This window comes from Aeromonas sp. ANP5 (genome assembly GCF_963870295.1).
Lineage (GTDB): Bacteria > Pseudomonadota > Gammaproteobacteria > Enterobacterales > Aeromonadaceae > Aeromonas > Aeromonas veronii.
The window spans coordinates 1-54878 of record NZ_CAWMRY010000019.1 but is presented as its reverse complement, the minus strand read 5'-3'; the positions used below and the strand labels follow the sequence as shown (position 1 = coordinate 54878).

Below are 54878 nucleotides of genomic sequence, written 5' to 3'. Positions count from 1 at the left end.
GCCCGGTGCGTGGGCGCAGAAGGTCTTGCCCGGGCCAAGGAAACCGCAGAGTTGTTCCAGAGTCGCCAGATCGCCGGATTGCCCTTCGCCACGCTCCAGTGCCCGCAGCAGCTTGACGCTCCAGGGCAGGCCGTCGCGGCAGGGCGTGCACCAGCCACACGACTCGCGGGCGAAGAACTCCTCCATGTTGCGCAGCAGGGAGACCATGCTGATGGAGTCATCCACCGCCATGGCGAGGCCAGTCCCCATCCGGGTACCGACCTTGCCGATACCGGCGGTATACATCTGGGCATCGAGGTGTTCCGGCAGCAGGAAGCCGGTGCCCGCGCCGCCCGGTTGCCAGGCTTTCAGGCGATAGCCGCTCTTCATCCCGCCGGCGTAATTTTCAAACAGCTCGCGGGCGGTGATGCCAAAGGGCAGCTCCCAGACCCCGGGGTTGTTCACCTTGCCGGAGAAGCCCATCAGCTTGGTGCCGTGATCTTCCGAGCCCGGCAGCGCCAGCCCGTGATACCAGGCGACCCCGTTGCCGATGATGGCGGGGACGTTGCAGAGGGTTTCGACGTTGTTGACGCAGGTGGGTTTGCCCCAGACGCCGGAAACGGCGGGGAAGGGGGGTTTGGCGCGCGGGTTGGCGCGTCGCCCTTCCAGCGAGTTGATAAGGGCCGTCTCTTCGCCACAGATGTAGCGGCCGGCGCCGGTGTGGACGAACAGCTCGAAGTCAAAACCGGATCCCAGAATGTTCTTGCCCAGTAGACCGGCGGCCTTGGCCTCTTCCACCGCACGGCGCAGGTGGATGGCAGCATCCACATATTCGCCGCGCAGGAAGATATAGCCGCGATAGGCTTTGAGCGCCCGGGCCGAGATGATCATCCCCTCGATCAGCAGGTGGGGCAGTTGCTCCATCAGCAGGCGATCTTTCCAGGTGTTAGGCTCCATCTCGTCGGCGTTGCAGAGCAGGTAGCGGATGTTCATGCTCTCGTCTTTGGGCATCAGCCCCCACTTCACACCCGTGGGGAAGCCCGCGCCGCCACGCCCCTTGAGACCGGCATCCTTGACGGTGCTGACGATCTCGTCCGGGCTCATCTGGCCGAGCGCTTTGCGCACCGCTTCATAGCCCTGCTTGGCCTGATACTCCTCCAGCCACACCGGCTGGCCGTCATCACGTAGCCGCCAGGTGAGCGGGTGGGTCTCGGGGGCTCGCGGGGTGCGATTGGCGGTGCCAAGAGAGGCGAGGATCTTGTTCTGCGGCAGGCTCATGGGTAAGCCTCCAGCGTTTTCAGCAAGGTCACCGGATCGAGGCCGCCATAGGTGTCGTCATCGATCATGATCGCTGGCCCCTTGTCGCAGTTGCCAAGGCAGCAGACCGGCAGCAAGGTGAAGCGGCCATCCGGGGTGGTTTGACCGGGGCCGAGGTTCATCACCTCCTTGAGACCGGCCAGCAGATCTTCATGGCCATTGATGTAGCAGACCATGCTGTCGCAGACGCGGATGATGTGACGCCCCACCGGCTGGCGGAAGATCTGGCTATAGAAGGTGGCGACCCCCTCCACGTCGCTGGCGGGAATGCCGAGCTCGGCGGCGATGGCGTGAATGGCGCCGTCGGGTACCCAGCCTCTGGCCTGCTGCACGATCTTGAGCGCTTCGATGCTGGCGGCGCGGGGATCTTCGTAGTGGTGTTTCTCGTGTTCGATGGCATCGCGTTCAGCCTGGCTCAGAACGAAGTCGTCCTGTTTGCTGCTGCATGCCCCTTGCCCCTGTGGGGTCTGATTATTGTGACACTGACATTGCTGGCTCATGACTTGACCTTTGGTGGCTTGTCCTTTTACTGCTCGTTCGGTGATTCTAATTCCCGGCCATGGCCGGGAGAGCGGATCACTTAACGGTCCACATCCGACATAACAAAATCGATACTGCCCAGATAGACGATGAGGTCCGACACCATGCTGCCCTTGATCACCGAGGGGATCTGCTGCAGGTGAGCAAAGCTCGGGGTGCGGATCCGGGTCCGGTAGCTCATGGTGGATCCGTCACTGGTCAGGTAGTAACTGTTGACCCCCTTGGTCGCCTCAATCATCTGGAACGACTCGGCAGCGGGCATCACCGGGCCCCAAGACACTTGCAGGAAGTGGTTGATCAGGGTCTCGATGTGCTGCAGGGTGCGCTCTTTGGGCGGCGGGGTTGTGAGGGGGTGATCCGCCTTGAAGGGGCCCTCCGGCATGTTTTTCATGCACTGCTCGATGATCGACATGCTCTGGCGGATCTCCTCGATCCGCACGGTGGCTCTGTCGTAGGCATCGCCATTGCTGCCGACCGGCACTTCAAAGTCGAACTGATCGTAACCGGAGTAGGGGCGCCACTTGCGCACGTCGAAATTGAGGCCGGTGGCGCGCAATCCGGCCCCCGTGGTGCCCCAGGACAACGCCTGCTCGGTGGTGTAGGCAGAGACGCCTATGGTTCGACCGCGCAGAATGCTGTTGCGCATCGCCGCTTTTTCGTAATCCATCAGCCGCTTGGGCAGCCAGCTCAGCAGGTTGTCCTGCACCAGCCGTTGCCATCCCTTCGGCAGGTCGTGGGCCACACCGCCGATGCGGAACCAAGCCGGGTGCATGCGGGCACCGGTGATCGCTTCGATGATGGTGTAGATCTTCTGCCGATCGGTGAAGGTGAAGAAGACCGGGGTCATGGCCCCCACGTCCTGAATATAGGTTCCGAGGAACAAGAGGTGGCTCTGGATGCGGAACAGCTCCGCCATCATCACCCGGATCATGTCGACCCGCTGCGGCACCTTGATGCCAGCCAGCTTCTCGACCGCCAGCACATAGGGGAGGTTGTTCATCACCCCGCCCAGATACTCGACCCGGTCGGTATAGGGGATGTAGCTGTGCCAGGACTGGCGCTCGCCCATCTTCTCGGCACCACGATGGTGGTAGCCGATGTCGGGCACGCAGTTGCGGATCTCCTCGCCATCGAGCTGCAACACCAACCGGAAGGCACCGTGGGCAGAGGGATGGTTGGGGCCGAGGTTCAAGAACATGTAGTCCTCGTTCTCGTTGCCGCGGGCCAGTCCCCACTCTTCCGGTTTGAACAGCAGGTTCTCCTGCTCCATGTCCTGTTTGGCGGCATCGAGCATGAAGGGATCGAATTCGGTAGCGCGCGCCGGGTAATCCTTGCGCAGCGGGTGACCCTGCCAGCTCTTGGGCATCATGATGCGGGTCAGATGGGGGTGGCCATCGAAGGTTATGCCCATCAGATCCCACACTTCCCGCTCGTACCAGTTGGCATTGGGGAAGTGGTTGGTGATGGTGGGCAGATGCAGGTCACTTTCGGCCAGCGCCACTTTCAGCATCACATCGGCGTTACGGTCGATGGAGATGAGGTGATAGAAGACGGTGAAATCGCTTTGCGGTAGACCGTCGCGATGGCTGCGCAGCCGCTCATCGGTGGCGCTGAGATCAAACAGCATCACAAACGGGGAGGGCACCTTGCGCAAGAAGCCCATCACATCCTGCAGCAGTTCGCGGGGAAGCCAGACCACCGGCACGCCGGTGCGCGTGGTCTGCACGGTGAAGTGCTCGACCCCGAAGTGGGCAAACAGTTCGCCAATGACTTTGGCATCCTTGTGGTCGCTGGGCTGCCACTGGGCCATGGCGTAATTGCTGGGAAAATCACGAGTCAGTTTCATGGTCAGATCTCATCCGGCGTGCGCAGGTTGGTCACATTGATCCGTTCGCCGCGCTTGCGCTCTTTTTCGGCCTGCATCTGGGGACGGTAGATCCCCTGATCGCCCACTACCCAGGAGAGGGGGCGGCGTTCTTTGCCGATGGAGTCCTGCAGCAGCATCAGGGCTTGCAAAAAGGCTTCGGGACGGGGCGGGCAACCCGGAATGTAGACGTCGACCGGCAGGAACTTGTCCACCCCCTGCACCACGGAATAGATGTCATACATGCCGCCTGAGTTGGCACAGGCGCCCATGGAGATCACCCACTTGGGTTCGAGCAGCTGTTCATACAGGCGTTGAATCACCGGTGCCATCTTGATGAAGGGGGTCCCTGCAATCACCATGAAATCGGCCTGACGCGGCGAAGCGCGGATAACTTCGGCGCCGAAGCGGGCCACATCGTGGGGGGAGGTGAAGGCGGTACACATCTCCACGTAGCAGCAGGAGATGCCGAAGTTGTAAGGCCAGAGGGAGTTTTTGCGGCCCCAGTTGACTGTGTCTTGCAGCACCTCCTCGAGACGGCCCATCATGATGCCGCGCGTCGCTTCTTGCGCCAGTGGGTCATCGACGGTCTGGCGCTGCTCCTGGGGGTAGCGCTCAACGGGTGCATCCGGGTCAATCCGGGTCAGGGTGTACTTCATGGTGCAACCTCAAGGAAAGGGTCTGTGGTTCAATCACTGTTTTTGTTGTTCAGCTGCGGTTTGCGCGGTGACCAGTCCAGTGCGCCGATGCGCCAGAGGTAGATCAGGCCGATAAGCAGCAGTCCGATGAAAATGGTGGCTTCAATAAAGCCGACCCAGCCGCTCTCCCGTACGGAGACAGACCAGGCAAACAGGTAGAGCGCCTCGACGTCGAAGATGACGAAGAACATGGCGACCAGATAGAACTTGGCGGAAAAACGCAGGCGGGCACTGCCGACCGAGTCGACACCAGATTCAAATGGCTTGTTCTTGGTGCGGCCGTAGGCACGACCTCCCAGCAGGGCGGCGAGGCCTATCATCACCAGACAGATGGTGATGGCACCGATGACATAAATGGCAAAAGCCCAATGTTGAGCAGAAATATCAGCAAACATAGAGGTTTTTCCTAACCAAATTAATCAAGCGACTTAACAATAATGTTACGCATTATGACACTTTCGCACTGATTTACATGTCATTTTTACGGGTTAATTATTAATCGGTTAACCGGTAATTAAATTTTGTTAAGAAGCGCACTTTTTTGCTGGTTATGGCGGGCGAGAAAGGCCTGTAAAGCGCAGAGAGCTGCTCCTCGTCATCACCTGAAAGGGGTAAATGCCGCGGGCGAAGCAGGATCAGGTCGGTATCGCGGGCAGGGGGCACAGGCGGGAGAAGAGCGTGATGGCGGGTGAGATAGGGGAGCGGCAAGAGCAATAAAAAGAGAGGCTCGCAAGCCTCTCCTGTCATCGCGTTCCGGTTTCGAGCGTGGGGCGGTCAGGGTTTATTGGCGACCAGCAAGACCTGATCCGGGTAGGCGCCAATGGAGCGAAGACCGATATCTCCCGAGGTGATATCCAGATACGCCCGCTGACCATTGGCGGAGGTTACCGTGCTGCTCATCAGATAGACATAGCCCTCATTGACCTCTTTACCGCCCCCCGCCATGGCGCGCGGGAAAATGGCTTCATTGAGAGAGGGCTTGTAGCAGGCATGCTCGACCAGGGTCGCTAACTCCTTGATGTCGGGCAGACGCCACTGGCTGATACCGCCGAAGTGATAGAGAGCATGACTGCTGTCACTGCGGATCCGCTCCGCCACTTGCAGCCCCTGCTGCCAGTAGTAAACGGTCGGTTCACCCAGGCAACTGTTGCCACTCCATGTCTGTCCCAGTTTGCAGCGCATCCAGGTGAGGCCGGTGTGTTGATCCGTGACGGTGCCGTTGCCATGGTCAAGAAAACGGGCAGAGGGGGCGGTGCGATCCATGGTGTCATCACAAATGGCAGCACCGTGGGCCAGGGGGGCCATCAGTGCCATCATGGCGAACGAAAAGCGATAAAGGCTCATGATATTCCTCGGATTATTGGGGAGTGGCGACCAGTCGTACCTGCATCAGCTCGATATAGGTATCTTGCTGCACCAGCGCGGGATAGGTGGTGCCCGCATCTTCTCCCAGGAGCAGGACTGTGCGTTTGCTGATGGGGCCACCGGAGAAGCGCTGAGCTGTGTTGCTGGTGGCGCTCCAGTAGTAGCCATGGTAGGTGTCATCTTCCGAGGGGGCGATATCCGGGAAGTAACGGGTATCCACGATGATGCGCTGACCCAGCGGGTCCTTGGCCAGGCTACCGTAGTGCATCAGTGACATCAGTTCACCCATGCTGGGCAGCCGCCACTGGCTGATGCCGCAGCGCTGCTCGCCATTGAGCCACTGCTGATACGCGCGGGTGGTCAGCATGGTGGTCAGCGCCTGTGCCCGGGCGAGGGCCGCCAGATCTCCTTCGGCGGTGAGCTGTTCGATCCTCTTATGAATATGCTGGTAGGCCGCTTGCTGCTCGCCTGCGGTCGCCTTGAACTGCTCATCCTCATAGGCAAAGGGTCTGCTTTTCCAGGCCGGGCTCAAGGGATCATCCGATTTGACCTCCCACACCAGACCGGTATTGAGATCCTTGACGCACTGCCAGCTCGGCGCGTTGTCAGGGAGCGCCTGACCGCGATCATCGAGTTTGCGATAGGCAAGCTGGGGACGAGTGCGATTCCAGCTGGCATCTTGTCCCGGATAGTCATCGGGTTCCTGTTCCAGCAGCGGGTCGTTGCCATCGCTGAAGGTGGTGACGCCGGTGACGGTTAGCAGGTTGCGTGGCTGCTGCTGCACCAGCAGGGTCAGCAGCTTGCTTTGGGTATCTTCAGCGAACTGGCCGTTGCGTTGCCACTCCTGAGCCAATTGCTCCAGCATCAGGCTGATGGCGCGATAGCTGGTGGTGAGCAACTGGGTCTCCTTGGCGGTGGCAAGGCGTGTGCGGGCCTGTTGCTGCAAGCTGATCGCCACCTGCTGTAGCGCCTGATCAAACTGGCCGAGACCTGCGAGGGCCGCGCGGTCGCTGCCCGGTTGCAGCGGCGCGAGGTCGGCCAGCAGCTGCGTCAGTGCGCGATCGGCGGCCACCCCTTCGGCAATGCGGCTCTGCCACAGGGTACTGAGCAGGGTTGGTTGCAGCCGTTGTGGATCCCCTTTGGCGGCCGGATGTGCCAGTAGCAGGCCTCCGCTCCTCGGTACGAAAAGCAGGGGCGAGTTGACGATGTTGGCCGAACGGCTGACCAGGGCCACAGCTCCTTCGCCGCTGACGGCAGGGTCGGCAGGATCACATTGCCAGTTCTGATCCAGATCGGCGCACAGGGTACCGGCAGTCGGCAGGGCGACATCGACCCGGTAGTCCGGGATCGCCAGTGGTGCGTTATCTTCCCCGCCGCCACAGGCGCTGAGCAGGGCTGAGAGGGTTGCAATAACCAGTACGGATGGTTTCACTTCACATTCCTTGATTCGGTCACAGGTTCACGGGGGCGGTAACCCCCGTGGTACAGGATTCAACGGCGCGGGGTGCTCCGACGCCAGAGGCGGGGCCAGAGGGCCAGCAACAGCAGCAGGGGGGAAGCCGTGCCGCCACCCCCTTCATCCTGCTCAAGGGGAATGATGCCGGTGTTGGGCAGGGCTTCATCCTTGTCGCAGCGGGCGCCGACTTGCTGGGCTACCCGCCAGTTGCGCAACTGACCGGTGTCACCGGCGCTGGTGTCGTTGATCTCCAGCAGCCAGCGGCCAGCGAGCGGTTCGCCGTGCAGCTTGTCCAGCGATTCGAACGGTACCAGTTCACGGGGAAACTCCCCCTTAAGCCGGGTATGGCTGGCGTAACCCTTGTTCCACAGGCTGATCCGGGTGCCGTAAGGGGAGGTGAGCCAGATCTCCAGCTGCTCCAGCTTGCTGTGCTCCAGATCGAGGGCGACCACGAATCCGCTGTCGATGCGGGCCTTGCTCTCGGGCAAGGTGAGGGTGAAGCGGGACAGGCCGTGCCGTTCATCGTTCACCGCATCCTTGATCTGGCCACCCTGGCCGATGGCCCGCTGCCAGAGCGGTTCACCGATCGGCAGTTGCAGGTCAAGGCGGGTCTGGCGCTCGGTGGGGCTGGGCAGGGTTAGCTGGAACTGCAGCGGCAAGGTGACTGCCTCGCCACAGGTCAGGTTGCTCGCTGCTTCCAGCGGCAGGGTCCAGCGGGCGGTGCCATCGGCGTTGAGCTCTCCCTGCCAGTGACCGTCACCCATGAGCCCCTTGCTCGGGAGCAGGCTGGCGTCAGCCACGGTCAGGGGGCGGCCGCTCTGGTTGGTCAATTCGATGGCGAGGCTCTTTTTCTCCCCGGGCAGCAGGTAGCTGTCATCGGCAAGGCGGGCCGCAATGGGAGTGGGCAGCAGGGCGTGGTGGCGGAAGGCCTGCTCCAGCAGCTTGCCATAACTGCGATCCGGATAGAGGCGGTTGGCGGTATCCACGGTGACCCGCGCCAGCTGGGGCATCCGCACCTGCGGGCCGAGGCCGAAGTGGGATTCAATCAGCAGGGTATCGAACTCGTCACGGGCTACCTCGCCATACTGTTCAACGGCCTGGCGCAGCGCGGTGAAGAGCGGAGTGCCCCACAGCTGGTCGCCGTTGCTGCCGTTGATGGTGAGGTGAGCCGGATAGAGGAAGCCCGGATGATAGCGCGCTCGCAGATCATCGAGCTGACGGGGCGTTCGGCCGCTGATCCTGGCATCCCAGTTGAAGACCATGAAAGGCTCGAACTGGCGAGCTTCGGGACTACGCTGGCGCCAGCTGGCGGCCAGATAGTCGCTAAAGCCCTCGCCGATGGCGCCCCAGTCACCCTCGTCTCCCATGTCGGGCAGGATATGGTGCTGCACCGCATGGCCAAATTCGTGCCAGATCACCATGGGATCTTCCGCGTCGGGCACCCCTATCCGGCCAATCTCCAACCGGCGCAAGAAGGGGTCATAGAGAGAGTTGTCCTGCTCCCCGGCATCGGTATCGATGGCCAGGGGGCCGCCCATCAGTGTTGGGTAGCCCAGGGATTCCACATGGCGCTGGGCCAGATCCAGATGGTAGTAGCCATTGATATCGAGGAAGGCGGGCTGCTGGTGATCCAGCTGGAAGCCATCGGCATCAGGGCTGCTAAAGGGGGCAGTTTCCGGTGCCGTGCCATCCACGACCCGGGCGCGTGGGCCATTTAGCTGGTAGGTGTCATCCACCTTTTGTACCGTGAGCGGCATGGTGCGATAGGCCCCGTTGTCCAGCACCAGATCGTGGCGCCACAGCAGGTTGCCATCTTGCAGCTGGGTGCGTGGGTCGAGGGCAAAGATGCGGGCCTGCACCGTGGCCGCTTCCCCTGCCAGCGGGACCGCTTCGGCACGGGTGTTGGCCTCTTGCAGCGTGCGCCCCAGCAGGGCGTTGCCATCGCAGGTGACAAACAGTTGCCAGTGGCTGCTCTTGCTGTTGCCCGGCTGGCTTTCCACCGCCAGCAGACGCCAGGCCGCAGTCAGGGTGTCGCCATCCTGCCAGTACCACGGCTGGGCTTCGTCACTGCCGGCGAATTGCCACACCGTACCATCCAGCGTGGCGGTATAGGCATCCACCCCGGCGCGGCTTGCTTCATCACATGGCGTCGCCTGTGCCTGCATCAGCCGGGTATTGTGATAAAGGCGCCACGGGCGACCCTGCTCATCGAGACTGACGGCGGCCATCAGGCCGGCGATCGGTGCGCCATTGAGCTGCTGACGATAATGCAGATAGTGGCCCAGCTTGCCTTGGCGCTGATAGGCCGGGGCATCACTCAGGGTGACGCCGAGCTGCTGTTCGAGCCAGAGGCGGGGATCGGCCGGGGCGTCCTGTTCGACAAAACGCAGTTCGGCGGCCTGAGTGGAAAAGCCAGCCAGCCCCAGCAAGAGGGCGGGCAACAGGGGTTTCATAGTGGTACTCCCAATCAGCGGCAGGGTCATTGGTTGATCCCCGCCAGATGCAACAAGAAGGCAAATTCACGAGCCCGATCGCCACCACCGGCGCGGTGGCCTCCCTCCAGTTCGGTCAGCAGCAGGTAGGGGCCGGAGCCCGTGCTGTGCTCCCGCAGGCGGGCCAGCCACTTGACCGGCTCCCAGTAGGGCACCTGGCTGTCGTGCAGGGCGGTAGTGACCAGCAGGGGCGGGTAGGGGGCGCGGTGCAGGTTGTCGTAGGGGCTGATGCGGCGCATCGCCTGATACTCTGCGGGCTTGGCCGGGTTGCCCCACTCCTGATACTCCTGACGGGTCAAGGGGAGGTCAGGATCGCTCATGGTGCCGAGCATATCGACGAAGGGAACCTGCAACACGGCGCCGCTAAAGAGTGTCGGTTGCTGGTTGAGGGCCGCAGCAACCAGCGTGCCCCCCGCGCTGCCCCCCATGGCAAACATGGGAAGGGGAGCAGAGTCGGGCGACCAGTGGCGCAGGGTGTTGCCGGCAGCGATAAAGTCGCTGATGCCGTTCTGCTTGTTGATGCCCCGCCCGTCGCGGGTCCACTGCTCCCCCAGCATGCCGCCGCCGCGCACATGGGCGATGGCGTAGACAAAGCCCCGATCCAGCAGGCTCAACAGCTCTTTCTGGTAGTAGGGGCGCATCGGCGTGCCATAGGCGCCATAGCCATAGAGCAGTACAGCGCGAGGGGCCAGATCTTTGCGCCACACCAGCGAGACAGGCACCCGGGTGCCATCGGCAGAGGTGATCCAGCGCCGCTCGCTCTGATAGGGCAATGCTTTATTGCCTGCGGTGTGCTGGTCGTTGATCCAGTGGCCGCTGGTCAAATCCAGCCAGCGTTGGCCGGGGGGCTGGCTCAAGCCCTGACTGCGCACCAGAATGCGGTCGCTGGCCGGGTCATGTTCTCCTTGCAGCCAGCCGGTACCGGCGCCACTGGCCAGCGGCAGGCGCTGGCGTTCATGGCCGTTGCGATCGAGCAGGGCGAGCCAATCCTCCCCCTGCTGGCGAAACTGCACCACCAGATGGCGATCAAACAGTCGCCACTTCTCGGGATCGCCGAGATCTTCCCCTTTGGCGGGCCACAGGCGCTGCCACTCATCGAGCGGCGTGCTGGCTGAATAGAGGGCAAACGCCCCTTCCCGGTTGCTCTTGATCACCCAGCCGGATTGACTGTCCAGATAGTATTCCACCCCGCGCTGGCGGGGTTTTATCTGCTGCGGCTTGCCCGAGTCGAGCAGGTATTGCTCCGAGCTGTCGTGGTTGTTGCCCTGCAACACCAGATGCTGGCCATCCGTGGTGCGATAGAGGCTGAGCAGCCAGGCGGGATCCTGCTCCTCATAGAGAGTCTGCTCCTGGCCATCCTGCCAGCCGCGCAGCTGCCAGGGGCGCAGGGTGTAGCGCTCGTTGGCGATGGTGTAGAGGGTGCGACCATCTTGTGACCAGGCGAGATCAGCGCTGCGCTGCGCCAAACTGGCCAGCACCTTGCCGCTCTGGAGATCGAGCAGGGTGACCTGATAGTCGAGATCGCCGCGCCTGTCTTCGGCGATGGCCAGTGTGAGGTTATCCGGGCTCAGTGCCCAGCCGCCCGCTTCGTAATAGCCCTCACCCGCTCTGGCGGGAAGCCGCTGCAGCACCTTGCCCCCGTGGCGTTGCCAGAGTGAGCCATCCGGGCGCAGCTGCCATGCCTGATCGCCGCGCACAAGCCAGTTGTCTGGCACAGATTCCCCCGCCGGATGGCGGGCAAATTCGGCGCGCAAGGTTGCTTCCAGCGGCTGCTGCGCGGCGAGCTGCTGCTCGCTCCAGCGATTTTGCTGCTTGAGCAGGGCTAGAATGGCCGGGTTGCTACGGCTCTCGTCCCGCAACCAGAAGTAGGGATCCTGGCGTACGGGATTGCCTGAAATCAGGTGCGATTGGGACGGGATCGGCGGTGGCAGAGTCTCTTGCGCCCAAGCCAACGGGGCGGCCAACAGGGCCGCCATGATTGCATGATGTTTCATCACATCCCCACGAAACGGTAGCTGAGGCTGGCTGACAGGTAGCGGCCGCTCTGGCTGTAGAGGGAGGTATCGCTGCCAGCCGGAAGTCCGGCCACATCCTGATAGCGGACGTAGCGGGTATCGAGCAGGTTGCCGATGGTGGCATTGACCTTGAGCGCCTCGGTGATCTGCCAGTCGCCGGTGAGATCCAGGCTGAACCAGCCTGCGCTGCTCTGACAGGCACCGTTGTAGCCAGTCTGCGCATTGGCGCACTGTGGCACCTTGGTCATGGCGGCGGCATAGTTGCCACTGAGCTCAACCCCCCAGTCGAGCCGTTGCCAGCGCAGGGTGGTGTTGCCTTCCAGCGGTGTCTGGGTGCGCAGCGGCTCACCGCGGTGATCCTTGCCATCCATCCAGGCCAGATTGGTCGAAAGCTCCCACTCGTCGCTCAGCCAGAGGCTGGCGGCCAGCTCGGCGCCCCAGGTTTCTGCTTTGGCGACGTTGCGATACTGGCGCAGGAAGACACCGTCATCGAGGCGAAAACCGGTCTGGCGCCAGTCGATGAAGTTGTAGTAGCGGTTGTAGAAAACGGCCGGTTTGACGCTCCAGTTGTCGCTTTGGCCATTCACTCCCCACTCCAGACTGTGGCTGGTCTCCTCCTTGAGGTTGGGGTTGGCAATGATCTCGAATGGCGGCATGGCAAAGTAGTGGGGAATGTTGCCGTAAACCTGATCGTAAGCGGGGGCGCGGAAGCCGTTGGCATAGCTGAGCCAGCTGCGCCATGTCTCGTTGAAGCGATAACTGGCCGCCACACTGGGGGAGATGTGGTCGCTATGGTTCTCGGCCAGATTGCTGTCCGGTGCGCGCAGGCGCTGGCGGTCAAAGCGCAGGGTCGGGGTAAACTGCCAGTTGCCCAGATCGATCACATCGCTCAGCCAGATGCCATCGCGGCGGGTTTCGGCCTTGCTGAAGGGGGCTTTCTGTCCCTGGGTGGTGATGCCATCTTCCAGGGTCAGATTGCTGACCGGCCGCTCGTGGTTGGCCTGCTCCAGCTCCACACCGTAGCTGAAGGTGTGATCCAGCGAGCCGGTGCTCAGCTTGCTCTGCAACTCCAGCTCGCTGCCAAGGCGCAGCTCCTCGAACGTGGAGAGGGTGCGCTGGCTGCGATATCTGGGATAGCCGCTCAGGGCATCGTTGCGCAGCAGCTGGCGCTGGTTGGCCTCGTTGCGGGACTGATTGCCAAACAGGCTCCAGTTGAGGGTATCGACTATGCCCAGATCGCTGGCTTCCCAGCTGAACTTGCCGCCCTGGGTGCGCTGATCGCCATCTTCCTGAAAACCGACCACGTCCCAGCTGCCATCGGGTTGGGGCACCGCTTTGGGCCCCATCTGGCGTTTGGCGTGATCCTCGTAGTAGTCCAGCTCCAGCCGCAGAGCGTGATGGGCATTGAGGGGGAGGCGGCTGCTGGTGGAGGCGCTCATGCCATCCAGATCCGCCGGAATGCGGTTCTCTTCAAAGTTGGCGGTTTCGTTGCCATGCCAGCCGGAGAGGCGCAACAGATGTTCGCTCTCCAGTGCCCGAACCGCGCCGGTCATGCTGAGCTTCTTCTTGTTGCTGTCGCCACCGTAGAGAGTCTTGGCCGCCAGATAGCTATCTTGCTGTTGCAGATAATCTTCCGGCTGCTTGGTATTCATCACCACGGTGCCGCCGATGGCATCGGAGCCATGCAGGGAGGAGCCGGCTCCCTTGGCCACCTCAATCTGCTTGATGTCATCGAGATCGAAGTTGAAGCGACCCACCTTGTCATTGATGTTGTCGGCGCCAAAGCCATCGCTGACGCGCACCCCATCCTTGATCAGCAGGATACGGTTGCCACCGATGCCGCGCACGCTGATGTTTTGCGGTCGCCCGGCAGAGCCGGTGACCGAGACACCGGGGATCTTGCGAAACACATGAGTCAGCTCGCTGGCGACCTGACGGTCCAGCTCTTCCTGGGTGATGACGGTGATGGAGCCGGAAACATCGGAGAGTTTCTGTTGTACCCGTTGCCCAGTGACAATGATGGTGTCGTCGCTGCGAGCCTTCTCCACAGGGGGAAGATCGGCCGCGCCAGCGGAGGCACACAGGAGTGCCGGCCATGCCTGAAGCAGTTTGTTCATAATGATAATTGTTTTTATTTAAGCCTGAGGGGCGGCATTATTGCAGAGGCCTGACCACTTGACAATAAATGGCAATCATTATCATTAAGATCTTATGGCGTTGATATTATTGAGTTATTTGTTTTTAAAAAGAGGCTCCCGCGCGAAGCGGGAGCGGGGGGATCAGGGCTTGAGCAGTTGCAGCGACTCTTCTGCGGCCTTGCCTTGGGAGAGGGTGATATCGACCCGGCGGTTCGCCTGACGATGTTCGGGGGTGTCATTGGCAAAGCGGGGTTGGGTGTCGGCCACACCCTGAGCGATGACTCGTCTGGCATCCAGCTGGGGGTTGGTCAGCATGGTCTGCACGATGGAAGAGGCCCGCAGCACCGAGAGCTCCCAGTTATTGCGATAAAGCTCCACCGGCGCTTGGGAGTTGTCGGTATGACCGGTGACCACTACCTGCCCCGGGATATTGGCCAGAATGCCTGCGATCTTGTTGACCAGCGGGATGAACTGGGGCTGCAGGAACGCCGAATCGGAGGGGAATAGCGCCTTCTCGCCGATGCGGATCACCAGTTGACTGCCAAGCTGCTCGACCTCCAGGTCCTTCGATTCAATCTGGGCCTTGAGTTGCTGCTCAAGCTTCTGCTTGGTCACCTGCACCCACTCCTGCTCCTTGGTCTTGTGGGGCCAGGCTTCGGTGGCGCTCGGTTTTTCCGAGGCACCTATGGTCTCGTTGAAGGGGTCCGATGCCGCCATGGGGGCATCTTTCTCCAGCACAGTCTCCTCTTTCGGGCTGCTCGGCGTAGTTTTTGATTCTGGCTCGAGAATCCCTGTGCCCCCCTGCATCAAAGGTGAGCCGGCAGGCGGGGAGATGAGGCCGATTTTACCCAGCGACTCGATAAAGCCCTGGATAAGCACCCGGGTTTCGGACTGCTTGGCCATGGCAAAGGAGTAGAGCACCACAAACAGGGCGAACAGCAGGGTCATGAAGTCGGCATAGGAGACCAGCCAGCGTTCATGGTTCTCCGGCGCTTCAGCCTTTTTCTTTTTGGCCACCGTGACCTCCCAGATAAGGTTCGAGGGTAACTTGCAGGCGTGCCTGGGATTCGCCATCAACGATGCAGAGAATGCCGGTCAGGGTCATCTCCTTGTAGTGGCGGATCTGGTGGGCAAACCCCTTGTAGCGGTTGCCGAACGGCAAGAAGATCAGGTTGGCGGCGGATACCCCGTAGATGGTAGCGATAAAGGCCACCGCGATGGCGCCGCCCAGCTTGTCGGGGGCATCTAGCAGACCCATGGCGTGGATCAGGCCAAATACCGCCCCGACGATCCCCATGGTCGGGCAGTAGCCGCCCATGGCTTCATAGAATTTGACCGTCTGTTCGAGATCTTCCTGTTCAAATTCGATCTCGTTCTCCAGCACCTCGTGGATTTTGGCCTTCTCGTAGCCATCGACCATCATCTGCACCCCTTTCTTCAGGAAGGGATCCTTGATCTCGTCGATCATCCCTTCCAGCGCCAGCATGCCGCTGCGGCGGGCGTTGCCTGCCAGGGTCTCCAGCAACTGGGCCTGTTCATGCATATCGAGCTTGAGGGGGGAGAGCAGCCATTTGAAACGCTTCATGGTGCTGCCGACGACGGAGAAAGGGAACTGGGTCAGCGCAGCACCTATGGTGCCACCGATCACAATGAGGAATGCGGGCAGATCGAGCAGTGCACTGGGGTGCCCCCCCTCGATCATGTTGCCGCCAAGGATGGCGATCAACGCCAGCACCAAGCCAATCAAGCTCATTTTTTACACGTCCCTGCATGTTGATAATGGCTAGTGTAGCTATTTAAGTATCAGTTTTTCAAAATGAAATCCAATCGCTGAGCAATTAATGGGCGCTGGGTAACGTCCATAAAAGAAGGCGTGTTGCGGCCATAAGATGGCATTGCAATCATCTTGTGGCTCCTGTTGTGACAGGAAGGAACGCTTGTCGGGCGGGGCAATCACATAAAGCAAGGTAGGGGGTGGGTGCTGGCAATACGAAAAGCTGCGATGTTCCATCCGTGTTTTGCAAACCGGAGGGTGAGAGCGTGTATAACCCGCTGCTGCGTGGCTCTGGCTCACTTGTCGACATAGGTGTTTGCCGGAAAGCAAAAAACCGACCCTGAGGTCGGTTTTTTTAAATTTGGCGGTGAGGGAGGGATTCGAACCCTCGATACGTTGCCGTATACACACTTTCCAGGCGTGCTCCTTCAGCCACTCGGACACCTCACCAAATTTTCGTTCGCTGCGCTGTTGCGCTGGAACGGGGCGTAATTTAGGGGAAAGGACTGTGTGGGTCAACCACTTTTCCCCTTATTTTTCATAATCTTTTCCGAATGCCTAACCCTTGCGCAGAATGCCGGTTTTTTAAACCGGATCAGGGCTTGTCGAGGATGATCAGACTGTCCGGCAGCTCGTTTTGATCCCGGGTGGCCGGGAAGGCATCGGTCAGAATGGCGCTAACGCGCTCCACGCACTCCAGAAAACCCTGTTCGATCTCCTTGTTGCGCACGCGCGCCACGAAGTCGTCGATGATCTCCTGCCACTGGCCGTTGTCGATATGCTGGGCGATGCCATCATCCACCAGTATTTCTACATAGTGCTCGGCGGCCGAGACGAAGATCAGCACCCCGAGTCGGTCGCGGGTGCGGTGCAGCCCTTGCTCGACAAATTGCAGGCGGGCCATCAGGGCCGCCCGGTGCTGGCGAACCTTCTTCGGGATGAGCCGCATCTTGATGGGGGTCCAGTGGAACAGCAGGCTCAGCAGTAGCCAGACTGACCACTGTACCAGCAGGATTTCGTACCAGCCGAGCCAGAAGCCGAGCTGGAACACCAGCAGCGGGGTGAGCATCGCCAGCAGCGCCGCCCAGAGGGTGGGAATGTAGCGATAACCATCGCTGGCCGGGGCCAGCACGGTGACCAGTTCAGCATCAGTCTCTAGCTCCGCTTCGCGCACCTTTGCCTGAAGCGTGTGGAAGAACTGTTTAGAAATCATGATTTGTCTCTTTACTCCTGTTACCAGCCACCGGAGGCTCCGCCGCCGCCAAAACTGCCGCCGCCACCGCTGAATCCGCCGCCGGAGCGACCACCAAAGGAGCCGGCACCCAATCCACCGGCCATGTAGGCCGACCGACGTCGTCCTCCCGGCCCACCGCCACCACCGCCGCGCAGGTTGTGGAGCACGATCATCGCAATCACCACCAGAATAAACAGCCAGGGGCCGCCGCCGTTGTCACTTTTCGGCTGCTCGACCGGCTGATACTCTCCGGCGAGTGCCTTCATGATGCTCTGGCTGCCCGCCATGATCCCGGCCACCATATCGCCGCGTTTGAAGGCGGGCAGGATGCGGCCATGGATGATGTTGGCGGCGATGGCGTCGGGCAGGGCGCCTTCTAGCCCATATCCCACCTCGATCCGCACCTTGCGCTCATCCTGGGCGATCAGCAACAGCACGCCATTGTTTTTGCCTTTCTGGCCGATCCCCCAGTGGCGACCGAGCTGGTAGCCGTACTCCTCGATAGTCTCCCCATCGAGGCTGTCGACAGAGACCACCACCAGCTGGATACCGCTGCGCTTTTCAAAGGCGGCCAGCTGTTGGGTCAGTTGATGGGCCTGTTTGCGGGACATCAGACTGGCTTCATCCACCACCCGTCCGCTCAGCGTCGGGAAGTCCGGTGCCGCTTGCAGGGCACTGGCCCAGAGCAGCAGACAGGGAAGAAACCAGCGCAGCATCATCTTCATTGGAAGCTGACCTTGGGCGCCTCATCGGCACCGGGTTTGGCACTGAAACTGGGTTTGGCCTCCAGGTCCGAGTAGAGCAGCTTGGACCAGATGACGCCGGGGAAAGTGCGGATCTCGGTATTGAACTGGCGCACCGCCTCGATATAGTCGCGGCGAGCCACCGAGATGCGGTTCTCGGTTCCTTCCAATTGGGCCTGCAGGGCAAGGAACTGCTGATCCGCTTTCAGCTCGGGGTAGCGTTCTACCACCACCATCAGGCGGGAGAGGGCGCTGGAGAGCTGGTTCTGGGCCGCTTCAAACTCCTTGAGCTGGGCAGGGTCGCTCACCTGCACGCTGCCGACCCGGGCGCGGGCATCGGTGACCGCCTTTAGGGTCTCCTGCTCATGGCTGGCGTAGCCCTTGACGGTGGCGACCAGATTGGGAATGAGGTCGGCGCGGCGCTGATACTGGTTCTCCACCTGCCCCCAGCTCGCCTTGACCTGCTCATCCAGGGTCGGAATATTGTTCATGCCGCAGCCGGTCAGGCCGAGCAGCAGGGTCAGGGTCAACAGGCTCTGCGTGGTTCTGCGCCAGAGTGATGTGGCCATCTTGTTGTTCTCCTTTGATATTTCGAGTCGATAGTGCGCCATGGATGGTGTACGACCAAGAGTGCATAACCATACCAGCTTGGGGTCAGTTGCCACAACGCGCAGGTAGCTCAGGTCGCTTGTTGATGCCGGATACCTTGGGCAGCTGGGGCTTGTCTTTTAGCCAGGATGCCAGCTCTTCCCCACAGCCATTGCCGGGCGGAATGGGAGCCTGGGGTTCACAATCGGGGCTGCCCACCGGGCAGCGCAGCCGCACGTGGAAGTGGCTGAAGTGGCCCACCCAGGGGCGTAGCTTGGCGACCCAGGGTTCGTTACCAGCTTGTTGGCAGACCGCGGATTTGATCACCGGATTGACGAAGATGCGGGCCACCTCGGGTTTGCTGGCCGCCAGCCGCAGCAGGGTGAGCTGCTGTGGGCCAAAGCGGCCCGGTAACATTTTGTAGCTGGGTTCGTCGATCAGTGCCCACTCCTTGGGGGCATCCTGCTCCCACTTGCTGATGGGACGGTTGGCCATGCGAAACCAGATATCGGCATCAAGTCCGGTCTGATGGCTGCGATGGCCAGAGGTAAAGGGGCCGCCCCGGGCCATCGCCAGATCGGCGATATAGAGATCCGGCAGCCCGGCCATGCGGGTCTGGTTGGCCAGCGCTTGCAGATAGTGGATGAGGTCGGGGTGGCCGTAGTAGCGCAGCCGTTTGGTACGGATCACCTGATAACCCGGCCCTTCGAGGGGCAGGGATACGCCGTTTTTCAGGCAACCGGCGGCATAACCACCGATGGCTTCCGCTTGCAATACAGTCGCCAGCAACAGGGACGTCAGCATGTGCGTGCTCCTTGTCTTGCTTCGAGTCGGCTCAGCAATATGAACAGACTCAAACATATAAATAAATAGGCCGCGGCCACCAGCAGCCAGATCTCGTAGACCAGTCCGCTGGAGTTGGCCATCTCGGTGCCGACGAAGGTGAGCTCCTGCACCGAGATAAGGGAAACGATGGCGGTATCCTTCACCAGCGCGATGAGCTGCCCGGTGAGGGGGGGCAACATCAGCAGCATGGCCTGCGGCAGGATCACATGGCGCAGCCGCACCCAGGGAGAGAGCCCGAGGCTCTGCGCCGCCTCCCACTGGCCACGGGGGATGGCGGCCAGCCCAGCGCGGACGATCTCGGCGACGAAGGCTGCGCTGATCATGCCAACGCAGAGGGTGCCTGAGATGAGGTTCTCCCAGCGGGCAGGTGGGCCAAACAGCGCCTCTTGCCACGGGGAGAGTGATACGGTGCCGAGCCAGCGGGAGAGGCCGCTTACAGGCAGCAGCTGGTTGGCGATAAAGAAGTAGAAGATGAAGATAAAGACCAGCGGCGGCAGATTGCGGATCAGCTGGATAAACAGGGTCGCGGGCATCACCAGCCAGGGTCGGCGGCTGAAGGCGGCTACCCCCAGCGCAGTGCCGAGCAGCAGCGCCAGCACCATGCCGAGCAGGGCGATGCGCAAGGTAGTGAGCAGACCGCTGAAAAAGTAGGGCAACTCGCCGTGAGGGCCAGGGGTGAACAGCAGATCGAAGGCCTCATGCCAGCGCCACTGATAGGCCACCCCGATGTGCAAGCGGCTGGCCAGCCAGAGGCCAGCCAGCAGCAGGATCAGGGCGATCGCCCCATCCAGCCAGTTGATGTTCCGACATGGCTTCCGGACGATGCGCCGGATGGTCTGTTTGAGGGCCATCAGCATCAGGGATTGGCGACCTGCGCTTCCCACGCCAGCGACTTGAACCAGTAGTCATGGCGCGCCTTGAGCCAGCCATCGGCCTGACGGGCGGCGATCCACTCGTTGAACTGTTCAGCCAGGGCATCATCCCCCTTGCGCAGGGCAAAGCCTTCATCGCCTTGTGCCAACGGCTCGGCAAACGGCATAAAGAGGGCATCCGGGTGGCGCAGCGCCTCTTGCTCGGGTTTCGGGGAAGAGGAGAGGGCGCCGTGGGCGCGGCCGTTCAGCACCTCCTGAAATATCTGTGACTCGTCATCAAACTGGCGCAAGGTGGCCTTGGGGAAGTGCGCTTTGGCTACCTGTACCGGCGAGGCGCCACGACGTACCGCCAGGATCACCCCGCGCTGGTTGAAGTCCGCCACGGTTTTCTTCTCTTTGGCCATGGTGCTGGAGGCGGCCAGCTGCACCCCCGAATGGGAGTAGGCCTGGGTGAAGCGCACGCTCTTCTCCCGCTCGGGGGTGATGGTGAGGCCGCCGATGATGACGTCATATTTTTTCGCCAACAGGGAGGGGATGATCCCATCCCAGGCGGTAGGCACGAACTCTACCTGCCAGCCGTTATCTGTGGCGAGGCGACGGGCCACGTCAATCTCGAAACCGATCAGGGCCCCCTGCTTGTCGCGCATCGCCCAGGGGGCGAAGGTGGACATGCCGACCCGCAGGGTACCGCTCTGCTCGATCTGTGCCTGGGTGTCGGAGGGGGCAGTTTGTGCCAGTGCCGGAGTGAGCAGGCTTGCCAGCAGCAGGGCAGCGCCCGACAGGGTGGTCTTGAATGACAGATTCATGGTTAGCGTCCTTGTTGATCCGGATTCAGGTGACGGGCCAGCGCCCGCGAACAGGCTGACAGCGTCAGGGTTAACAGCAAATAGAGGGCAGCCACGGTAAACCACACCTCAAAGGTCAGAAACGTATCGGCAACCAGAGTACGCCCTTCGTTGGTCAGATCGAAGATGGCGATCACACTCACCAGCGCCGAATGTTTGATAAGGGAGACCAGCTCGTTGGTCAGTGGCGGCAAGGTGATGCGCACCAGCTGGGGCAGGATCACCTTGCGCAGGGTGATGGCCCGTGACAAGCCAAGGGACTGGGCTGCCTCCCACTGTCCTTTGGGAATGGCCTGTACACCTGCACGCAGCACTTCGGCGGTGAAGGCCCCCTGATAGAGGGAGAGGCTCAACACGGCGCAGGCAAGGGGGGCCAATCCCAGCATGGGGCCCAGCAAGAAATAGAGAATATAGAGCTGCACCAACTGGGGCGTGGTGCGCACCAGCGCCAGATAGGCGATGGCGAGCCAGGGGCCGAGCCTGGAGGGAAGCAGCCGCAGGCTGACCACGCACACCCCGACCGCCAGAGTGCCCAACAGGCTGAGCAGCGCCACCTGCAAAGTGACCAGCAGGCCGTTTAGCAGGGGGCCGGCATAAAAGGTTCCCTCATCCCATTCGCCGAGAAAGGGCAACACCCGCGGCCACTGCCACTCATAGCCCATCTGGCGAGCGCCGCTATAAAGCGCCCAGCCCAGTAGCACAGAGAGCATCACAGTGCCTGACAACCAGCCGAGCAGGCGGGGGCGATTGAGCCTAGCCATGATAGCTGAGCACCTGTTCGAGGAAGGCCCGGGTACGCGGGTGACGAGGGGCGTTGAACAGCTGGGCGGGCGGGGCCGACTCGATGATTTTCCCCTCATCCATAAAGAGCACCCGATCCGCCACTTGACGGGCAAAGCCCATCTCGTGAGTGACGCAGATCAGGGTCATCCCCTCGTCAGCCAGCTCGCGGATCACATCGAGCACTTCGCGGATCATCTCGGGGTCGAGGGCGGAGGTGGGCTCGTCAAACAGCATCAGCTCGGGTTGCATGCAGAGGGAGCGGGCGATGGCGACCCGCTGCTGCTGGCCGCCGGAGAGCTGGTGGGGGTACTTGTCGGCCTGTGCCTGAATACGCACCCGCTCGAGCAGCCCGAGCGCCCGGGCTTTGGCCTCCTCAGGGCGCAACCCCAGGGTATGCACCGGCGCCACCATCAGGTTTTCCAGCACCGTCATATGGGGGAAGAGGTTGAACTGCTGAAACACCATGCCAACCCGACCTTGCAGGCGGCGCAGGTAGGAAGGGGTCACCGGCTCGCCAAACAGGAACAGCTGGCCGTCGTCGATCCCCTCCAGCCCGTTGATGGTGCGGATCAGGGTCGATTTTCCCGAGCCTGATGGGCCACAGATAACCCACTTCTCTCCCCGTTCAATGGTGAGATCGATGTGATGAAGAGCCTGAAAATCGCCATAGAATTTGTCGACGCCACAAAAGCGCACACAGGGTTGCGAGCTGGTCAAGAAGCGGGTTCCACTGAGAATCATTTACGCCATGGTATTGATATTATAGGGGGATGACAAAGAAAACCCCCTTGTCAGCATCCTGATGGCTATTCACAATGGCGCCATTTCGTGATGACAGGAGCTTTTCATGCGTATTACATCCTTGCTTGCCGGTTCGCAGGTGCAGCTGTTGATGCCGCCAGCGGTTCGTTATCGCTGCGTCATTTTTCTGCTGTTGCTGGTGAGTTGGGGCGTGGTGGCGGCCTCCTTGTGGGATGGTTGGGGCGCCATGGCGCTGCTCAACTGGGTGGGCGTGGTCTTTGGTGGCATCACCGGGATCATGGTGTCGCTGCCCCGCAGCTGGCAGCCTTGGCGCCTGGCGGAGCTGGGGTGGGACGAACAGCATATCTATCTGCTCAATGGCAACAAGGATGAGGCGCTGGCGCTGCCCCGCAGCCAGCTGGTGGCGCTCGAACGGGAGCGGCGAGTGGGCCACGACGGCCAGTGGCTCGACTTCAGCCTCGATCTGCAACTGAGTGAAGAGGAGCTGGCGGCGGCCATGGCCTTGCTGGATCTCAAGGCGGGGGAGCTGCATCTGGTGAGCCCGTCTGTCTATCGCTTCGGCTTTAAACGGGCCTGGCACGGTCGCCGGATGCTGGCGCAACGGTTGTCAGATCTGCAATCGGCCTGAGTCGACTATTTTCTCGACAATTCCCGGCAAAGCTCAGATACTGCCAGTGACTCGAATTGATCTTGTCTGCACTGTTAACCCAAGAGATCAATCACTTGACGACAGTGTGGAGAAGGCCACGGCATGAAGCCATGGCAGGTCCGGCATAGGGGTTGTGCCCTTACCGTTATGCTGGGAATTGCATAGAGAAGGCACCTTGAATCGAGAGTGGATGGCATGAAGATTTACGTAGGAAATCTGTCGTACCGGATGACGGCCGACGAACTGAAAACCCTGTTCAGCCAGTTTGGACAGGTCGACAAGGTTGATATCATCATCGACCGCGATACCGGCCAGTCAAAGGGGTTTGGTTTTATTGAAATGCCGGTCAATGGTGATGCCGAAAAGGCCATCGCTGGTCTGCATGGCACTGAAGTCGGTGGCCGTACCATCACCGTCAACCAGGCCAAACCGAAGACAGATGCTCCCCGTGGTCGCCCGCAACAGCGCCACCGCTGAGGTGCCTCGGCAATAAAAAAACGGCATGGGTTTCCCCCATGCCGTTTTTGTTTCTGGACGTTTTGCTGTTATCAGGGGACGTCGTAACCGAGCGCCGCCTTGCGGATGCGGAACCACTGCTGGCGGTTCAGCTCGACAGATTCGGCGGCTACGGCGGCAGCAATCCGCTCCCGTTTGCCGGAGCCAATCAATGGCAGCGGCTGGCTTGGCAGCATCATTACCCAGGCGTAGACCACCTGCTCGATAGTCTGGGCGCCCACTTCCTGACGGATCTGCTCCAGTTCGGCACGCAGCGGGGCATAGGCGTCATCGCTGAACAGTCGGCCGCCGCCGAGACATGACCAGGCCATCGGCTTGATGCCAAGCTGCTGGCACTGATCCAGGGTACCATCGAGGGTCCCTTCCTGATGAAGCGGCGAGATCTCCAGCTGGTTGGTGACCAGCGGGAAGGGGAGACGCGATTGCAGTAGCTCGAACTGACGGGCGGTGAAGTTGGATACCCCGGCGTGCTTGATCTTGCCCGCCTGTTTCAGGGTGATAAAGGCGTCGGCCACTTCATCTGCGTTCATCAGGGGATCCGGGCGGTGGATCAGCAGCAGGTCCAGATGGTCGGTGCCGAGCTTGCGCAGCGAGGCCTCGGCGCTGGCGATGATATGGTCCTTACCGGTGTTGTAGTGGTTGAGAGCATGCTCCGGCTTGGCGGTGAGGGCGATGCCACACTTGGTGACGATCTCCATCCGGCTGCGCAGGGAAGGCTCGAGGCGCAGGGCGTGACCAAAGGCCTCTTCACACTGGTAGCCGCCATAGATATCGGCGTGATCGATGGTGGTGACCCCCAGATCCAGATGATATTTCATCAGGTCGAGCAGAGCGGCCGGAGAGAGCTGCCACTCCATCAGGCGCCAGTAACCCATGATGAGGCGAGAGAAGGTGGGGCCTTGCGGATGCAGGGCGACACGGGATACAGACATGGTTGACTCCTTGAAAAACACGATGCGAAAACGATGTGCAACATAGATGACTGCGGGCATCTTGGCCTCATGTGGCTGGCAAAGCAATAATGGGCAGTGGCATGATTCGAACTTTGGTTCTGATCGCAGAGTAGGAGAGAGAGTTGGATGGAAGGATTTGCCGAGCGCTTGCAGAGCCTGATCGGGGAGATGAGCGTGAGCGCGTTTGCCCGCAAGGTGGGGCTCAGTGAAGCGCTGATCCGCAAATATTTGAAGGGAGCCGAGCCTGGCCTGGCGCGGGCCAACCAGATCGCCATGGGGGCCAACTGCTCGCTGGAGTGGCTGGCAACCGGCTGCGGTTATCTCTACCGTCAGGCGGAAGTGGTAGACAGGGAGGCGCTGGCAGCGGCGCAGCTACTGCTGGGCGAGCAGCAACCCGGGGTGGGGCTGCCCGATGAGGAGGCACTGGTCACCCTGCTCGCCTATTACCAGTTTTTGCGCACCCACAAGAAAGCGGACGGTTTTCTCGACTTGGCGCTGGCGCGGGAGTTTGGTCGCCATCTGGGGGAAGCGTGATGAGGGGCATATTACCCTTTGGTCGTGTCACGGCCGGTTGATTATTCTGATACGCTCTAAGCAAGATAAGTCTCCATGGAATGGGCGATGAGCTACTTGATCCTCGGAAGTGGTGCGCTGGGTTCGGCGCTGGCAAGAGAGCTGATGGCAAGGGGGGAGTCCTTCCTTCTTGCCGGGCGCACCTATCCAAAAGGGATCGAGATGGGGGCTTTCTTCCCGCTGCAAGAGGTGGACGCCATCTCGTTCGACGCCCTGTTTACCCTCTACGACACCGATCCGCTTCCCACTGTGGTGATCAACACCATCGGCCTGTTGCACGATGTCAGCTTTATGCCAGAGCGGCGGGTCGAAGAGGTGCACCCCAAGTGGCTGTGCGACAGCCTGCTGGCCAATGCCTGGCCAACACTGGCGCTGGCTGCCCGTTTCAGTCGGTTGATGGGCAGTGACCATCCGCTGTGGCTCTGTGCCATCTCCGATCTGGCGGGCTCCATCACCTCCAATCTGGAGGGGGGACGTTACAGCTACCGGATGAGCAAGGCTGCCCTCGACATGGGGGTGAAAACTCTGGCCCTCGAGTGGGCGCAACGTTTCCCGCAAGCGGGGGTGGTGGCGGTGGCGCCCGGCTTGATGGACTCCCCGATGAATGCTCCCTTTCTGAGCGAGTTGCCTGCGGAGCAATTGCAGGAGCCTGCCGAGGTGGCGGTGAAGCTGCTCAATCTCATCGAGGGGTTATCGTTGACCCAATCGGGTCAGCTGCTGGATCTCAAAGGTCAGCCGCTGCCTTGGTAAATCCCGCCTGCGGGTTCTATGGACGTCTATTGGCTTCACATTCTGCTCATGCGCCCCTTGCCAAGCGAGGGGCGCATGGCTAACGTCACTCTCCTGTTTCAGGAGGGATCTCATGCGCTATATCGATTTACGAAGTGACACCGTCACCCAGCCTACTGACGCCATGCGTCAAGCCATGCTCCACGCCGAAGTCGGTGACGATGTCTATGGTGAAGATCCGGGCGTCAACGCGCTGGAGGCCTTTGGGGCAAGATTGCTGGGCAAACAGGCGGCGCTGTTTGTGCCGTCCGGCACCATGTCCAATCTGTTGGCGGTGATGAGCCACTGTCAGCGCGGTGAGGGGGCCATCCTCGGCAACGCCGCTCACATCTATCGCTATGAAGCGCAGGGGAGTGCCGTGCTGGGCTCCGTAGCCCTGCAACCCTTGCCGATGCAGCGCGATGGCACGCTGGCATTCGATGATATCAAGGCTGCGCTGGCCCCTGATGATGCCCACTTCGTCCAGACTCGCCTGATCTGCCTTGAGAACACCCACAACGGCAAGGTGCTGCCGCTCTCCTATCTGCAGGAGATGGGGGCATTTGTTGCCGAGCGTGGCTTGAAGCTCCATCTCGATGGCGCCCGGCTTTTTAACGCCGCCGTGGCCAGCGAGACCCCGGTCGAGGTGATCGCTGCACCGTTTGACAGCATCTCGATTTGTCTCTCCAAGGGGTTGGGCGCACCGGTGGGCTCGCTGCTGGTGGGCAGCCACGATTTCATCGCCCGTGCGCGCCGCCTACGCAAGATGCTGGGGGGTGGCATGCGTCAGGCGGGGATTCTGGCGCAAGCCGGTCTGTTTGCCCTCGAGCAGCATGTGACCCGTCTGGCCGATGATCACCGCCGTGCCAAACGGCTGGCCGAAGGGTTGGCTGCACTGCCGGGCATCGAGCTCGACCTCTCGCTGGTGCAGAGCAACATGGTGTTCCTGCGGCTGCATGAGGGAGAATCGGCCCCTTTGCTCGCTTTTATGAAGGAGCGGGGGATCCTCTTCTCCGGTTACGGCGAGCTGCGGCTGGTGACCCATCTGCAAATCAACGATGACGATATTGAAGAGGTGATCGACGCCTTCACCGAGTATCTCGGAGCGCGTTGAGACGGCTGGTCAGGTAGAGGTTATACCAAGACCTGTTTATACCGAAATAACAGAGGGCGCTGCGGCGCCCTCTGTTATTTGCTGCAAGCTCAAGCCTGCCGCTGGCCGCTCATCAGCATGGCCTCATCGGTGGCATCGTAGATCATCACCGCGATGTGGGTCACCTGACCGCCGAAATCGGCCAGTGGCACCAGGGTCAGGTTCTGGAACATATGGGGGGCCGAGCCGGTAATGGGGCGGTAGTTGGAGAAACGCAGCAGATAGGGCTTCTGCTCCCAGGTGCTGAAGGCGCGGTTGTTGAGTTTGAAGACCATGTTGGCCTTGCGTTCGAACCAGGCTCTGTCCACATCGGGGAAGAGCTCGAACAGTACGCCATCGCGCACGTCACTGGCCAGTCGGCCGCTGTGGCTCTCCATAAAGCCGTTCCACACCTGTACCTTGTACTCCTTGTCGAGCACAACCAAGCCTACGTCCAGGTTCTGGACTATGTTCATCAGCCAATGAAATTCACGGATTTCCATAGTCACTCCTAGAGCATGTGCATGATTTTGTTGTTCATGGTGGCGATGGAATCTTCGGTAAACAGCAGCAGCAGATCACACTGCACCGCGTAATCCTGGATCCGGTAGTTGATCTCGATGGCGAGCGTGCGGCGCCAGCGACTCTTGTTGGTGTTGATCAGCTCGTTGATGGGTCTGTGCTGGCCGAGCACCACAGGGTGCCCCTGACTGAAGGGGGTGTCGAGCTGGTTGGCGTAGCCGCGCAGGAAGGCGCCGATCAGCACGTTGGCGGTATCCATCAACAGCTCCAGTTCGGCGGTGCGATCCAGCGTCCCCTGATGGTTCATCAGCTTGGCCAAATCTTTGAAGCTGGAGTCATGGAACAGGATCAGCGCTTCACCGGCGATCCCAGCTCCGATAAACCCCTGACAGACGGCGGAGAGGGTATCTGAATCCGCAGCGGCCGAGAGGGCCATGTGCAGCTCGGAGACCTCCAGCACGTTGACGTTGGGGATAGGCAGTACCACGAAGGCGTTGAGCAGACGAGCCAGCAAGTCGGCTGCCTGACCCATGGAGACGTTGGCCAGCTCCTGATAGACATCGCGGATTTCGGGGGTGATCTTGACGCCTGCATCGGCTACCACGCCGCTTGTCAGCTGCTCGGGGGCGCTTGGTTGACCACTCGGGGCGGCACTCCAGAAATCATGCTTTTTGAGCAGGGCGAGCAGGGTTTCGGGGGCGGCGGGTTTCTTGATGAAATCGAGCGCCCCCAGCCCCATGACACGTTGATAGGCCTCTGGTTGGATGTCGCCGGAGACCACGATCACCTTGTTGCGCAGACCCTCCCGTTGGAGGGTCTCCAGCACGCCGTAACCGTCCATTTCCGGCATGGTCAGATCGAGGAAGATGAGATCGCCATGACCCATCAGCACCTGTTCGATCCCTTCGAGACCATTGGCTGCGTAGTGCAAATTGACTTTCCAGTCGGCCGGGAGCGCCCGCGCCAGCTGTTTGCGGGCGAACCCGGAGTCATCACATATCAATACATTCATGGCGTTAGGCAGGCTCTGTTGGCAAGGGATGCTATAAGTGTGGCCCGCTAACGGTCAGATGCAATGGGTGAGGCTATCACCTTGTGAAAATTGATTGTCCCATTGCCGATTGCGATAGCGTGCTGAGTATTTTTCAACAAATTCAACGAACATCTTAACACGCAACGGAGCGAACTGGTGCTGGCAACACAACATGTAGAAGGGTCGATTGCCGGTTTGCCAGTCGGTCAGTACCGGCACCAGCTGCTCGTCATGGAGGAAGCTGCTCAGATAGTGCAGCGGGGCATTGACGATCCCCAGATGACGCCGGGCTGCACGTACCGCGGCCTGGGTCTGGTTGACGGTCAGTTTGGCGCTGCGTTTGATGCAGACGCTCTGGCCATCCTTGTCGGTCAGCTGCCAGTGCTGGTGAGGCCAGCAGTAGATGAGATCGTGCTCTTCCAGCTGGTTGGGGTGGGAGGGGGTGCCCTTCTTGGTCAAATAGAGTGGTGAGGCAAACAGGCCGTACTCGATATGACCGAGACAGATCGCATTGGGCAGCGACTGGGGAAGCTCACCGTTGAAGAACACCAGATCCCGATCATTGTCGAACAGGTGCTGGTGATCATTAGTCTGGGTGATATCGAACTGTACCTCGGGATAGTGCAGCCCGAATTCGGCCAGCATATCGATGAGGATGGTGTTGGAGAGTGCGATCGGTGCAGCTATCCGGATAAGCCCGGTGATGTCGGCCTCTTGACCCTGGATCTCGCTGGTAGCCTGCTCGATTTGCGCGAGTGGCGTGCAGAGACGTTCGTAGTATCTGAGGCCATCATCGGTAAGGCGGAGCTTGCGGGTAGAGCGATGTAGCAGGGAGCAACCCAGTTGCTCTTCCAGCTGGGAAATGCGTCGACTGATGGTGCCTGTTGGCATGCCCAGTGCGGCTGCAGCGTGGGAGAATCCTCCCTCTTGCACCACCTTGACGAACAGGTAGAACTCTTCGATGTGCTTCATAAACGCTGTTCTGGGTGTAACAAGGGGGCAACCATAAAAAGAGCGTTCCGGGTTGGCAAGGGTAATTCAGCGTTTAATTGATCTGGATTCGATTTCTGTTGATACCAGCTATCCACCCGCCTGTCATCTCAGTTTCCCCGAGCTGGTGATTATTCCGGCACGATGCCAAATGGTACTGTGGCAGTGATGTTTGTCATATTCCCTGATTTGTTCCGCGATAACCGCGAGCGAAGGCCGATATTGCAACCTGATGGAAGGGCGCCGGGTTGTTCTGCGTACTCAGCCGGGGTGGTTTGCCATCTACAGTCAATGTGATGCAGATCATATATTCGGGTTTTGCTCATTGCCTGTTGAAAAATGAATTTGGGGTATATCAATTCCGCCTTAGTGAACTATTTTTGTCCGTTTTGGCGTTTTTTTGGCTGTTTATCCATCCGCTTGGTTAATTAATGGAAGCTTTGTGACAGAGAGTGATGACTATTTCCACCATTGATTTAAATGTTAATAACAAGTTTGTCGCAGCAAATATGCAATTGCTCTTTCAAGGTCTCGAGTGGATAGCTCTTAGTGCTTGTTTTTACTGGGGAAAAAAGTTAAAAATCGACTATATGATTTGCTCGGATTAACAGGGTCCTTGGCTGAGTCCTTTGTAGTATTGCCGTACAGGCTGCCCTGTTGTTGATATCTGAAATAGTTTTGTCCGCTCTTGGCTATGTGAAAAGGGATAATGGCCGAGAGGTATTTGCACCTTGCATTCTGCAGCTAGCGGTTTGCCAGATCTGTTTTCCGGTTAACCAGTGACCATCCAGCATGAATGACCTTGACCAGATAAATACGCTTGACGAACGGTTACTGAAGACGATGGATGTTCTGCATACCCCGATCTGGGTTTATGACATCGAGCATCACCATATTTTCTGGGCAAACAGCGCCGCGCTCTCCGTGTGGGAGGCGACGTCTCTCGACGAACTCTGCTCCCGCGACTTCTCTGCCGATATGGCAACCGCCATCGATCTGCTGCTGCAGCGCTATCTGGGTGATTTTCAGCAGGGTCGCAGTTACAACGAGTGGTGGACCCTCTCTCCAAAGGGGGTCAAGAAGCAGATCTATCTGCGCCTCTCCGGTATTCAGCTGGCTGGCCGGCTGATGATGATGACCGAAGCGGTGCTCGACTCCGATACCCTCTATCAGGAGTCCTCGCTGGCAACCGGCGATACCCTTGCCTGCCTGTTCGATAGCCATGGTGTGTTCGAGAGCGGCAACTATCACTTCGAAATGTGTTTCGGCCACCAGATCGCCAAGCTCTCCCAGGTTTTCTCCGGCAATGATGACAGCTTCTACCAGAAGCTCTCCCGTCTCGATGAAGTGGTGACCGAGGGGGAGTGCCGTACCCTCAAGGGGATGCGCTGGTTCCAGTATCAGTTCCGCTATATCCAGCAGGGGGCCCGTATTCTGCTCACCATGCGGGATATTACCGATCGCAAACTCGAAGAGCTGGAGCATCGCCACCTCGCCTGGCACGACTCCCTGACCGGCCTGCTCAATCGGTATGGCTTGATGAAATCCCTTGAGGCCTATTGCGGGCTGGGGGAGCGTTTCGCGCTGGTGTTCATGGATCTGGACAACTTCAAGCTGGTCAACGACAACTACGGCCACAAGGCGGGAGATCGCCTGCTGGAGCGGGTCGCCGGTCGCCTCAAACAGATTTGCCCGCGGGATGTGGAGCTGGCTCGCCTCGGTGGCGATGAATTCACCGCACTGGTGCCGCTGGGCAATCAGGGGGATCGGGCGCAAGAGGTGGCCGATCAGATGCTCTCCCAGATGACCAAGCCGCTGCAACTGAGCGGGCTGCCGGAGGTGACCATCGGTGGCAGTATCGGTATCGCCATCTATCCCGATGATGCGGATGACGGGGACAACCTTATCACCCGTGCCGATATGGCCATGTATCAGGCCAAGCAGATGGGGCGGCTGCGCTGGCAGCGTTTCACCCCCAGCATGCAGCAGACCCTGCAGCGCAAGCTCAATCTCAAACAGTTTCTGGCCAAGGCCATCGGCCGTCAGGAGCTGAGCCTCTGTTACCAGCCGCAGGTCGATGCCGCCAAACGGCGTCTGATCGGTTACGAGGCACTGCTGCGCTGGTACAACCCGGTGCTCGGCCATGTCTCGCCGGTGGAATTTATCCCGCTGGCCGAAGAGATGGGGCTGATCCGCGAGATCGGCAGCTGGGTGCTCTCCACCGCGCTGGCACAGGTAGCCAGCTGGCAGAAGCGCTTCCATCAGCGGGTGCCGGTCTCCGTCAACCTCTCCGGTTTCCAGCTTTCGTCGGCGCTGCCCGGGCAAGTTCGCCAGCAGCTGGAGCTGCACGGGGTGGATGCCTCCCTGTTGACGCTGGAGCTGACCGAAACCGTGCTGATGCTCGATATGAAGGGGTGCCTCGGCATTCTCGATGATTTGAGCGAGCAGGGGATCAAGATTGCCATCGATGATTTCGGTACCGGCTACTCCTCGCTGGCCTATCTCAACCGGTTGCCGATCAACAACATCAAGCTGGATCGCTCCTTCGTGGTCGGTCTCAACTTGCCGGTGATCCGGGCGACTGCGGCCATGGCCACCAATCTGGGGTTGGGGATCATGGCGGAAGGGGTGGAGGAGCCTCACGAACTGGCCGCACTGCAGACCCAGGGGTGCCATGTGTTCCAGGGATATCTGTTCAGCAAGCCGCTGACTGTGGCGCAAGTCGAGGCGAGCGGTTTCGTGGTGGAGTGCCAGGTCGGGCGTTATCCACTGCTAGATGCCGTGATGGCAGAGTAACAAGTGTGCGTTAGGCCACAACTTGGGATTTTATCCCGCAATATTTAATCAAAATTAATCATTCTTTTGCGATCGGTCATGAGACGGATTGGCTGAAATTGCTAGCATGCGACCTCGTTTCTAGGGAAAGGAGTATCGCAATAATGAGTCATGCTGCTGTCAATGACCGTCCGGCCAGCCCTCCCAAAGGTTGGCTGAACCGTTTCCTCAATGGCGTCGAGAAAGCCGGGAACAAATTACCCGACCCCGCCATGCTGTTCCTCTACGCCTTGCTGATCGTCTGGGTCGGCTCCTGGGTGTTGTCACAATTCCAGTTTGATCTGGTCAACCCCCGTACCGGGGAGGCGGTAGTGGTCAACAACCTGCTGACCGGTGCCGGTCTGGCCGAGTTTCTCTCCACCATGGTGACCACTTTCACCGGCTTTGCCCCGCTCGGGATCGTGCTGGTGGCCATGCTCGGGGTCGGGGTGGCCGAGCAGTCCGGTTTTATCAATACCGGTCTGAAAAAGTTGCTGAAAGTGACGCCTGCCCGTTTTCTCACTCCCATGCTGATCCTGGTGGCGATCGTCAGCCACACCGCCGCAGATGCGGGTTATGTGCTGGTGATCCCCATCGGTGGCATCATCTTCCACGCTGCCGGACGCCATCCGCTGGCGGGGATCGCAGCTGCCTTTGCCGGTGTCTCCGGCGGTTTTGCCGCCAACTTCCTGCCCTCCGGCGGGGATGCGCTGCTGCAGGGTTTTACCCAGTCCGCCGCTCAGTTGCTCGATCCTGACTACATGGTCAACACCCTGTGCAACATCATCTTTACCGGTGCCTCTTCGTTGCTGATCATCTGCGTCGGATGGTTCATCACCGAAAAGGTGGTGGAGCCGCGCCTCAAGCATGTGGCGCTCAACGAGGATCTGGAGAGTGCCGACGAGATGGGGCGCTACAGCGCGCAAGAGAGCCGGGCCTTCAACTGGGCCGGGTTTGCCATGCTGGCGGCCATCGTGCTGCTGGCGCTGGCGCTCTCCCCGAGCGATTCACCGCTGCGTGCTGCCGATGGCTCCCTGACCACCTTCGCCGCACCGGTGATGAAGTCCATAGTGCCGCTCATTTTCCTGCTCTTTATCCTGCCCGGGATTGTCTACGGCTTTGTCGCAGGCAGCTTCAAGAGTGGCAAGGATGTGATCGATGCCATGTCGGCCACCATGAACAAGATGGGCTCCTACATGGTGATGGCCTTCTTCTGCGCGCTCTTTATCAAGGCGTTTGGTGACTCCAATCTGGGCACCCTGCTGGCCCTCTCCGGTGCCGAAGTGCTCCATGCGTTGGCGCTGCCCGGTGAGGTGACCATCGTCGGGATGATCCTGCTGACCGCCAGCGTCAATCTGGTGGTGGGGTCGGCTTCGGCCAAGTGGGCGCTGATCAGTCCGATCTTGGTACCCATGCTGATGGCGGTGGGGATCTCCCCCGAGCTGACCCAGGCGGCCTATCGGGTCGGGGATTCTGCCTCCAACATCATCACCCCGCTGATGGTCTTCTTCCCGCTGGTGGTGGTCTATTGCCAGCAGTATGTGAAGAGCACCGGGATCGGTACTCTGGTCTCCATGATGCTGCCGTACTCGCTTGCCTTCCTGGTGAGCTGGACGATTTTCCTGCTGCTCTACTGGGCGCTTGGCTTCCCGCTCGGGTTGCAAGCCCCTTACGTCTATCCGGCCCCTTAAGCTGGGTGTGCGAGGGAGCCTTGGGCTCCCTCGTTTTTTTCGCTATGGTGTTACCTCATTTTGGAGGTGCCATGAATCAGACCATCGATCTTATCCTTTCCCATCGCTCCATTCGTCAGTTCACTGCCGAGCCGATCGCCCCGCAGCAGCTGGATGCCATTCTCGCCGCCGCCCAGTCCGCCTCAACCTCGAGCTTTTTGCAGGTGACCAGTATTGTGCGAGTCTGCGAGCCCGAGGCGCGTCAGCAGTTGGCCATGCTGGCGGGCAATCAACCCTATGTGGTGCAGGCGGCCGAGTTTCTGGTGTTCTGCGCCGATTACCACCGCCACACCCAGATCGTGCCCGAGGCCCAGACCGGCTATGCGGAGCAGTTGCTGATCGGAGCCATCGACGGCGCCCTGATGGCGCAAAACGCCTTGCTGGCGGCGCAGTCGCTGGGGCTGGGCGGGGTCTATATCGGCGGCATTCGCAACCATCCGGCCGAGGTGAGCGAACTGCTCGGCTTGCCCCATCAGGTGATCCCGCTGTTTGGCCTCTGCCTTGGTCATCCTGCTCAGCAGCCGGAGCAGAAACCCCGTCTGCCCAGGGGATTGGTGGTGCATCAGGAGCGCTACCAGCACGAGCTGGATCGCGACCTGCTGGCCCGGTACGATCAGCAGATCGCGGACTACTATCAGGCCCGCAGCAGCAACAACAAGCAGCAGACCTGGAGCGGCCAGATCCGCGCCATTCTGGGCAAGGAGTCCCGCCCTTTCATGCTTGGATTCCTGCAATCGCGGGGCTTTAACCTCAAGTAATGGCGCTGATGGGCGATACTATGGGGAGGTGACCGTCATGGTCATCATCCCCTGATCCTGCAATCTCTCCCTGAGACCGGGGGCACAGCTTGGTGACAAATCGTGGGCAAGGGGGGATCTGCAGGCTACCTTAAGTGGGTAAGCTGTTGTAGGATCACGCAATTGGATAGGAACAGGGGTTTGGACATCCTATGATTTTAACTTTGGTATTGCTGTCTATCGGCGCACTCCTGTTTTTGGTTATCGCCTATAACGTGGTGCAGCAATATAAGCAGAAGGCAGAGGCGGACAAGCGTCACGCCGTTGCCAGACACAAGACGGTGGCCGACGAGACCGAAGAGGTGCTGCTGAACGTCAATCTGGTGCCTTTCTCCAAGAACATGGTGTTGCTGTTGCAGCACCGGATCCTCGATGCCTATCGCGCCATCGCCCAGGTGATGCCGAACAATCAGATCAAGCAGCGCATCGTCGATGTGCAGACCCAGATCAAGAATGTGCAGGAGAACTACAGCGTGCAGGATGAGGGGCAGTTCAAGACCCCGGAGTCCGATCGTCAGGCGATCCAGATGCTGCAGTTGGTCAAGAAGATGCGTGCCGTGCTGCGGGTCGAGCACAACAAGGGCAAAATTGACCCTCAGGGGTTTGCCCAGGAAGAGCGCCGCCTCGAGCTGATGCAGCTCAAGATCAACATCTCCAATCTGGTCAAGCGGGCGATGGATGCCCGCATTCAGGGCCAATATGGTACATGCCGCCAGCTCTATACTAAGGGTCTGTCGGCCATGGCAAGCGTGGGCGACAAGGATCCCTATCTGCTTGCCCGTGAAGAAGATATGCGTCAGGGGCTCAAGGAGCTTGAAGAGCTGCAGCAGCAAAATAGCGCGCAGGATCTGCAAAACATCAAGGACAAGGAAGCTGACGAGCTCGATGTCCTGTTTCAACCCAAGAAGAAATGGTAAGCATGTCCCACCCACTCTATTCCACACTGGGGCCAATGGCCCCATTTGTTTCTCAGCTGTTGGCCGAACTGGCCGCCAGTGGCGTCACCATTTCCCGGCCAACGGTCGATCACCTCTGTTATCGGGCGGCTACCCTGCAGGAGTACCGCGCGCTATGTGCTGTGCTGGCTGAGGCAGGTACCTTGCTGGTGGAGGGGATGATTGGCGGTCGCCCGATTGCCACCTATCAGTTGCATCAGCCGCTGTTGGCTGATGAGGTACAGGTACCCTGTATCGAGCTAGCTGCACCGAAACCGGGTCGCGTCCATCAGGCGGGGCTGGAACATATCGAGCTGGTGGTCACTTCACTGCAAGATCTGGTAGCGCGCTATCCCGAGCTGCCATTCAAAACCGGCAACATGCAGGATACCCGCAACCCCGATATTGGCCTGATGTTGCCTTCCGGCCAGATCAAGTTTCATCTGCGCTCGCTGGCTGAGGTGATCGCCGAAGAGGTGGCGACTGGTGCTGTGGTCGCGGTGCCTGCGGATTATTTCGATCAGGAGTGATCCTGCGCTCAATGCGGTGCGAGCCTGACAGGCTCTTGAATAATGCAGCAAAAGGGGTCACCGGTGTGACCCCTTTTGTTATCTGGCGGTGCTGGGTTGCGAGAGCGCTATCTGCTCGTGGGTGACCCTGTTTGCGCTGAGGCCGTTACCCGTGTCGGTGGGGTTGCTGGGCGGGCAGTGGCGATTGGCTTCGCTGCTTGAGACAGCCGAGCCAGAGGCTCAAGCCTGCCGTCAGGATGAGGACCAGTTCAATTCCCATGACCAGACCGCCCAGCTCGCCTTGCTCCCAAAAGGGGTGCAGGTAAAGTCCCCCCAGACTTGCCCCCAGATAGTAGGCCACCAGATAGAGGGAGGAGGCGAGGGCCCGGTTGTGTTCGACATGATGACCCACCCAGGCACTGGCGCAGGCGTGTGCCAGGAAAAAACCGAAGCTGGAGACCAGCAAGCCGCTCAGGATCCCGAGCAGGCTAGCTTGCAGCAGCCACAGACTCCCGAGGGCCATCAGGGCGATCCCGACCAGCAGCATCCGTTGTGCCCCCCAGCGGTTGGCAAAGCGGCCGCTCAAGGAGGAGGCTACAGTCCCCGAGAGATAGGTGAGAAACAGCATGCCGAGCCACTGGGTGGGCAGGGAGAAAGGGGGCTTGGCCAGCAGGAAGGTGAGATAACTGAACTGGTTCAGAAACACCATAAAGTTGAGCCCCCCGATAAGGTAAGCCCCTACCAGCAAGGGATTGGTCAAGTGTTGCTGCAAGGCGCGGGCAAATTGGCCGCGAACGGGGGCGCTCGCCACAAAGCGGGTCTGATGGGGCAGCAGCCAGAAGACCAGCGGCAGCAGTGACAGGCTGATAACTCCGATCCCCAGAAAGGTATGCTGCCAGTCGCCAAACCAGCCAGCCAACAGACCGCCGACCACCCGACCGGCAATGCCACCGAGGGAGTTGGCGGCAATATAGACCCCCACCGCCGAGAGGAGCGCCCGTTTGCTGAACTCTTCCCCCATATAGGCAATCGCGGTCGCGGGCAGTCCTGCCAGCAGCGCGCCCTGCAGGATGCGCAGCAACAGCAGGGAACCAAACTGCTCAACCAGCGGGATCAACAGTGAGAGCAGGATCGCCAGGGTGAGGGTACCCAGCATGACCTGCCGACGGCCATGGCGATCCGCCAGTCTGGCGCAGATCAGCAGGGAGGCGGCGAGGCCAGCAGTGCATCCTGCCAGGGTCCAGCTGGCCGAGAGGGAGTTGACCGAGAAGACCTCTGCGATCAGGGGTAACAGGGGATGGGTCTGGTAGAGGTTCAGAAACACCAGAAAAGAGCCCAAGCTGAGGGCCAGGGTTGCACGTATCCACTCGCGACTGCCAACTTCAATCATTGCGTATTGTCCTGACTACTTTTGGTCAGGGTAGAGTCCTTTCTGTTATAAATATAATATATTTAAGTTATCCATCTCATAAGATGAATTGATGCATGGATCTGAAACAGCTCACCTATCTGCTGGCGGTCAGGGATGCCGGCTCATTTACCAAGGCAGCCAACAGTCTGCATGTGGCACAACCGGCCATCAGCATGGCCATCGCCAAGCTGGAGCAGCAGCTCGAATTGCGGCTGTTTGATCGACAGGACCGGGCGGTACGGCTCACCCCTGAGGGAGAGGTGCTCTGTCGCCATGCCGAGCGTCTGTTGCTGCAGATGCATCAGGCCGAGGCCGAGATGGCCGAGCTCAAGGGGCTGGAGCGGGGGGAAGTGCGGATCGGGATCCCCTACATGATGGGCTCCTACTATTTCCCCCCTCGTCTGATGGCCTTCAAGCACCGCTACCCCGGCCTCAAGATCCGTGTTGAGGAGGCCGGTACCCGCGAGCTGCTCAGCCGGATGGTGGATGGCTCCCTCGATCTGGCCATTCTCATCACCAGTGATCTCCCCCCCGCCATCGAGGGGGCACATCTGCTGAGCGAAGAGATGTTGATGGTGGTGGGGGACGATCACTCCTTGCGTGGCGCATCGGCCGTCACCCTCTCGCAGTTTTTCGCTCAGGAGCTGGCGCTGTTTCGCCGTGGTTTTTACCACCGGGAGCATATGGAGGCGCTGGCCCAGAGCCTGGGCGTTGAACCCGATATCGCCTTCGAGAGCAATCTTATCCCTCTGCTCAAGGCGGTGGTGCGGCAAGGCTTTGCGGTGACCACCTTCTTGCGGATGGTGCTGGAAGAGGAGCCGGATCTGAGTGGCGTACCCTTCGACCCGCCCATCTACCTAGACCTCTGTGTGGCGTGGCGGCGTGGTGATCCGCTCTCTATGGCCAACCGTGCCTTGCGCGATTTCCTACTCAAGGATCGCCCAGCCTGATGGCGGCGGGTCATTGCTGAAAGTTTGTTACTATTAACAGTGGGTTCGCTTGAGGGCTACACCATGAAACTGCAGCAATTGCGCTATATCGTCGAGGTGGCCAACCACAGGCTGAATCTGTCGGCCACCGCCGAGAGCCTCTTTACCTCCCAGCCCGGGATCAGCAAACAGGTGCGGATGCTGGAGGATGAGCTGGGGATCCAGATCTTCGAGCGCAGCGGTAAACACCTGACCCAGATCACCCCCATAGGTCGGGATGTGATCAAAGTGGCCGCCGAGGTGCTGGACAAGGTGGCCACCATCAAGGTGATGGCCAGGCAGCATGTGCATCCGGAGCAGGGAACCCTCACCATTGCCGCTACTCATCTGCAAGCCCGTTATATTCTGCCCGCCATCCTCAAGGGATTCATGGCCCGCTTCCCCAAAGTTGCAGTAACTGTGATGCAAGGGAGTGCGGCGCAGTGCCGCGCAGCCGTGCATGATGGCGCTGCCGATCTGCTGCTGGCGGATGAACCGGAGGAGGGGAGCGATCTGCTCATGCTCCCCTCTTTTCAGTGGCAACGGGGCTTGGTGCTGCCCAAGGATCATCCGTTGGCCAAAGCAACATCGCTGACCCCGGCCGAGCTGGTGGAGTTTGCATTGGTGACCGATGGAAGGGCGCTCTCTGCTGCACATGGCACTGATTGCGCTCATGCCGAGAGCCGGATCTCCTGCTGTGCGAGCGACAGCGATGTGCTCAAGACCTATGTCAGACAAGGAATGGGCATCGGGGTGATGGCAACGTTTGCTTGGGAGCCCCAGCGAGATGGCGATCTGGTGCTCAAAACGGCGCCCTGGCTACCAGGCGGTGTGGCCGCTATCGGGTTGCGCAGAGGTGCATTTTTATGTGGCTATCTCTACGATCTGATTGAACGTCTCGCGCCGCAATTGACCCACGAGTGGGTCGATCAATACTACGCTGCCCGCACTGGCGAAGAGCTTGAAGCTCTGCTGGCCAATCTGACCGTACCACAGCTATAGCCAGGGTTGATGTGTGGTCGTTCCAAGAAAAACGCCTCCGATTGGGAGGCGTTTGGCTATCTGGCATTCGTCAATGCAGGCTCATTTTTTGAGCATGTGATCCAGCTTGTTGGCCTTGGTCGACAGATAGAACTCGTTGTGGGGATTGCGCCCTTCCTGCAACGGTACCCGTTCGGCCACCGGAATACCGAAGGATTCCATGGCTTTCATCTTGCGCGGGTTGTTGGTCATCAGTTTGAGAGACTTGACCTCAAGCTGCTTGAGCATATCGGCGCAGATGGTGTAGTCGCGCATATCGGCGGCGAAACCAAGGGCTACGTTGGCCTCCACGGTATCGGCCCCCTGATCCTGCAGGTGATAGGCGCGGATCTTGTTGAGCAAGCCGATGCCACGGCCCTCTTGACGCACATACAGCAACACGCCACGACCGGCTTTGGCGATATTTTCCATGGCCGCCTGCAACTGGAAACCGCAGTCACAACGCAGGCTGAACAGGGCGTCGCCGGTCAGGCACTCTGAGTGGATCCGGCCCAGCACGGGCTCTTCACCGGTAATGTCGCCCATCACCAGTGCGGCGTGATCTTTGCCTGTGCCGGTTTCCTGAAAACCTACCAGCGTGAAGGTGCCCCAGGGGGTTGGCAATTTGGATTTGGCCACGAGGGTAACGCTGCTCATAGGTTGCTCCTTACTACTAACGGCTCAAAAAAGGGGGCCAGTTTAGCGCGCCTTGTCAGGAACGACCATAAGAACAAGTCCCTGCATTGCTTAATGAAATCTCCAAATGAGATACAAGCACAGCTGTCCGGCGGGGTTTTGGCCCTTTGTGCGGATTGATGACTGCCAGGCTCACCACATTCGGGTATAATCGGCGCCCATTAACCCACCCCTTCGGGATGGGAGCAACACAGTGCAGGAGAGAAGTTATGCCTCAGATGGCCCCCGTAATGACAATTGATGGCCCCAGTGGTGCAGGTAAAGGCACCTTGTGTCAGCTGCTTGCTGAGAAGCTGGGTTGGCACTTGCTGGACTCGGGCGCCATCTATCGGGTGTTGTCCCTGGCCGCCCTGCATCACGATGTAGAGCTGGACAGTGAAGCCTCACTGGTGCCGCTGGCCGCCAATCTGGATGTGCAATTTCAGGTTGAGGGCGATCTGGTCAGGGTGATCCTGGAAGGGGAAGATGTCTCCCGCACCATCCGCACCGAAGAAGTGGGTAATGCTGCCAGTAAAATCGCCGCCTTCCCCCGGGTGCGCGAAGCCTTGCTGCGCCGTCAGCGGGCATTTCGCCAGGCCCCGGGTCTGATTGCCGATGGTCGTGACATGGGTACAGTTGTTTTCCCCGAGGCCGAGGTGAAGATTTTCCTCGACGCCAGTGCCGAAGAACGGGCCCAGCGTCGCTATAAGCAGTTGCAAGATAAGGGCTTTGATGTTAACTTTGAGCGTCTTTTAACCGAGATTCGGGAACGTGACGATCGCGACAGAAATCGCGCTACTGCACCCCTGAAACCGGCAGAAGATGCTCTGGTGGTAGACTCTACCGCCATGACCATAGATGAAGTGCTGGCAACAGTACTCGCCTATGCAGAGCAACAACTTGGTGATGCCAGCGCAAGCTGACATCCGGTCGTCTGCACCAAGGATGGCGCAGATTATTTAAAACAGCCCCGCTTGTGCCGGATTGCAAGTGGATGTTTCATTTGTGACATAAACAATGATCGAATCTTTTGCTCAACTCTTTGAAGAGTCCCTGAACGCCGTTGAAACCCGTCAAGGTTCCATCGTCAAGGGTACTGTCGTTGCTATCGAGAACGGTTTTGTACTGGTTGACGCCGGTCTGAAATCCGAGTCCGCTATCCCGGCTGAAGAATTCAAGAACGCCATGGGCGAGCTGGAAATCAACGTCGGCGACACCGTTGACGTGGCTCTGGACTCTATCGAAGATGGTTTCGGCGAAACCAAGCTGTCCCGCGAAAAAGCCAAGCGCCACGAAGCCTGGCTGCAGCTTGAGAAGGCTTACGAAGAGCAAGCTACCGTTATCGGTATCATCAACGGCAAGGTCAAGGGTGGTTTCACCGTTGAACTGAACGGCATCCGTGCCTTCCTGCCGGGTTCTCTGGTTGACGTGCGTCCGATCCGTGACACCGCTCACCTGGAAAACAAAGAACTCGAGTTCAAAGTCATCAAGCTGGACCAGAAGCGCAACAACGTTGTTGTGTCTCGTCGTGCCGTGATCGAGACCGAGAACACCTCCGAGCGCGAAAGCCTGCTGGCTAACCTGCAAGAAGGTCAAGAAGTTAAGGGTATCGTCAAGAACCTGACCGACTACGGTGCATTCGTAGATCTGGGCGGTGTTGACGGCCTGCTGCACATCACCGACATGGCGTGGAAGCGCGTTAAGCATCCTTCCGAAATCGTCAACGTTGGCGACGAGATCGCTGTCAAGGTTCTGAAGTTCGACCGCGAGCGTACCCGTGTATCCCTGGGTCTGAAGCAGCTGGGCGAAGATCCCTGGGTTGCTATCGCCAAGCGTTACCCGGAGACCACCCGTCTGTCTGGCCGCGTGACCAACCTGACCGACTACGGCTGCTTCGTTGAAATCGAAGAAGGCGTTGAAGGCCTGGTACACGTATCCGAGATGGATTGGACCAACAAGAACATCCACCCGTCCAAAGTTGTTAACGTTGGCGACGTGGTTGACGTGATGGTTCTGGACATCGACGAAGAGCGTCGTCGTATCTCCCTGGGTCTGAAGCAGTGCAAATCCAACCCGTGGCAGCTGTTTGCCGAAACTCACGCCAAAGGCGACCGTGTTTCCGGCAAGATCAAGTCCATCACTGACTTCGGTATCTTCATCGGTCTGGATGGCGGCATCGACGGCCTGGTTCACCTGTCTGACATCTCCTGGAACAACCAGGGCGAAGAAGCCGTGCGTGAATTCAAGAAAGGCGACGAGATCGAAGCCGTTGTTCTGCAAGTGGATCCGGAGCGTGAGCGCATCTCCCTGGGTGTCAAGCAGATCGAAGAAGACCCGTTCAACAAGTACCTGGCTGACAACAAGAAAGGTGCTATCGTGAAGGGTAAGGTTACCGAGGTTGATGCCAAAGGTGCCGTTATCGAACTGGCTGATGGCGTAGAAGGCTACCTGCGTGCCTCCGACGCTGCTCGTGACCGCGTAGAAGACGCCACTCTGGTGCTGTCTGTTGGTGACGAAGTTGAAGCTAAATTCATGGGCGTTGATCGTAAGAACCGCACCGTAAGCCTGTCTGTCCGTGCTAAGGACGAGGCTGATGAGCGTGTTGCTATCGATAACCTGAACCAACAAGAAGAAGTTGTGTTCAGCAATGCTATGATGGAAGCGTTCAAAGCCGCCAAGGGTGAGTAATCCTTGATGCAAGAAAAGGGCGGCATTGCGCCGCCCTTTTTTATCCTGGCAAAATGAATATTGCATGTGATCGGGGAAGGAGATTTAACGTTATGACCAAATCAGATCTCATCGAACAACTGGCAGCCAGCCGCATGCATATGCCGGCCAAGGATGTCGAAGCCGCCATCAAGGAGATCCTTGAGCAGATGGCGTCGACCTTGCAAAACGGCGACCGGATTGAAATCCGCGGATTTGGCAGTTTTTCACTGCACTATCGTGCGCCCCGTGTGGGCCGCAACCCCAAGACTGGGGACAAGGTTGAACTGACCGGGAAATATGTCCCGCATTTCAAACCTGGCAAAGAGTTGCGCGAGCGCGTCAACATCATTGAATAATGCAGAAATGGGCATACCTCGGGTATGCCTTTTTTCTTTTTGGCACCGATTCCTGTGCCAATCGTCTTGTTTCTTAAACTCTTTTCCCATTCACTCTAGAGTCTGCCTGCGATTTTAAGGATAATCAGCCTCTCATTAGATACTGACAGGGAGCTCTTATGAAGCGTATTTTGGCCCTCATTCCGCTGGTGCTGGTGTTTGTTCTGACCCTGGCGCTGGGCTCACAAAATGGCCAGCTGGTTCAGTTCAATTACTTGATCGCTCAGGGTGAGTTTTCGCTTGCCATGCTGTTGGGCTTCTTCTTCGCTGGCGGTTTTTTGCTGGGCTGGCTGGTATTCGGCCTGCTGTTCCTGCGCCTGAAAATGCAAAACCGCACCCTCAACCGCACCATGCGTCGTCAATCCCGCGAGTTGGAGCTGGCCCGGTCACCGGGTAAGGAATAATGTTCCTCAATGCTTGAACTGCTTTTCCTGCTGTTACCCATCGCCGCCGGTTATGGCTGGTACATGGGTCGCAGGAGTGTTCGCCAGGACACCCAAAAACAGAGTAACCAGTTTTCCCGCCAGTATGTGGCGGGCCTCAACTATTTGCTGTCCGATGAATCCGACAAGGCGGTGGATCTCTTTATCCAGCTGCTTGAGGTGGACAGTGAAACCATCGAAACACACCTCTCCCTCGGCAACCTGTTTCGCCAGCGTGGGGAGGTCGATCGTGCCATCAAGATCCACCAGAACCTGGTAACCCGCCAACTGACCCGGGAGCAGCGACAGCTTGCCCTGCAGGAGCTTGCGCGCGACTTTTTGGCTGCTGGTCTGCTGGACCGGGCGGAAGCGCTCTGGAATGAGCTGTGTGACGACAGCGATTTTGAAGAGACGGCGCTGGCACAGCTGTTGATCATCCATCAGCAGTTGCGGGATTGGGATAAGGCCATCGATGTGGCGGTTCGTCTGCAAAAATTCCAGGGCAAGAAGCTGGCCGACCCCATCTCCCATTTCTATTGTGAACAAGCCGAGATCGCGCTGCGTGAGGGCAATAAAGGGGAGGGGCTGGCCAAGCTCAAACGGGCGCTCAGTATCAATCCGGCATGTGCCCGGGCCAGTTTGCGCCTCGCTGAGCTCGCCATGGCAGAGGGGGAGTATGAGCAGGCCAGCAAGGAGCTGCTGCGGGTGTTCGAGCAGGATATCGACTTTGCCTCCGAGGCAATGCCCAAATTGCTCGAGTGCTATCAGCAGTTGGGCCGCACGCCTGCGTTGATCCCGCTGCTTGAGAAGGCAGTGGAAGATCACGCCGGTGTCAGCGTGACCCTGGCCCTTGCCAAGCTGGTTGAAGAGCGTGATGGCCTGAGTCAGGCCCGTTCGCTGGTGCTGCGTCAGCTGCGTCGTCATCCGTCGATGAAAGGTTTTTACCAGTTGGTGGGTTTTCAACTGGCCAGTGCGGAGGAGGGGCCTGCCAAGGAGAGCCTCGAACTGCTGCAACAGCTGGTCGGCGAGCAGATCAAAATCAAGTCAACCCACAAGTGTCGGCAGTGCGGCTTTGCTACTCACTCGCTGTTCTGGCAGTGCCCGTCTTGTCGCCAGTGGGGTTCCATCAAGCCGATCCGTGGTCTGGACGGTGAATAACAAGCAATAGGATGTGAGATGCAAGATCCCAAAGTACTGGTAGCGCTGGATTATCAGCACGAGGCAGATGCCTTAGCGTTCGTTGAACGTATCTCTCCGGCCCAGTGCCGTCTCAAGGTAGGCAAGGAGATGTTTACCCTGTTTGGCCCGCAGTTTGTACGCCAGCTGGTGGCCAAGGGATTCGATGTCTTTCTGGATCTGAAGTTTCACGATATTCCCAATACCGTTGCCAAAGCCGTGGCAGCCAGTGCTGAGCTCGGTGTCTGGATGGTCAACGTGCATGCCAGTGGTGGTGAGCGGATGATGCGTGCCGCCAAAGATGCGCTACTGCCTTATGGCGACAAGGCCCCCCTGCTTATCGGCGTGACCGTGCTGACCAGCATGGAGCAGTCCGACATGATCCCTCTTGGCCTGGATGTGAGCCCTGCCGAGCAGGTGATCCGGCTGGCTACCTTGACCAAAACATCCGGCTTGGATGGGGTTGTCTGCTCTGCCAACGAGGCCCATGAGCTTAAAGCCTTGCTGGGCGAAGATTTCAAGCTGGTGACCCCGGGGATTCGCCCGACCGGTTCAGCGGCCGGGGATCAGCGCCGGGTGATGACACCGAAAGCGGCGGTCGAGGCGGGGTCCGATTATCTGGTTATCGGTCGCCCCATTACGCAGGCTGCCGATCCGGCCGCCATGCTGGCCAGCATCAATGCCGAGCTGGTTGGTGCGTAACAGGCTCACTCAGTGATACGCGGTGCAGGCCGAGCAACAGGCCTGCACCGGCCCCGATAAGATGAGAGCCGATGTGTACCCTGGCATTGATCAGGGTGGATATCGGGCTCTCTCCTGCGTTGTAGAAGTCCATCGCCAGCTTGAGCCCCATCCCTGCCAACAGTAGCCAGCCCGATGTGCGGCGTCCGTGGCGAATATCCTGCATTGCCCCCCAGACAAACAGGCCATGCAGCGAGCCGGATAGCCCCATGTACCACTGGGTCTGCGGGCACCACCACCAGATCCCCAAGCCCACTGCCAGCCAGAGCAGCAACATCAGCAGCGGCAGGCGAGCCCCGCCCAGATAGTCGCGAAACAGGCTATAGAGGATGGCGAGCCCACCCAGATTGAGCAGCAGGTGCCACAGATTGGTATGAGCCAGATTGCCTGTTATGATCCGCCACCCTTCGCCCCCGGCGATCAAGGGCCGATCGAAGGAGAGCTGAAGATTGGGAACGGTAAAGAAGAGTAGCAAGCTGGTGAGAGAGAGCGTGATAACCCAGAGCAATCCAGATTTGTCTGACAACATGAAACAGTCCAACGACAAGAACAGTCGATACTGTACACGTTGCACCCGAGCCCTCAAAGCCTGCCTGTGCGATTATATTGTGCCGGTTGACAATCACACGCCCCTCTACATCTTGCAGCACCCCAACGAGGTGGCACATCCCAAGGGGACTGCGGCACTACTGGCGGCCTCTTTGCAACAGTGCGAGATCCATGTGGGGGAGGACTTTTCCCGCGATGAGTGGCTCAATGTGCTGCTGGCTGACCAATCCCGTCGTTATTATTTGCTCTGGCCGGATGAGGATGCCATTTCGCTGACCGATCTTCGCCAACAGCTGGAGAGTGAACCCTCTGGCAAAACGTCCATCGCCTTTATCTTGCTCGACGGCACCTGGCGCAAAGCCTATCGCATGTTGCAGAGCAACCCGGCACTGGCTTGCTTGCCCCGCATCGGTATTGGTGCCATTGCCGGTCAATATGCCATTCGCAAGAAACCCTTTCCCGATGCCCTCTCTACCATAGAGGCGGGCTATCACCTCTTGTCCCGGTGGGAGGGGAGGCTGGAGCGCTATGCGCCCTTGCTGACCCTGTTCAATCGGTTGAATACCCAGTGGCAGGACTTTGCCGAAGGCCGCCGCGCGTGACATTTGAAGGAGTTATCAAGATGAAAAAAGCAGTCGTGGTTTTCAGCGGCGGTCAGGACAGCACTACTTGTCTGGTGCAGGCATTGGCCCGGTATGATGAAGTGCACGCCATCACCTTCGACTATGGCCAGCGCCATCGGGAAGAGATCGACACCGCGCGCCGTCTGGGCAGTGCACTGGGGATTGCCGCCCACAAGGTGATGGATGTAACGCTGCTCAATGAGCTGGCGGTCTCTGCCCTGACCCGTGACGACATTCCAGTCAGCTGCGAGCTGCAGGATAACGGGCTGCCCAACACCTTCGTGCCGGGCCGCAATATCCTGTTCCTGACCCTGGCCTCCATCTATGCCTATCAGGTAGGCGCCGAAGCGGTGATCACTGGTGTGTGCGAGACCGACTTCTCCGGCTATCCCGATTGCCGTAACGAGTTCGTCAAGGCCCTCAATCAGGCGGTGTCGCTGGGGCTGGATCGCGGCATCCGTTTTGAAACTCCCTTGATGTGGCTCGACAAGGCCGAGACCTGGGCACTGGCGGATCACTATGGTCACCTCGACACGGTGCGCCAGCAGACCCTGACCTGCTACAACGGCATTGCCGGTGACGGCTGCGGCACGTGTCCTGCGTGTGAACTGCGCCGTCGCGGTCTGAACAACTATCTGGCCGACAAGGCGGGCATTATGGCCAGGTTGTTTGAGAAAACCGGGCTGGGTGAGAAAAGCGCAGAGTGAGCCTGCGTCTTGCCGTGGCTTGGGGTATAATCCGCGACTTTTGCAACAAGCCGTGATCGAGATGCACTACCCAATCAACGAGATTTTCCAGACCATCCAGGGGGAGGGCATCTTTACCGGCCTGCCCGCCATCTTTGTTCGCCTGCAGGGTTGCCCGGTGGGCTGCCCCTGGTGCGATACCCGTCATACCTGGGTTGTTGATCCGGCTCGTGAAGTGGGCAAGGCGGCGGTGCTGGATCGCTCCAACGAATCCGATTGTTGGAGCCAACTTAGCACCGCGCAGATTATCAAGAGCTTTACCGACCTGGGTTATCAGGCGCGCCATGTGGTGATCACCGGTGGCGAGCCCTGCCTCTACGATCTGCACGAACTCTCGTCAGCATTACTGGCGGCGGGTTATCAGGTGCAGATTGAAACCAGTGGCACCAGCGAGATCAAGACCCATGAGCAGACCTGGGTGACCGTCTCCCCCAAGATCGGTATGAAAGGGGGGCTGCCTGTGCTGGTCTCGGCGCTGGAGCGGGCCAACGAGATCAAGCATCCGGTGGCCACCGAGCACCATATTGAAGAGCTGGATGCGCTGCTCGCTACCGCTACCCTGCGCCCGGACGTGGTCATTGCCTTGCAGCCGATCAGCCAGAAGCCAAGGGCCACCCAATTGGCGATGGATACCTGTATCGCGCGTAACTGGCGACTCTCAATCCAGACTCATAAATATCTGGATATTGATTAATATGGATTGGCTATCCGACGAACAGGTGCTGCTGACTCTGACCAACAAGATGCCTTACGGTAAATATCAGGGGCGGCGTATCATCGATATTCCCGAGCCCTATCTGGTGTGGATGGCGCGCAGCGGTTTTCCGGCGGGTAAATTGGGCCAGACGCTGGCGTTGGCTTACGAAATCAAACTCAATGGACTCGAATCCATGATTATTCCCATTATTAACAGGATGTCGGTATGAGAATATATACGAGGCAGGGCGATAAGGGCATGACCCGGCTGGCCGATGGTATCCAGTTGCCAAAGGATCATTTGCGGGTCGAGACCTACGGTTATATCGATGAGCTCAACTCCCATATTGGCTTGCTGATTTGTGACGTCCCGTCGCAAGAGGTCGGCTTATTGGCTGATTTACAGCTGTTGCAACAGGAGTTGTTTGATCTGGGGGGCGAGTTGGCATTCTCCAGCGACGCCCAGAATGAATCGATTTGGCAAGTCAATGCCGCCTGGACCACTCGCCTTGAACAGCAGATAGATCGTTATAGTGAGCCATTGCCACCGCTGCGCCAATTTATATTGCCGGGTGGTTCCCGTGCTGCGGCGCAAGCGCATGTGGTGCGCACTCTGGTGCGTCATTGCGAGCGCTTGCTGCTGACATTGAGCCGGGAAGAGCGGGTCAATCCCGAGGTGCTGCCCTATCTGAACCGGATGAGTGACTGGTTCTTTACCGTTGCCCGCTATCTCATCTGCGTGGCAGGGGATCGTGAAGTTCTGTGGGTCAAGGCAGCAGATCGCCCGCAATCGGCTATCTGATATTTCACGTTTAAGCGGCAATAAAAAAACCTCGCCTTGGCGAGGTTTTTTTATTAGCAACGAGATTGAGATCAGATAGCAAAGTCTTCCAGTGATTTGCCTGCTGCCACTGCGCTGGCAATAGCCGAAGGCATACGGCCCTGGCCGGTCCAGGTTTTCTCTACGCCATTATCCTGATAGCGATATTTGGCAGGACGTGGCGCCCGCTTGGCTTTTTCTGATTTGCCGGGGTTGGTAGCGACAGCGCTTACCAATTCTGCCGGGTCAATACCGGCGGCTTTCAGCATTTCGCTATATTCGTTAATTTTCCGCAGATGCTCTTCACGGGCCTGACGCTCGGCAGCCTCATCCTGCTGACGCTCAGCAACGATCGCAGAGAGTTTTTCCAGTGCCTCTTCCAGTTGTTCCAGAGAAAGTTCGCGGCAGGTCGCACGCAGACTGCGGATATTAAGCAGTACCTTTAAAAATTCATTCATAGGAGTTACCACGTCGAGTCAGAGAAAAATATTATGTTCCAGCTGATTCTTGCTTGGCGATTTAAATAAGTCAAGCCGGGTTAAATATAATATCCGTGGGGAACATCAATACAGATATTTAATATGGTCTGCAATAGGCTTGGAGATTGGATGCCAATGAAACCGCAGTAGGTGAAAATAGCGTCAAAACAGGCGTTGTTGCATCATTTGACTACCATTTTTCGACCTTGATATGTTTATCGTGACTATTTAATCAAAAAACTTGCTATAAGCTGCCATCTCGATAAAATGTGCGGCGAATACCTTTAAGTAGAGGCGCGCTGCCTATGAGTATTTGTGCGGAGGGTGATGCCTGTGATGCACAAGGAAAGGAGTCAGCGCCGAAGTGGCCAGGCCATCATACCGGGCTGCTGGTTCTGCATCTAATAGGTGCAGGACTGCCATAGTCATCCACTATGGAGCGCTACCTGAAGGGGCTGAGGAGTATAACCTCCCCATAGGTTTTGTTTCTTTAGATCCTCTCGGTAGATCTCCACCTGTAATCTTTAGGTGCAAAGAGATCATGGACATTAGTCATTTCGCCGACTCCGGTTGGTCCGTTCTTCCCCCCCTGTTGGCTGTCGCGCTGGCGATCCTAACCCGCCGCGTACTGTTGTCCCTTGGTGTGGGCATCGTCACCGGCAGTTTGCTGCTCAATCAGTTTTCGCCCCTCGAATCCCTGCATTACATGTTGAATACCGTGCTCAAGATCTTCTGGGTCGATGGTGCGCTCAATCGTGACAACGTCAACATGATCCTGTTTATGCTGCTGCTGGGCGGCCTCATCAGCCTGATGAGCGTCTCCGGGGCGACCCGTGCCTTTGCCGAGTGGGCCGAGCGTCGTGCCAAGACCCGCAAGGGCGCCAAAGCCCTGACTGGCATGATGGTGTTTGCCTTCTTTATCGATGACTTCTTCCACAGCCTGTCGGTGGGGGCCATCTGCCGTCCGGTCACCGACCGCTTCCAGATCTCCCGTGCCAAACTGGCCTATCTGCTGGACTCCACCGCGGCGCCGGTCTGCGTGCTGATGCCCATCTCCTCCTGGGGCGCCTATATCATCGCCCTGGTTGGCGGCATCATGGCGGCCCACGGTCTGACCGAGCAGAGCCCCATCGCTGCGTTTGTCGAGATGATCCCGATGAACCTCTACGCCGTCTTCACCCTGATCATGGTGTTGGTGGTGATCGCCTGTCAGCTGGATATCGGCCCGATGCGTCAACACGAAGCGTGGGCGCTGGAAGGCAAGCTGTGGGATGAGTCCAAGGGCCGCCCCATCGGTCTGGATATGGAGAGCCCGGAGGAGAGCAACGGCGGCATGATCGACATGGTACTGCCGATCCTGACTCTGACCGCCGCCACCATCTATTTCATGATTGATTCCGGTGCTGCGGTGCTGAGCGAGAAAGGGCTGCCCTTCAGCGTGCTTGGCTCGTTCGAAAACACCAACGTCGGCTCTTCGCTGGTTTACGGTGCCCTGTGCAGTCTGGTGGTCTCCATCGGTCTGGCTATGCGCCTGAAGCTGGGTGCCAAGAACTGGATCAAGGCCGCGCCGCAAGGCGTCATGGCCATGCTGCCAGCCATCAACATCCTGCTGTTTGCCTGGACCATAGGTGCCGTGGTACGCGACGTGGAGACCGGCAAGTACCTGGCTTCGCTGGCTAACGGCAACCTGCCGATCGAAGTGCTACCTGCCGTGGTCTTTATCCTCTCCTGTGCCATGGCGTTTGCTACTGGTACCAGCTGGGGTACCTTCGGCATCATGCTGCCGCTGGCCGGTGACATGGCCGCTGCCAGCGACATCAGCCTGATGCTGCCGATGCTGGCTGCGGTACTGGCTGGCTCGGTGTTCGGGGATCACAGCTCACCCATCTCCAGCACCAGCATCCTCTCTGCCACCGGTGCCGGTTGCCATCACATCGATCACGTGATGACCCAGCTGCCCTATGCACTGGCCATCGCCTTCGGCGCGGCCATCGGTTACCTGGCGATGGGCTTGATGCACTCCAGCCTGGCCGGTTTCAGTGTCAGTGCCCTCTGGTTCGTGCTCTTTACCGGCTATCACCTGAAAAAGGCCAAAGCGCGGCCAGTGCTGGCCACCGCGTAACATTTATAGAGCAAGGGGCCCGCGGGCCCCTTGGTTTTGTCAGGGGCTTTGGTTAGCATGCGCCCCATAAATTCAGTTTCGGAACAGTATCATGGCTTCACTGCACTACAAATTTGCCACCATGAATTCAGGCAAATCCACCCAGCTCATTCAGGCGCACTTCAACTATCTGGAGCGGGGCATGCATCCTCTGGCGATGACGCCAGCCATCGATGACCGTTTCGGGGTCGGGGTGATCAGTGCCCGTGTTGGCCTTGAACTGAAGGTGGACGTGTTCAGCGACAGCTGCGATCTGTTTGAAATGGTGAAAGCGCGCCATGCGAAGAAACATATCGATGTCTTTATCGTGGACGAGGCCCAGTTCCTGACCCGTGAGCAGGTCTACCAGTTGGCCCGCATCGTCGATGAGCAGGATATTCCGGTGATGGCCTATGGCCTCAAGACCGATTTTCGCGGCGAGCTGTTCCCGGGCTCCTACCATCTGCTCTGTCTGGCCGACAAGTTTGAAGAGCTGAAGAGCATCTGTTGGTGTGGCAACAAGGCTCACATGAACTCCCGGGTCAATGAAGCGGGGCAGGTGATGCGTGATGGCGAACAGGTGGAGATCGGTGGCAACGATCGCTATGTGTCACTCTGTCGCAAACACTATCTCGAAGGTCGGGCTTACAAGTAATTCGGCTGCGATATTTGAATCGTCGAGCAGGGCGCCAATCTGGCGCCCTTTTTATTTTCCCCAACTTCTATCGCTGTGGTTCAGTCGATCTCGATATCCACCGGCGCAATGATGGGGTCGGCCACCGGCAGGCGTTGAAACAGCTGGCGAAAATGGTGCTGTACCCGACCGATATCGACCAGCGACATGCCGGAGGCAAAACCGAACCAGACATAGAGGCCGGTGAGATCGCGAAACATCGGCGGCAAATAGCGGGGTGCGGCAATCAGCCCCTCCAGATAGTGCTGATAGAGCACCGGAATGTCATCCAGTGTCACCTTGCCGACAAACAGCATCGGCAGGATCTCGGGCACCCCTTCCAACACGGCGCTGCGGATAAAGTTGACCGTCTCCACATAGCCACGCACGTAGGAGAGATCCTTGGTAAAGCAGGCGCCGCCGCCCACCATGCCGCCACGAAAGACCCGCTGGGTGATCTTGTAGGCGTCGTGCTCGCTGGTGCCCTGCTGCACGAAGTGCTGAAACACCTCGATAAAATTGGCGCCGCGCTCGGCCATGTCGATGGCCATCACCCGATCGGAGATACGCTTGGCCCGATCCGGAAAGGAGCTGAAGGTGAGGGTCTCTATCAGGACGGCCAACCCCTCCTGACAGGCGGTGATCCGCGGTGAACCGGCGCTCAGCCAGGTGGCATAAGGCTGCTGGCGACCGTTGAGGGTGGTGCCGACATGGACCCACCCCTCGTGTACCTCCAGCACCTGCAAGTCCAGCTCGGAGAAACAGGCGTGGGAGTTGAGCTTGATGTAGTCGCCCCCGGCCGCGGCGTCAGAGACAATCCCATCGCTCAGCTTCACCTGCACAGTGCCGTCACTGAAGTAGCTCGACAGCTTGCCCTGCAGTTTGGCGACCGCGGCCTCTCCTTCGAACTCCTTGGGGTAGGGGCGCACCAGATGGCGGGCGCCGGGCAGGGAGAAGATATCGCACAGGCGGGCGCCCAGCTCCTTGAGAGTCTTGCGATCCCCGCGCAGGTGATCGCTGGCAGAGCCATAAAGCAGCTGGCTGTAACGCTGAAAATCGGGTTGGCCGCGCTGGCGCAGCATCTCGATCACCACCATGTACTGATCGACCGTCTCTTGCAGGATCCGGCCAAGATCGTCCTGCGGCCCTAGTTTTCTGCGGATCCGGTCCCGCAGCTCCTTGAGCTCCAGATACTTGTTGCGCGGTTCGAAGCCAAGGGGGAGGGCATCATAGAAGTGCGTGTCGATAGCGGGCAGCTCTCTGCCACCGCTTGCCAGAAAACGCTCTTGCAGATGGCGTGGCCATTTGATGGCATCCAGAATGCGGATGGGTTTTTGCAGGGTGAGCAGCTCATCCGAGAGTGATTTCAGATGAAGGCGATACTTTTCTTGGATAGTCATGGGGCCCCCTGTGGGGCAAGCGTCATCGTGGATTTGGCTGAGTATATGCATAGCGCTTGCCAAAAAGAAGCGAGCCGCAGGGTTATCGGGTTGGCGTGCTTTTTGTTGATAGCAAATTGGTTTAGACTGCGCCCCTTGATCCCAATCTTGTCGTGGAAATGATGAATATCCCCAGCTCCGAAATGATAATGCGTTGGTTGCAACAGGCTCGTATCGAGCACTATGTCTGCGACCAGTGTCACGGTATCCACATTGTCTCTTTGCAGTCGGTCGATGGTATTCAGGAGAGCCGGATCTTCGTGGAAGAGGAAGGCCTGCTGTTCTCCTCCGAGCTGGAAGTGCGCCCCTCCGCAATGCTGCCGCTGGTTGCCGAACTGGGCCGACTCAATATGCAGTACCCCTCCCTCAAGGTGTTCCTCGATATCATCGATGACAACCTGCCGCGGCTGGTGGTCGGCCACACCGTCTTTACCAAGGCCGGACTCAGCGTCGAGCAGTTCCTGCTGTTCGTGCAAAGCACCATCGCTGCCACCCACGAACTGGTTGCCGAATGCGAACGTTCCGGCTTCCTCAACCTGCCGGAAATCCAGGTTGCACCGGAATCTGTGCATTAAGTGTTCGAACGGTTCGCCAGGTGAAAAAAGCCGTTGACGCGGGCGGGGCTTTCCCCTAAATTACGCCCCGTTCCAGCGCAACAGCGTAGCGAACACCGTGTTGGCTGAACACGTTAAACCACAGACCAAAATTTGGTGAGGTGTCCGAGTGGCTGAAGGAGCACGCCTGGAAAGTGTGTATACGGCAACGTATCGAGGGTTCGAATCCCTCCCTCACCGCCAAATTGCAAAAACCGACCTGATGGTCGGTTTTTTGCTTTTCGGCAAACGCAAACACCTATTTGTATGGAGATGGTATTCACCTGATAGTTGCCTGTAGTGGTCAACTAAATCCGGACACTTGGTTAGGCCGAACCTCGGCTTTTGCTGGCGTCATCCCGTCATTGTGT

General features: G+C 59.1%; 55 protein-coding genes, 2 tRNA genes and 1 riboswitch (1 of these 58 running past the window's edge). Of the genes, 27 read left to right on the top strand and 30 right to left on the bottom strand.

Going from position 1 to position 54878, the window contains the following annotated elements; all coding sequences use genetic code 11:
* The 21 genes from nuoF to AACT07_RS12195 all read right to left on the bottom strand — a co-directional run.
* On the bottom strand, positions 1–1257 hold the 5' portion of the coding sequence (gene nuoF / locus AACT07_RS12295; protein ID WP_005359832.1) for an NADH-quinone oxidoreductase subunit NuoF. Its footprint begins 129 nt before the window's first position; the window shows 1257 of its 1386 coding nt (coding positions 1–1257); the start codon lies at positions 1255–1257; its stop codon lies beyond the left edge, outside the window.
* On the bottom strand, positions 1254–1796 hold the full coding sequence (gene nuoE / locus AACT07_RS12290; protein WP_005337236.1) for an NADH-quinone oxidoreductase subunit NuoE: 543 nt from the start codon (positions 1794–1796) through the stop codon (positions 1254–1256). The genes nuoF and nuoE overlap by 4 nt, the downstream gene beginning before the upstream one ends.
* Before the next feature lie 80 nt (positions 1797–1876).
* Positions 1877–3682 carry an NADH-quinone oxidoreductase subunit C/D gene (nuoC, locus tag AACT07_RS12285; protein ID WP_069527992.1) on the bottom strand — a complete coding sequence of 602 codons (1806 nt, stop codon included), beginning with the start codon at positions 3680–3682 and terminating at the stop codon, positions 1877–1879.
* 2 nt (positions 3683–3684) lie between these two features.
* The gene (locus AACT07_RS12280; RefSeq protein ID WP_005344917.1) at positions 3685–4359 is read right to left on the bottom strand and encodes a NuoB/complex I 20 kDa subunit family protein; all 675 of its coding nucleotides are present in this window, start codon (positions 4357–4359) and stop codon (positions 3685–3687) included.
* Between the two features lie 29 nt (positions 4360–4388).
* Entirely contained in the window at positions 4389–4793 is a 405-nt protein-coding gene (locus AACT07_RS12275; protein ID WP_005344919.1) for an NADH-quinone oxidoreductase subunit A, read from the bottom strand.
* 379 nt (positions 4794–5172) lie between these two features.
* Entirely contained in the window at positions 5173–5742 is a 570-nt protein-coding gene (locus AACT07_RS12270; RefSeq protein WP_069527989.1) for an Lcl C-terminal domain-containing protein, read from the bottom strand.
* Positions 5743–5755: 13 nt separating this feature from the next.
* On the bottom strand, positions 5756–7195 hold the full coding sequence (locus AACT07_RS12265) for an Lcl C-terminal domain-containing protein (protein WP_069527986.1): 1440 nt from the start codon (positions 7193–7195) through the stop codon (positions 5756–5758).
* A 59-nt stretch (positions 7196–7254) separates the two neighbouring features.
* Entirely contained in the window at positions 7255–9702 is a 2448-nt protein-coding gene (locus tag AACT07_RS12260; RefSeq protein WP_083249971.1) for a proprotein convertase P-domain-containing protein, read from the bottom strand.
* Positions 9699–11705 carry a prolyl oligopeptidase family serine peptidase gene (locus AACT07_RS12255; protein WP_069527984.1) on the bottom strand — a complete coding sequence of 669 codons (2007 nt, stop codon included), beginning with the start codon at positions 11703–11705 and terminating at the stop codon, positions 9699–9701. The genes AACT07_RS12260 and AACT07_RS12255 overlap by 4 nt, the downstream gene beginning before the upstream one ends.
* On the bottom strand, positions 11705–13843 hold the full coding sequence (locus AACT07_RS12250; RefSeq protein WP_069527983.1) for a TonB-dependent hemoglobin/transferrin/lactoferrin family receptor: 2139 nt from the start codon (positions 13841–13843) through the stop codon (positions 11705–11707). The genes AACT07_RS12255 and AACT07_RS12250 overlap by 1 nt, the downstream gene beginning before the upstream one ends.
* 162 nt (positions 13844–14005) lie before the next feature.
* Entirely contained in the window at positions 14006–14881 is an 876-nt protein-coding gene (locus tag AACT07_RS12245; RefSeq protein ID WP_106844513.1) for a flagellar motor protein MotB, read from the bottom strand.
* Positions 14859–15617, bottom strand: coding sequence for a flagellar motor protein (locus AACT07_RS12240; protein ID WP_069527977.1), 759 nt, complete (start codon positions 15615–15617; stop codon positions 14859–14861). Before AACT07_RS12240 ends, AACT07_RS12245 begins: the two co-directional genes overlap by 23 nt.
* A gap of 383 nt (positions 15618–16000) precedes the next feature.
* Positions 16001–16088 (bottom strand) — tRNA-Ser (locus AACT07_RS12235).
* A 145-nt stretch (positions 16089–16233) separates the two neighbouring features.
* A complete protein-coding gene (locus tag AACT07_RS12230; protein WP_005337196.1) occupies positions 16234–16851 on the bottom strand; it encodes a TPM domain-containing protein in 618 nt (205 codons plus the stop codon).
* Positions 16852–16871: 20 nt separating this feature from the next.
* Positions 16872–17597, bottom strand: coding sequence for a TPM domain-containing protein (locus tag AACT07_RS12225; RefSeq protein ID WP_005346567.1), 726 nt, complete (start codon positions 17595–17597; stop codon positions 16872–16874).
* Positions 17594–18184, bottom strand: coding sequence for a LemA family protein (locus AACT07_RS12220; protein ID WP_005346564.1), 591 nt, complete (start codon positions 18182–18184; stop codon positions 17594–17596). The genes AACT07_RS12225 and AACT07_RS12220 overlap by 4 nt, the downstream gene beginning before the upstream one ends.
* 85 nt (positions 18185–18269) lie before the next feature.
* A complete protein-coding gene (gene mepA / locus AACT07_RS12215) occupies positions 18270–19007 on the bottom strand; it encodes a penicillin-insensitive murein endopeptidase (RefSeq protein WP_005359850.1) in 738 nt (245 codons plus the stop codon).
* Positions 19001–19906 (bottom strand): amino acid ABC transporter permease, encoded by a 906-nt coding sequence (locus tag AACT07_RS12210; protein ID WP_069527976.1) that lies wholly within the window; start codon positions 19904–19906, stop codon positions 19001–19003. Before AACT07_RS12210 ends, mepA begins: the two co-directional genes overlap by 7 nt.
* Positions 19906–20727, bottom strand: coding sequence for a transporter substrate-binding domain-containing protein (locus AACT07_RS12205; protein WP_069527974.1), 822 nt, complete (start codon positions 20725–20727; stop codon positions 19906–19908). Before AACT07_RS12205 ends, AACT07_RS12210 begins: the two co-directional genes overlap by 1 nt.
* Positions 20728–20729: 2 nt before the next feature.
* The gene (locus AACT07_RS12200) at positions 20730–21527 is read right to left on the bottom strand and encodes an amino acid ABC transporter permease (RefSeq protein ID WP_069527972.1); all 798 of its coding nucleotides are present in this window, start codon (positions 21525–21527) and stop codon (positions 20730–20732) included.
* Positions 21520–22290 carry an amino acid ABC transporter ATP-binding protein gene (locus AACT07_RS12195; RefSeq protein WP_005337182.1) on the bottom strand — a complete coding sequence of 257 codons (771 nt, stop codon included), beginning with the start codon at positions 22288–22290 and terminating at the stop codon, positions 21520–21522. The genes AACT07_RS12200 and AACT07_RS12195 overlap by 8 nt, the downstream gene beginning before the upstream one ends.
* A 106-nt stretch (positions 22291–22396) precedes the next feature.
* Between AACT07_RS12195 and AACT07_RS12190 the strand changes: the two genes are divergently transcribed.
* Together AACT07_RS12190 and AACT07_RS12185 are read left to right on the top strand one after the other, a co-directional pair.
* The gene (locus AACT07_RS12190) at positions 22397–22939 is read left to right on the top strand and encodes a hypothetical protein (protein ID WP_064340009.1); all 543 of its coding nucleotides are present in this window, start codon (positions 22397–22399) and stop codon (positions 22937–22939) included.
* Between the two features lie 216 nt (positions 22940–23155).
* The gene (locus AACT07_RS12185) at positions 23156–23437 is read left to right on the top strand and encodes an RNA recognition motif domain-containing protein (RefSeq protein ID WP_005337180.1); all 282 of its coding nucleotides are present in this window, start codon (positions 23156–23158) and stop codon (positions 23435–23437) included.
* 71 nt (positions 23438–23508) lie between these two features.
* Here AACT07_RS12185 and AACT07_RS12180 read toward each other — a convergent pair whose 3' ends face one another.
* Positions 23509–24408: an aldo/keto reductase gene (locus AACT07_RS12180; RefSeq protein WP_069528019.1), complete on the bottom strand. Its 900-nt coding sequence runs from the start codon at positions 24406–24408 to the stop codon at positions 23509–23511.
* Positions 24409–24555: 147 nt separating this feature from the next.
* Between AACT07_RS12180 and AACT07_RS12175 the strand changes: the two genes are divergently transcribed.
* The 3 genes from AACT07_RS12175 (at position 24556) to ltaE (ending at position 26884) form a co-directional block, all read left to right on the top strand.
* Positions 24556–24963, top strand: a complete 408-nt coding sequence (locus AACT07_RS12175) for a helix-turn-helix domain-containing protein (protein ID WP_005351138.1) — start codon at positions 24556–24558, stop codon at positions 24961–24963.
* A gap of 87 nt (positions 24964–25050) precedes the next feature.
* Positions 25051–25752, top strand: a complete 702-nt coding sequence (locus AACT07_RS12170; protein ID WP_069527970.1) for a short-chain dehydrogenase — start codon at positions 25051–25053, stop codon at positions 25750–25752.
* A 112-nt stretch (positions 25753–25864) separates the two neighbouring features.
* Positions 25865–26884, top strand: a complete 1020-nt coding sequence (ltaE, locus tag AACT07_RS12165; protein WP_069527969.1) for a low-specificity L-threonine aldolase — start codon at positions 25865–25867, stop codon at positions 26882–26884.
* 89 nt (positions 26885–26973) lie between these two features.
* Here ltaE and AACT07_RS12160 read toward each other — a convergent pair whose 3' ends face one another.
* From AACT07_RS12160 to AACT07_RS12150, 3 genes are read right to left on the bottom strand one after another with little or no spacing between them, the layout of a single operon-like run.
* Complete coding sequence (locus AACT07_RS12160) at positions 26974–27405, bottom strand: PAS domain-containing protein (protein ID WP_005337175.1); 432 nt, start codon at positions 27403–27405, stop codon at positions 26974–26976.
* A gap of 8 nt (positions 27406–27413) precedes the next feature.
* On the bottom strand, positions 27414–28436 hold the full coding sequence (locus AACT07_RS12155; protein WP_069527967.1) for a response regulator: 1023 nt from the start codon (positions 28434–28436) through the stop codon (positions 27414–27416).
* Between the two features lie 54 nt (positions 28437–28490).
* A complete protein-coding gene (locus AACT07_RS12150) occupies positions 28491–29429 on the bottom strand; it encodes a LysR family transcriptional regulator (protein WP_005337171.1) in 939 nt (312 codons plus the stop codon).
* A gap of 861 nt (positions 29430–30290) precedes the next feature.
* Between AACT07_RS12150 and AACT07_RS12145 the strand changes: the two genes are divergently transcribed.
* From AACT07_RS12145 to AACT07_RS12125, 5 genes are all read left to right on the top strand, one after another.
* On the top strand, positions 30291–32243 hold the full coding sequence (locus tag AACT07_RS12145) for a putative bifunctional diguanylate cyclase/phosphodiesterase (protein WP_013723827.1): 1953 nt from the start codon (positions 30291–30293) through the stop codon (positions 32241–32243).
* Positions 32244–32386: 143 nt separating this feature from the next.
* Positions 32387–33952, top strand: a complete 1566-nt coding sequence (locus AACT07_RS12140) for an AbgT family transporter (protein ID WP_005351146.1) — start codon at positions 32387–32389, stop codon at positions 33950–33952.
* A gap of 71 nt (positions 33953–34023) precedes the next feature.
* Positions 34024–34749, top strand: a complete 726-nt coding sequence (nfsA, locus tag AACT07_RS12135; protein WP_005351148.1) for an oxygen-insensitive NADPH nitroreductase — start codon at positions 34024–34026, stop codon at positions 34747–34749.
* A gap of 191 nt (positions 34750–34940) precedes the next feature.
* Complete coding sequence (locus AACT07_RS12130) at positions 34941–35705, top strand: hypothetical protein (RefSeq protein ID WP_005337161.1); 765 nt, start codon at positions 34941–34943, stop codon at positions 35703–35705.
* Positions 35699–36253 (top strand): VOC family protein, encoded by a 555-nt coding sequence (locus AACT07_RS12125; RefSeq protein WP_069527965.1) that lies wholly within the window; start codon positions 35699–35701, stop codon positions 36251–36253. The genes AACT07_RS12130 and AACT07_RS12125 overlap by 7 nt, the downstream gene beginning before the upstream one ends.
* Before the next feature lie 145 nt (positions 36254–36398).
* On the opposite strand, the gene AACT07_RS12120 is transcribed toward AACT07_RS12125, so the two are convergent.
* Positions 36399–37622, bottom strand: a complete 1224-nt coding sequence (locus AACT07_RS12120) for an MFS transporter (RefSeq protein WP_069527963.1) — start codon at positions 37620–37622, stop codon at positions 36399–36401.
* A 95-nt stretch (positions 37623–37717) separates the two neighbouring features.
* On the opposite strand from AACT07_RS12120, the gene AACT07_RS12115 reads away from it, so the two are divergent.
* A complete protein-coding gene (locus AACT07_RS12115; RefSeq protein ID WP_069527962.1) occupies positions 37718–38593 on the top strand; it encodes a LysR family transcriptional regulator in 876 nt (291 codons plus the stop codon).
* Between the two features lie 63 nt (positions 38594–38656).
* Entirely contained in the window at positions 38657–39613 is a 957-nt protein-coding gene (locus tag AACT07_RS12110) for a LysR substrate-binding domain-containing protein (RefSeq protein ID WP_069527960.1), read from the top strand.
* Between the two features lie 81 nt (positions 39614–39694).
* Here the strand turns inward: AACT07_RS12110 and ribA are convergent, their stop codons facing one another.
* On the bottom strand, positions 39695–40288 hold the full coding sequence (ribA, locus tag AACT07_RS12105) for a GTP cyclohydrolase II (protein WP_005337152.1): 594 nt from the start codon (positions 40286–40288) through the stop codon (positions 39695–39697).
* A 248-nt stretch (positions 40289–40536) separates the two neighbouring features.
* On the opposite strand from ribA, the gene cmk reads away from it, so the two are divergent.
* From cmk to pyrF, 6 genes are all read left to right on the top strand, one after another.
* The gene (cmk, locus tag AACT07_RS12100) at positions 40537–41229 is read left to right on the top strand and encodes a (d)CMP kinase (protein WP_005351160.1); all 693 of its coding nucleotides are present in this window, start codon (positions 40537–40539) and stop codon (positions 41227–41229) included.
* Between the two features lie 94 nt (positions 41230–41323).
* Positions 41324–42994 (top strand): 30S ribosomal protein S1, encoded by a 1671-nt coding sequence (rpsA, locus tag AACT07_RS12095; RefSeq protein ID WP_005337148.1) that lies wholly within the window; start codon positions 41324–41326, stop codon positions 42992–42994.
* A gap of 92 nt (positions 42995–43086) precedes the next feature.
* Entirely contained in the window at positions 43087–43371 is a 285-nt protein-coding gene (ihfB, locus tag AACT07_RS12090) for an integration host factor subunit beta (protein ID WP_005299934.1), read from the top strand.
* 158 nt (positions 43372–43529) lie between these two features.
* Complete coding sequence (locus tag AACT07_RS12085) at positions 43530–43814, top strand: LapA family protein (RefSeq protein WP_005337143.1); 285 nt, start codon at positions 43530–43532, stop codon at positions 43812–43814.
* Positions 43815–43823: 9 nt separating this feature from the next.
* A complete protein-coding gene (gene lapB, locus AACT07_RS12080; protein ID WP_005351163.1) occupies positions 43824–44990 on the top strand; it encodes a lipopolysaccharide assembly protein LapB in 1167 nt (388 codons plus the stop codon).
* An 18-nt stretch (positions 44991–45008) separates the two neighbouring features.
* On the top strand, positions 45009–45710 hold the full coding sequence (gene pyrF / locus AACT07_RS12075; protein WP_069527958.1) for an orotidine-5'-phosphate decarboxylase: 702 nt from the start codon (positions 45009–45011) through the stop codon (positions 45708–45710).
* On the opposite strand, the gene rrtA is transcribed toward pyrF, so the two are convergent.
* Entirely contained in the window at positions 45685–46278 is a 594-nt protein-coding gene (gene rrtA / locus AACT07_RS12070) for a rhombosortase (protein ID WP_074042643.1), read from the bottom strand. The genes pyrF and rrtA overlap by 26 nt on opposite strands.
* On the opposite strand from rrtA, the gene AACT07_RS12065 reads away from it, so the two are divergent.
* From AACT07_RS12065 to AACT07_RS12045, 5 genes are all read left to right on the top strand, one after another.
* Positions 46277–46900: a tRNA-uridine aminocarboxypropyltransferase gene (locus AACT07_RS12065; protein WP_069527957.1), complete on the top strand. Its 624-nt coding sequence runs from the start codon at positions 46277–46279 to the stop codon at positions 46898–46900. The two genes, rrtA and AACT07_RS12065, sit on opposite strands and share 2 nt — an antisense overlap.
* 20 nt (positions 46901–46920) lie before the next feature.
* The gene (queC, locus tag AACT07_RS12060; RefSeq protein WP_069527955.1) at positions 46921–47628 is read left to right on the top strand and encodes a 7-cyano-7-deazaguanine synthase QueC; all 708 of its coding nucleotides are present in this window, start codon (positions 46921–46923) and stop codon (positions 47626–47628) included.
* Between the two features lie 61 nt (positions 47629–47689).
* Positions 47690–48361 carry a 7-carboxy-7-deazaguanine synthase QueE gene (queE, locus tag AACT07_RS12055; protein ID WP_069527953.1) on the top strand — a complete coding sequence of 224 codons (672 nt, stop codon included), beginning with the start codon at positions 47690–47692 and terminating at the stop codon, positions 48359–48361.
* A 1-nt stretch (position 48362) separates the two neighbouring features.
* Positions 48363–48593, top strand: coding sequence for a DUF3820 family protein (locus tag AACT07_RS12050; RefSeq protein WP_005337126.1), 231 nt, complete (start codon positions 48363–48365; stop codon positions 48591–48593).
* Positions 48590–49165 carry a cob(I)yrinic acid a,c-diamide adenosyltransferase gene (locus tag AACT07_RS12045; protein ID WP_064337720.1) on the top strand — a complete coding sequence of 192 codons (576 nt, stop codon included), beginning with the start codon at positions 48590–48592 and terminating at the stop codon, positions 49163–49165. The genes AACT07_RS12050 and AACT07_RS12045 overlap by 4 nt, the downstream gene beginning before the upstream one ends.
* A 71-nt stretch (positions 49166–49236) precedes the next feature.
* Here the strand turns inward: AACT07_RS12045 and AACT07_RS12040 are convergent, their stop codons facing one another.
* Positions 49237–49641 (bottom strand): H-NS family histone-like protein, encoded by a 405-nt coding sequence (locus AACT07_RS12040; protein ID WP_005337123.1) that lies wholly within the window; start codon positions 49639–49641, stop codon positions 49237–49239.
* Positions 49642–49943: 302 nt separating this feature from the next.
* Positions 49944–50115, top strand: a riboswitch (Lysine riboswitch).
* A gap of 88 nt (positions 50116–50203) precedes the next feature.
* Here AACT07_RS12040 and AACT07_RS12035 point away from each other — a divergent pair.
* Entirely contained in the window at positions 50204–51784 is a 1581-nt protein-coding gene (locus AACT07_RS12035; protein ID WP_069527952.1) for a Na+/H+ antiporter NhaC family protein, read from the top strand.
* Between the two features lie 91 nt (positions 51785–51875).
* A complete protein-coding gene (locus tag AACT07_RS12030) occupies positions 51876–52457 on the top strand; it encodes a thymidine kinase (RefSeq protein WP_005351181.1) in 582 nt (193 codons plus the stop codon).
* 80 nt (positions 52458–52537) lie between these two features.
* Here AACT07_RS12030 and AACT07_RS12025 read toward each other — a convergent pair whose 3' ends face one another.
* Positions 52538–53875, bottom strand: coding sequence for a flavohemoglobin expression-modulating QEGLA motif protein (locus AACT07_RS12025; protein ID WP_069527950.1), 1338 nt, complete (start codon positions 53873–53875; stop codon positions 52538–52540).
* Positions 53876–54033: 158 nt separating this feature from the next.
* Between AACT07_RS12025 and AACT07_RS12020 the strand changes: the two genes are divergently transcribed.
* Positions 54034–54489 carry a YbjN domain-containing protein gene (locus AACT07_RS12020; protein WP_005337119.1) on the top strand — a complete coding sequence of 152 codons (456 nt, stop codon included), beginning with the start codon at positions 54034–54036 and terminating at the stop codon, positions 54487–54489.
* A gap of 134 nt (positions 54490–54623) precedes the next feature.
* Positions 54624–54711: transfer RNA gene (locus AACT07_RS12015), tRNA-Ser, on the top strand.
* The last annotated feature ends 167 nt before the right edge of the window (positions 54712–54878 follow it).

What these genes read in the sequence shown, in the direction of transcription:
- AACT07_RS12125 (WP_069527965.1), top strand. Translation starts at nt 35,699, where the DNA reads ATGGTAAGCATGTCCCACCCACTCTATTCCACACTGGGGCCAATGGCC.
- AACT07_RS12065 (WP_069527957.1), top strand. Translation starts at nt 46,277, where the DNA reads ATGAAACAGTCCAACGACAAGAACAGTCGATACTGTACACGTTGCACC.
- AACT07_RS12270 (WP_069527989.1), bottom strand. Translation starts at nt 5,742, where the DNA reads ATGAGCCTTTATCGCTTTTCGTTCGCCATGATGGCACTGATGGCCCCC.
- nfsA (WP_005351148.1), top strand. Translation starts at nt 34,024, where the DNA reads ATGAATCAGACCATCGATCTTATCCTTTCCCATCGCTCCATTCGTCAG.
- AACT07_RS12115 (WP_069527962.1), top strand. Translation starts at nt 37,718, where the DNA reads ATGGATCTGAAACAGCTCACCTATCTGCTGGCGGTCAGGGATGCCGGC.
- AACT07_RS12140 (WP_005351146.1), top strand. Translation starts at nt 32,387, where the DNA reads ATGAGTCATGCTGCTGTCAATGACCGTCCGGCCAGCCCTCCCAAAGGT.
- nuoE (WP_005337236.1), bottom strand. Translation starts at nt 1,796, where the DNA reads ATGAGCCAGCAATGTCAGTGTCACAATAATCAGACCCCACAGGGGCAA.
- AACT07_RS12230 (WP_005337196.1), bottom strand. Translation starts at nt 16,851, where the DNA reads ATGATTTCTAAACAGTTCTTCCACACGCTTCAGGCAAAGGTGCGCGAA.
- AACT07_RS12035 (WP_069527952.1), top strand. Translation starts at nt 50,204, where the DNA reads ATGGACATTAGTCATTTCGCCGACTCCGGTTGGTCCGTTCTTCCCCCC.
- AACT07_RS12240 (WP_069527977.1), bottom strand. Translation starts at nt 15,617, where the DNA reads ATGAGCTTGATTGGCTTGGTGCTGGCGTTGATCGCCATCCTTGGCGGC.
- AACT07_RS12250 (WP_069527983.1), bottom strand. Translation starts at nt 13,843, where the DNA reads ATGAACAAACTGCTTCAGGCATGGCCGGCACTCCTGTGTGCCTCCGCT.
- AACT07_RS12160 (WP_005337175.1), bottom strand. Translation starts at nt 27,405, where the DNA reads ATGGAAATCCGTGAATTTCATTGGCTGATGAACATAGTCCAGAACCTG.
- ihfB (WP_005299934.1), top strand. Translation starts at nt 43,087, where the DNA reads ATGACCAAATCAGATCTCATCGAACAACTGGCAGCCAGCCGCATGCAT.
- AACT07_RS12150 (WP_005337171.1), bottom strand. Translation starts at nt 29,429, where the DNA reads ATGAAGCACATCGAAGAGTTCTACCTGTTCGTCAAGGTGGTGCAAGAG.
- queC (WP_069527955.1), top strand. Translation starts at nt 46,921, where the DNA reads ATGAAAAAAGCAGTCGTGGTTTTCAGCGGCGGTCAGGACAGCACTACT.
- nuoC (WP_069527992.1), bottom strand. Translation starts at nt 3,682, where the DNA reads ATGAAACTGACTCGTGATTTTCCCAGCAATTACGCCATGGCCCAGTGG.
- AACT07_RS12025 (WP_069527950.1), bottom strand. Translation starts at nt 53,875, where the DNA reads ATGACTATCCAAGAAAAGTATCGCCTTCATCTGAAATCACTCTCGGAT.
- mepA (WP_005359850.1), bottom strand. Translation starts at nt 19,007, where the DNA reads ATGCTGACGTCCCTGTTGCTGGCGACTGTATTGCAAGCGGAAGCCATC.
- AACT07_RS12195 (WP_005337182.1), bottom strand. Translation starts at nt 22,290, where the DNA reads ATGATTCTCAGTGGAACCCGCTTCTTGACCAGCTCGCAACCCTGTGTG.
- AACT07_RS12030 (WP_005351181.1), top strand. Translation starts at nt 51,876, where the DNA reads ATGGCTTCACTGCACTACAAATTTGCCACCATGAATTCAGGCAAATCC.
- ltaE (WP_069527969.1), top strand. Translation starts at nt 25,865, where the DNA reads ATGCGCTATATCGATTTACGAAGTGACACCGTCACCCAGCCTACTGAC.
- AACT07_RS12145 (WP_013723827.1), top strand. Translation starts at nt 30,291, where the DNA reads ATGGATGTTCTGCATACCCCGATCTGGGTTTATGACATCGAGCATCAC.
- ribA (WP_005337152.1), bottom strand. Translation starts at nt 40,288, where the DNA reads ATGAGCAGCGTTACCCTCGTGGCCAAATCCAAATTGCCAACCCCCTGG.
- pyrF (WP_069527958.1), top strand. Translation starts at nt 45,009, where the DNA reads ATGCAAGATCCCAAAGTACTGGTAGCGCTGGATTATCAGCACGAGGCA.
- AACT07_RS12175 (WP_005351138.1), top strand. Translation starts at nt 24,556, where the DNA reads ATGGAAGGATTTGCCGAGCGCTTGCAGAGCCTGATCGGGGAGATGAGC.
- AACT07_RS12220 (WP_005346564.1), bottom strand. Translation starts at nt 18,184, where the DNA reads ATGGCCACATCACTCTGGCGCAGAACCACGCAGAGCCTGTTGACCCTG.
- AACT07_RS12255 (WP_069527984.1), bottom strand. Translation starts at nt 11,705, where the DNA reads ATGAAACATCATGCAATCATGGCGGCCCTGTTGGCCGCCCCGTTGGCT.
- AACT07_RS12185 (WP_005337180.1), top strand. Translation starts at nt 23,156, where the DNA reads ATGAAGATTTACGTAGGAAATCTGTCGTACCGGATGACGGCCGACGAA.
- cmk (WP_005351160.1), top strand. Translation starts at nt 40,537, where the DNA reads ATGCCTCAGATGGCCCCCGTAATGACAATTGATGGCCCCAGTGGTGCA.
- queE (WP_069527953.1), top strand. Translation starts at nt 47,690, where the DNA reads ATGCACTACCCAATCAACGAGATTTTCCAGACCATCCAGGGGGAGGGC.
- AACT07_RS12190 (WP_064340009.1), top strand. Translation starts at nt 22,397, where the DNA reads ATGCGTATTACATCCTTGCTTGCCGGTTCGCAGGTGCAGCTGTTGATG.
- AACT07_RS12050 (WP_005337126.1), top strand. Translation starts at nt 48,363, where the DNA reads ATGGATTGGCTATCCGACGAACAGGTGCTGCTGACTCTGACCAACAAG.
- AACT07_RS12155 (WP_069527967.1), bottom strand. Translation starts at nt 28,436, where the DNA reads ATGAATGTATTGATATGTGATGACTCCGGGTTCGCCCGCAAACAGCTG.
- AACT07_RS12225 (WP_005346567.1), bottom strand. Translation starts at nt 17,597, where the DNA reads ATGAAGATGATGCTGCGCTGGTTTCTTCCCTGTCTGCTGCTCTGGGCC.
- rrtA (WP_074042643.1), bottom strand. Translation starts at nt 46,278, where the DNA reads ATGTTGTCAGACAAATCTGGATTGCTCTGGGTTATCACGCTCTCTCTC.
- AACT07_RS12205 (WP_069527974.1), bottom strand. Translation starts at nt 20,727, where the DNA reads ATGAATCTGTCATTCAAGACCACCCTGTCGGGCGCTGCCCTGCTGCTG.
- lapB (WP_005351163.1), top strand. Translation starts at nt 43,824, where the DNA reads ATGCTTGAACTGCTTTTCCTGCTGTTACCCATCGCCGCCGGTTATGGC.
- AACT07_RS12130 (WP_005337161.1), top strand. Translation starts at nt 34,941, where the DNA reads ATGATTTTAACTTTGGTATTGCTGTCTATCGGCGCACTCCTGTTTTTG.
- AACT07_RS12180 (WP_069528019.1), bottom strand. Translation starts at nt 24,408, where the DNA reads ATGTCTGTATCCCGTGTCGCCCTGCATCCGCAAGGCCCCACCTTCTCT.
- rpsA (WP_005337148.1), top strand. Translation starts at nt 41,324, where the DNA reads ATGATCGAATCTTTTGCTCAACTCTTTGAAGAGTCCCTGAACGCCGTT.
- AACT07_RS12170 (WP_069527970.1), top strand. Translation starts at nt 25,051, where the DNA reads ATGAGCTACTTGATCCTCGGAAGTGGTGCGCTGGGTTCGGCGCTGGCA.
- AACT07_RS12200 (WP_069527972.1), bottom strand. Translation starts at nt 21,527, where the DNA reads ATGGCTAGGCTCAATCGCCCCCGCCTGCTCGGCTGGTTGTCAGGCACT.
- AACT07_RS12110 (WP_069527960.1), top strand. Translation starts at nt 38,657, where the DNA reads ATGAAACTGCAGCAATTGCGCTATATCGTCGAGGTGGCCAACCACAGG.
- AACT07_RS12045 (WP_064337720.1), top strand. Translation starts at nt 48,590, where the DNA reads ATGAGAATATATACGAGGCAGGGCGATAAGGGCATGACCCGGCTGGCC.
- AACT07_RS12040 (WP_005337123.1), bottom strand. Translation starts at nt 49,641, where the DNA reads ATGAATGAATTTTTAAAGGTACTGCTTAATATCCGCAGTCTGCGTGCG.
- AACT07_RS12085 (WP_005337143.1), top strand. Translation starts at nt 43,530, where the DNA reads ATGAAGCGTATTTTGGCCCTCATTCCGCTGGTGCTGGTGTTTGTTCTG.
- AACT07_RS12275 (WP_005344919.1), bottom strand. Translation starts at nt 4,793, where the DNA reads ATGTTTGCTGATATTTCTGCTCAACATTGGGCTTTTGCCATTTATGTC.
- AACT07_RS12020 (WP_005337119.1), top strand. Translation starts at nt 54,034, where the DNA reads ATGATGAATATCCCCAGCTCCGAAATGATAATGCGTTGGTTGCAACAG.
- AACT07_RS12210 (WP_069527976.1), bottom strand. Translation starts at nt 19,906, where the DNA reads ATGCTGATGGCCCTCAAACAGACCATCCGGCGCATCGTCCGGAAGCCA.
- AACT07_RS12260 (WP_083249971.1), bottom strand. Translation starts at nt 9,702, where the DNA reads ATGACCCTGCCGCTGATTGGGAGTACCACTATGAAACCCCTGTTGCCC.
- AACT07_RS12280 (WP_005344917.1), bottom strand. Translation starts at nt 4,359, where the DNA reads ATGAAGTACACCCTGACCCGGATTGACCCGGATGCACCCGTTGAGCGC.
- AACT07_RS12120 (WP_069527963.1), bottom strand. Translation starts at nt 37,622, where the DNA reads ATGATTGAAGTTGGCAGTCGCGAGTGGATACGTGCAACCCTGGCCCTC.